The sequence below is a fragment of the Paraburkholderia sp. SECH4 genome (assembly GCF_030511745.1).
Taxonomy (GTDB): Bacteria; Pseudomonadota; Gammaproteobacteria; order Burkholderiales; family Burkholderiaceae; genus Paraburkholderia; species Paraburkholderia madseniana.
The window spans coordinates 113,993-171,663 of the sequence record NZ_JALOCP010000010.1; the positions used below are offsets into that span (position 1 = coordinate 113,993).

Below are 57,671 nucleotides of genomic sequence, written 5' to 3' on the forward strand. Positions count from 1 at the left end.
AGCCCGGCGATCATCCGCAAGAGCGTGGTCTTGCCGCAGCCGGACGGCCCGAGAAAGCACACCAGCTTGCCGTCGGGCACGCTCAGATCGACGCTGTCGACGGCATAGGCCGCGTTGAAGCGCTTGGTCACGGCCTGCAAGGTCAGATGGGTCATCGAATGCTCCAGCAAAAAGACATCAGCACAGCGCGAATCGGAAGGATGGTCAAAGCGCCACCCCTTCGTCGCCGATCAGCTTTTCGAGCAGCCAGATCAGCGCGAAGTCGATTGCGACGATGAATACGGCGAAACAGAACACGGTCGGATCGAGCGACGACACCGTGCGGCTATAGAGCCACACCGGCAGCGTCATCGTGTCGATGCCGTACAGGAAGAAGGTCACCGTGAATTCGTTGAACGAGACGATGAACGCGAACAGCATGCCGGCGAGAATACCGGGGCGCATGAGCGGCAGGATCACGTCGATCAGCGCGCGGCTCGGGCTCGCGCCCATCACGCAGGCGGCTTCCTCGAACTCCGGGCCGATCGAGGCCACTGACGCCGCGCAATTTTTCACGGTGAACGGCAGCGCCAGAATCACGTGCGCGATGATCAGGCGGAATACGCCGAGTTCGACCGGCAGCACGTTGAACACCAGCAACAGCGACAAGCCGAGCATCACCAGCGGATAGACGAGCGGCAACGCCACCAGTTGTTCGACCGCGGGCTTGCCGCGAAAACGGTAGCGGCTCAGCGCGTAGGCGGCGGGCACCGAGACGAGCGTGGCGATGACCATCGTCGAGAGCGCGACGATCAGGCTCGTGCTGAGCGCGGCGCCCATCGAGAGGGAGTCGCTCGCATCCGGCGAGACGAAGCTGTGCCACGCCGCGCGATACCAGTGCAGGCCGTAGGCATGTGGCGGGAATTCGAGCGTGTCGGCCGCGCTGAACGACATCGTGATCATCGTCAGGATCGGCAGCGCGGCGAGAAACAGCACGATGGCGGCGAGCAGCGCGGTGGCTTTGCCGAGCTGGCCGGGCATGGTGGTCGGCAAACGCGGCAAACGCGGCAGGCGCGGTGGGCGTGCCAGGGGAGTCTGGATCGGCGTGCTCATGCGTGAGGCTCCTCGGCGAGACGTTGTGTACGGCGCACGAGGCGCTGCGACAGTGCCATCACGGTGAGCGTCGCGACCATCAATACGACGCCCGATGCGGATGCGGCGGGCCAGTTAAGCAAGGGCGCGACCTGGTCGTGGACCAGCACGGCGAGCATCGGCACGCGGCGTCCGCCGAGCAGCAGGGGCACGGCGAAGGCGCTGGCGTTATACGCAAACACGAGCAGGGCGCCGGACACGAGCCCCGGCATGGCGAGCGGCAGCAATACATGACGCAGCGTTTGCCAACGCGTCGCGCCAAGCGTGGCCGCGGCTTCTTCATACGAGCTCGAAACCGCGCGCATCGCGCTCGACAACGGCAGCACGGCCAGAGGAAACGCCGTCTGAATCAGACCGAGCAACACGCCATGTTCGCGATACAGCCACATCACCGGGCGCTCGACGAGGCCGCTGCCGAGCAGCGCGTGATTGAGGAGACCGGCCGGGCCGAGAATGATCAGCCAGCCATAACCTTGCAGCAGCAGATTGACGAGCAAGGGCAGCAGCACGCCTGCGAGCAACAGTCGCCGCGCCAGCCGCGACTTGGTGCGCGCCATCGCGAGAGCAACGGGAATCGCCAGCAGCACGGCGCAGATCATGCTTTGAAATGCGAGCCTCAACGTGAGCCACAGCGACTTCATGAAATAGCCGTCGATGAGATCGGCGTAGTTCTGCAGCGTGAAGCCGTGCCATTCGTTACCTTGCGTGCCGAAGCTCATGCGCAGCACGACGAGTGCTGCCGCGCCGAGAATGGCCAGAAACAGCAGGATCGGCGCGAGCAGAATCCAGGGGCGCGCTTTCGCGAGCGCCGTGGACGCCTGCTCGTCCGGTGCGCGGGAAGCGGCGCCGGGCGAGCCGGAAGCCGCGCCCGACGCGTCACCGGACGCAGCGTCCGACGCCGACGAGGCACGCCGCGAGAAACGCGCGAGCATCGCGGTCATGCCGAGAAAATTTCGGTGTAGCGCTTGATCCACGCAGGCTGCACGACGGCGAGCGCTTTGTCGTCATGCAGGATTGCTTTCTCGGCGATCTGCTGCGGGCTCGGCACGAACGCGCGGCTCTCGGCCGGAATCACCGCCTTCGAATTGACCGGTCCGTTCAGCACGTCGGCAGCCATGCGCCCTTGCACACCGGCATCGAGCGAATGGTTGATAAAGGCGTGGATCAGATCGCTGTCGGCGGGATGCGACTTCGGGATCACCGTGAACATCAGTTGTGTGGCGAAGCCTTCCTTCATCCCGTAGGTCACGCCCATCTTGTACTCGGGTTTGCGGATCTGGTCCGGGAAAAAGGCCGGCGAATAGATGCCGCCGATATCGAGCGAGCCGGTGCGGAACAGATCGGCCACCTGGTTCGGATTCTCGCCAAGCGTCATCACGCGATCTTTCAGCTGCATCAGCTTCTTGAAGCCCGGCTCGATGTTCTGTTGCGAGCCGCCGTTCATTTTCGCTGCGATGATCGCGAGGTCCACCGCTTCGGCCCATTCAGGCGGCGGCAGGAACAGGCGTCCGGCGTACTTCGGGTCCCACAGCGCTTCGTACGAAGACGGCGCCGTCTTGACCGTCGACGTGTTGTAGATCAACCCATCCGACCACAGCAGATAACCCACGCCGAAGCCGTTCGCGCCCGTGCGGTATTGCGGCGCGACCTCTTTCAGATTCGGCAGCTTGTCGAGATCGGGCTTCATCAGCAGGCCCGCGTCGCCTAGACCCGCCGCGCCGACACCGGCCAGGGTGATGACGTCGTAAGTGGGGCGATCGCCCGCGGCCTTCACCTTGGCGACCATGCCGGAGGTGCCGTCGGCGCGGTCGGCGATGACCTTGGCGCCGGTCTTCGCCGTGAACGTGGCGGCGATGTTGCGCAAGGCGGCGGCGCCGGTGTCGTCCGACCAGGTCAGCAAGCGCAGTGTCTTGCCGGAGAAGTTGTGCTCCTGTGCCCGCACGTTGATGAACGGCATCGGCAATGTGGACGCCGCGAGTGCTGCGCCGATTGCCTTGATGGCCTGCCTTCTACCCCGTTTGATCTCTTGCATGGCGGTCTCCTGTGTTGAACGCCTGTTGCCTGGTGATATTCGCTCTGACCGCTGCTGCTGCATCGCCCATTTGCGTTGCCCGTCGTTCCCAACCTCACGCGATACCGGGTGCGTTGCGTGTTGATGCACTCTAGGTTTGCCAAAATCCCTCAACAAACGAAATATGCGCATGGAACGCATGACGGAATCTCATGGGTAGGCTGTCGCGCGACGCTAGCGGCGGCTTTGCTGTGGTCCGTGGGAACGCCAATCCAGTGGCGTATCGGGGTTAACGTCCATGATTTTTTTGCGCAGGCGGGCTGGAGGGAGGTATGAGGAAAGCTCGGTTCTGGTGCGGTATCCGGCGGGATGCGCCCTGAGTCGGTGCAAGCGGTGGCGCTCAGACTCGGATTAATAACCGGGCCATGAGCGAAATGCATGCATATTTGCCCGCGCACAACACGTGCGAAACATTCTGATCGCGTATCCTGTGGGCTCGATGGGCGTGATGGCACGCAAGGCCGCCCGCCCGCGCAATGACTTTTCCTGATCCCTGACCGGACTTATCCAGATGCGACGTCTCCCGCCGCTCAATGCGCTGCAGATTTTCGAAACCGTCGCGCGGCATCGCAGCTTCACACGCGCCGCTGACCACCTATGCCTGACACAAGGCGCGGTCAGCCGGCAAATCATCGCGCTCGAGGACTACTACAAGTTTCCGCTCTTCAAGCGCCATGCAAAGGGCCTGACGCTGACCGCCGAAGGCGAACTGTTGCTGCCGGCCGTCAAGGAGAGCTTCGCGCGTATCGAAGAGATATCGCTGCGCCTCACGCGTCAACGCACCGATCTCGCGCTGAAAGTGCCGACCTGCGTCATGCGCTGGATGTTGCCGAAGATCATGCGTTTCCAGGCCGAGTATCCCGAGCTGCACGTTCAGATCACCACCACCTGGCAACATGACGTCGACTTCCAGCTCGAGCCGTTCGACGCGGCGATCATCTATGGCTCGTCACCGGGTGTGGACGTGCAGGCGGTGCCGTTATTCGAGGAGCGTCTGACGCCGGTGTGCGCGCCCGATCTGTTGAAAGACAAACCGCTGGACGAGTTGGCGGATCTGGCGCGCCACACGCTGCTGCATCCAACGCGCGACCATCGCGACTGGAAGATGTGGCTCGCCAAGGTGACCGAGGTGGATGCCGCGAATGCGCCTGCGATCGATGCTGAGCACGGCCCGAGCTTCGACACGCTCGACATGGCGACCAACGCTGCTTTGCAGGGCTTCGGTGTTGCCATCAGCGATCTTGCCTTGATAGACGAAGACGTCGCGGCCAAGCGGCTCGTGCGGCCATTCGATACGGTGCTCAAGACCGGCTGGCGGTATTACTTCGTGTATCCGGATTCAGTCGCGCATCAGCAGAAGCTGAATCTGTTCCGCGACTGGATTGCGGAGCATTGGGAAGAGTAGGAGAGCAGCCCGTCGTTTGGGTAGAGCGCGGATCGTCAAGCCTATCGTCAGGGCGCGAAGGACAGAAACAGATACGCCGCGAACAACGACAGATGGACGGCGCCTTGCAGGATCGTCGTGCGTCCGGAACTGAGCGTCAGGGTGCCGACGATCAACGTGAGCACCAGCAGCACAGTTTCCTTGCCGTCGATACCGAGGATGAGCGGCTGAGCGGTCCACAAGAACACCACGGCGACCGTTGGGATGGTCAGCCCGATGCTGGCCAGCGCCGAGCCGAGCGCGAGATTCAGGCTGTTCTGCAAGCGATCGGCGCGCGCCGCGCGCACGGCGGCGAGCCCTTCCGGCAACAGCACTAGCGCGGCAATGATAATGCCGACCACCGCCGGCGGCGCGCCCGCGTTCTTCACTGCCGTTTCGACCACTGGCGAGAGCACTTTCGCGAGCAACACGACGGCGACGAGGCACACCACCAGCAAGCCGCCGGCTGCCAGCGCGACACCGGCACTCGGCGGGGCGGCATGGACGTCCTCGTCGGGGACGCCGGCAAGAAAGTAATCGCGATGCCGCACGGTCTGGACGAACACGAACACCCCATACAGCACCAGCGAAGACACCCCCGCGAACGCCAGTTGCGACGACGACAAAACCGGGCCGGCACTCGTCGTCGTGTAGTTCGGCATGACCAGAGTCAACACGGACAATGACGCGAGCACTGCCAACGACGCCGCAGCGCCGCGACTTTGAAAATCCTGCTCGCGATGCCGGATACCGCCCACCAGCAGGCAGATGCCCACGATCCCATTGCACACGATCATCACCGCGGCGAATACGGTGTCGCGCGCAAGCCCGGCTTTTTCCGGCCCGGACGTCAACATCACCGAAACGATCAGCGCGACTTCGATCACCGTGACGGCCACCGCCAGCACCAGTGTGCCGAACGGCTCGCCGACGCGATGCGCGACCACTTCCGCGTGGTGCACCGCTGTGAACACCGCAGCGCACAGTGCGACCCCGATCAGCGCGAGCAGCAACCCGTTGCCCGGCAAGGCATACGCGATGCCCAGCACGATCCAGGCAACGAAGGGCGCGGCAATGGTCCAGCGGGGCAAAACGGTCGCGGGCATGGTCATTCAGGGCTTCCTTTCGTTGCGTGTTCTTGTTGCTTGTATTGGACTGGCGCAGCAAGCGCGGACGGGCGCCAATGAGACACGGGCGCGGGCGCAAATCCTAAACCATCCTGTCAACAACGCGCCCTAACGCATTAAATTATAAAGGATAGTTCATAGCGGACGAGGTTTTGTCAGTCCGTGCGACGGATTGTGCCGACGCAGTGGCGAAGGCGGCAAGGCAACCTGCGGCTCATCGGCATCTGAAGGATTGAGTCGCGCAGGATTGCGCGGAAAATGCGACGCGGGTTCGATGGGTGAAACTCCATCAGACCACCACTGCCAGGTTGGCAGTTTCAGGGAAAGAATCCGAATGTTTAGGTCCGGACGCGCCGCCTCGTGATGAAGCGTTGCGTCCGGATGTAGCGCAACGACTGACTAAAGCGGTTTACTGTCCGACCGGACGGATCGACAGTGCGTTCTTGACCGACGTCACGCCCGGCACGGCTTGCGCGGCCTGGGTTGCCAGGTCGACTTGCGGTTGCTCAGGCACCGTGCCGGCCAGCGTCACTGCGCCGCCACGTGCGCGCACGGTGATGTTGGTCACGCTCAGGCCCTTGGTTTTCGACAGGGCGGTGCGCACCTTGCGTCCCAACGCACGGTTGGCCGCCTTGGCCGCCTTGGCGCTCGGCGCCGAAGAAGCAGCCATGGGGGCCGCCGGAGCAGCAGCGTCGCTGCTTTGCGCGTACGCATTGACGGATGCCAGAACGATCAGCGCGCCGCCGACCATCTTGATTGCCTGGAATGCTTTCATTCAACTCTCTCCTATTGTCATGAATACGACGGCCCCGGGATGGGCCGGTGTACTGCACCAGCGGGTACTTCGGGATCAAATCTGAATGGAACGTTGCTGCGATCGAGCGACTTCTTGCAATCTGTAAGCTGATCAGGCGCGCCTAAGCACACGCATGCCGGCAAAGGCTGTCCTGCAAGCCGGAAACACACGATACTCCAATTAGTGCCATGGTGAATGCGTCAGTGCCTGGAAATGAGGTTTTGGTACAACGAATGGGCCGATGAAGGCAGGCCGATGGCGCTCCACCGCTTGGTGCGGCGCGGGTGGCACGCCCGTTGGCGTGTCTGCTGCACTGGCAGGTCGCGCATCTATCGAACCCTGCGCCTGGCGCTTAACGACTCGTCCGAATTGCATGCCGAATCAGCCTCTATCTATCCTCCCATTGCTTCGTGACGATTTGCCGCTCGATACCGTCGCGCTGGCACGTTTCATGATCGGCAAATATCTGGTGCACGACCTCCCCGAAGGCCGTATCAGCGGCCGCATTGTCGAAACCGAGGCGTACCCGCTCGGCGATTCGACCAGCCACGCGTTTGCAGGCCGCCGCCCGTATAACGGGTCGATGTTTCTCGCCCCCGGCCACGCTTATATCCGGCTTACGTACGGGCTTTCGTACATGCTGAACATGTCTGCGGAAGCGGAAGAGGTCGGCGCAGGCATTCTGCTCCGCGCGATCGAACCGCTGGAGGGCTTGCAGTTGATGGAAGCGCGGCGGCCCGGCGTGCCGTTGCGCGATCTCGCGCGCGGTCCCGGCCGGCTCACCATGGCCTTGGGCATCGACCAGTCGTTTGACGGCCGCGATCTTTGCAGCGGACATGGCCTGTGGATCGGCGTGATCGAGACGGGTGATGTGCAGATCGGCGTGACGACGCGCATCGGCTTGTCGCGCGAGATGCATCGGCCGTTACGGTTTTTCGAACCCGGCAGCGCGTTCGTCAGCGGACCGCGAAAATTGCTGCTGCCGCCGCACGCCGACGCATTGACCAGTGCGCAAATCTGACTATCCGCGCCGGGCAATGCGGCAAAACACGCTCAGCGGGGGTGCTTTCTCGAAACGTCAGACGCAAAGGTTACGATTCCGACAATTATTACGGTAAAACGAAGCCTTCAATCAAGTTTGGCGGTAAGTTTCGTCACACTCTTGCGTTTTGAACAATTATCTATCTCGCAATTAAGGGTTTTCCCGCGATGATTGGGTGACTAGGGTGTGTTGACATTAAGCGACAGCCTTTCAGGCCGCACTGTTAACTTTGCCGGAAAGCTGTTTACATCCTGTCTTTTGGGCGAGACAGAGATGGTGCGGAAGATGTTGCGAGACGACCAATATGAGCGCGTTGCATTACAGCTACCGGGTAAATCCGGCGATCGAGGACGAACCGCTGCCGACAATCGGGATTTCGTCGAGGCGGTGCTGTGGATCGCCCGTACCGGTAGCCCGTGGCGCGATTTGCCTGAAGAGTTTGGCCTTTGGAACAGCGTGTACAAGCGCTTCAGTCGATGGTCACGTGCTGGGGTATGGCACACGGTATTTGCCGAGTTGGCCGCCGATGCAGATTTCGACGAAGTCTTCATCGATAGCACCATTGTTCGCGCTCATCAGCACGCTGCTGGGGCTCCCAAAAAAAGGTGATCAGGCGCTGGGTCGCTCGCGAGGCGGACTCAGTACGAAAATTCATGCGCTGGTTGACGGCCTGGGCATGCTGGCGAAATTTCGTTTGACGGGTGGTCAGGCAGGTGACAGCCCTGAAGCTCTGCCATTGCTGGGCGATCTGAAGCCCGATAGTGTGGCGGCCGACAAGGCATATGACACGGACGCACTAATCGAACATCTGCACACGTTCGATGTTCAAGCGGTCATCCCGAGTCGCGCAAACCGGCTCGTGCAACGCCCTCTGGATAAGCATCTCTATCGGTCCCGTAACCTGGTCGAACGGTTCTTCGCGCGCATCAAGCAGTTCCGCCGCGTCGCCACGCGATACGACAAACTGTCTGAGCGATTTGCTTCGTTTGTCGCCTTGGCTGCAGCCTTCATATGGCTCGTCTAATGTCAACACACCCTAGACTGAAATCACTCGCTTCTCACATGGTGTGGCAAGCGAAGCAAAAAACAGGTCTGGAGGTAAGTCATGAAATCGCTCATCAAGGCAATCGCCATTGCAGCCGTTCTCGCCGCCCCAGTTGCTTCGTTCGCTCAATCGAGCGACCAGCCCGCGACCCGCGCGGAAGTCCGCAGCCAATTGATCCAGCTTGAACAAGCGGGTTACAACCCGGCCGCCAGCAACGACACGAACTATCCGCGCGACGTTCAAGCCGCCGAAAGCCGTGTGCAGGCGCAAAACCCGGCTGTCGCGCAGACGCAGGAACCCGTCGCGGATACCAGTGGCTACGGTGGCCGGGCGAGCGGCTCGTCACAAGCGGGTGGCGTCTTGCAACCGACGTCCGGCCCGAAGTCGGTTTATTTCGGTAACTAGGTTTGGCGCCCGGCTGGTCCGGCCGGCAGTTGATCTGATCGAAGCGGGGCGTGCGTGAACCAGCTCAACGCACGTTTCGCGTTCTGCAAGCAATCAGCAGTGTGATATGGCGAGGCACATGCGCGCTTTATGCGGCGTGCATTCTCGCAGTCCACAATTCAGGAACCTCCGCTGCCGCAAGGTAGCTTCGCCCAACCTTTTTCAAGGATTGGGCTTTTTTTGCGCCCCGTTTCGGCAGCGTGCGACGCCCGGCGTGCGGCGCGACCTGCGATAGGCCGCGAACCTCAGGGGCGTTCGCCGTGGATATAGAACTCGAGTTGCTGAATCGTGAATTGCTGCTCGGCGATGATGTTCTTCACCAGGTCGCCGATCGATACCATGCCTACCAGGCGGTCGTTTTCGATGACCGGCAAGTGACGCATGCGCCGTTCGGTCATCAGGGCCATGCAGTCGTCGGTGGTCTGGTCGGGGCGGACGAAGCGCACGGCTTTGCTCATGATGTCGCGCACCGGCGTAGCCTTCGATGAACGGTCCAGCAGGACGACCTTCCGCGCATAGTCCCGCTCCGTAACGATCCCGGCGATGCTGTCGCCGTCCGTTACGACCAGTGCGCCGATGCCTTTTTCAGCCATCAGCTTGATCGCCTCGTAGACAGAATCGTCGGCCCCGACCGTGAAGACGGTGGTGTTGTTCGGTTTGGTTTTAAGAAGCTGTGCAACGCTTGTCATGGAGCGACTCCGTTTCGCAGTGCAGCACGCCGATGCGGCGCGCTGGCGTGAGGGACAGGCCATTCCAGTATAGGCGCGGTGTGCGGCGGACGGACCTCGGGAATACCTGTGGCGCGCGGTGCGTTCAACTCAGGTAGCCATGTGATGCGCGTCGGTTTCGTACGCGGCACGCGGGCATCCGGGCGCGGTGTGCCGATTAGCGGTAAACTGCCGGTCCATACCGCATCCCAATATTGCGGGTTCATGTCAGCACCATTGTCCAACGCCATGCTCACGTCTCACGATCCGTCGCAAGCAACAGACGGCGCACCCAGCGGCGAGTGCGTCGTCCTCGACGCTACCGCCACGCTCCCCACGCGCTACGGCACGTTTACCTCCTACGTGTTTCGCGTGGCCGAAAGCGGCGCCGAACATCTCGCGCTCGTGATGGGCGACGTCGCAAACCAGTCGTCCGTGTTGACGCGCCTGCACTCCGAGTGCCTGACGGGCGACGTGCTCGGCTCGTACCGCTGCGATTGCGGCGAACAACTCGATCTGGCGCTGCGCTATATCGCGGCTGAAGGCTGCGGCGTGCTGCTGTATCTGCGCGGCCACGAGGGGCGCGGCATTGGCCTGTCGAACAAGATTCGCGCGTATGCGTTGCAGGAGCAGGGCCGCGACACCGTCGAGGCCAATCTCGATCTCGGCTTACCCGATGACTCGCGCGAATACGACTCCGCGGCAGGCATTCTGCGCACGCTCAAGGTCACCTCGGTTCGCCTGATGAGCAACAATCCGGAAAAATTCGACACGCTGTCAAAGCATGGCATTCCGGTGTGCGAGCGCGTCGCGCTGGCGATTCCGATGCGCGAGGAAAACGAGCGCTATATCCGCACCAAACAGTTGAAGTTTGGGCACTACTTCGACGAGAACGAATAATTGACGCGTGCGCACCGGCCACCGTTTGCAAACGGCGGCCGGTGTCGTGGCGTCGGTTTTGTCAATTTAGTGCGGACTTTGACATGGTGATGACCCATCTGCGGCGTGTCTACGGCTTATCGAACCGCGAGTGGAGCCGAATTGATTCGATTCGATTCGATTCGAGCCGCGTCGAATCAGAACAAACCAAAGTCGTCGTTGCTATCGGGAATCGCGTTGAGCATGTCCCGAAGCGCTCGCCAACCGATGAGTCCCGCAAGACCTGCTGAGATGGCCGTCCAGTAGCGGGTGTTCGTCGTTCCGCGTGGTTGCGGGATGTGATGCGTCGCGCTTTTCCGAGCTTCCATCGATGCGCGCAGCAAAGGGCAAGTATGCATGTCGTTTCTCCTATCGCGAGTGCGGTTTAGCGAGCCGTCGCAGTTGCAGTTGAAGTTGCAGCGACACGCGCCAGGATCGACGCAAACACATCCGCTAGCGCAGTCGCGCCGAAGCGCCGCTCGCTGATCTCCGTTTCGACGTCGATGCGGCCCGCGTTGTGCGCGTCGTATAGATCCGTGATGAGACGCGCGTGGTTCTCACCGAGTCCCGCGCCATGGAGCATGGCGGCCCATTCGCCGCGTGGCACTTCGTAGGCCGTGATCTGGCGGTGCGCCAATGCACCGAGCGTACGCGCGACGTCTAACGCGCTGACACGCGCTTCACCTTCGAGGCTCACCACCCGTGGTGACACCTTCGCCGGTCTGTCGTCGAGCAATAGTTCGGCGGCCAGCAGCCCGACATCCTGTGCGGCGACCGTCGGATACAGCTTGCTCAATGGATGATGCAGACTCGGCAGCACGCCTCTCGCGAGCGCGATTGGCAGCACGCGACCCCAGTTGTGCATGTGTTCCGCTGCACGCAGAAACGTCAACTGTGAGGCAACGGGCGCGAGTTGCGTTTCGAGGGTGTGAAACAGCGTCGTGATGCCGGTGCCGCTCGCGTGTTCCGCGCCGTAGTCGGACAGCGCGAGCACGCGTTGCGGCGGGTTGGCGCGTAATGCGCCCGCGCTCACGTCGATCATGCGCCGCATCGTGGTTGCGGGATCGGCGTCTGCGTGTGGCACTGGGCACAGTATCTGCACCGCGTACGCTCCCTCGATAGCGCGTGCTACCGAAGCTGGGTCGAGCAGATCGGCGATGGCGATTTCACAGCCGATTTCCGCTAACACGTCGCCTTGCTCGGCTTGGCGCACGACCGCGCGCACTTCGCGGCCCGCCCGGCGCAACGCCGCCGCGCTCACTCTGCCAACATTGCCTGCTGCTCCAAAGATCACGAACACGTTGAGCTCCTTCCTGGGTCGGTATGCGGCCATCTTAGGGATACGGGGACGGAGAAACGCGCGGGCACGGATCGTCGTGCGCAGATTCGGATGATTGTTTTTCTTTGTGGCGGCGCAGCACGTGTGTTGAGGCGGTGCGAGCCAAGCGAAGGAGCGAAAAACGCAGCACAATGCACACACGTTTGCCGCCATCCACGAGGAAAAGCAATGAACGCCGTGACACCGATACCGCAGCCGCACAGTGGCTCCCGCATCGCGCTGCTCTCGAGCAAGACGCTCGGCTGGCAGGGCTTCGGCGCGGAACTGGTCAACGTGTCGGCCGGGCTGCACCGGATTCCGGCGCTCAAGCATCATCGCGTGGGTGTGCATGTCGGCGCGCCGGTCAAGGCGCGTTGCATGTGCAATGAGCGCCGCTTTTCGCGGATTCAGGCGCATGGCGATGCGGATGTGATTCCCGCTGGCGTCGACGGACAGTGGACCGATGAAGCCGCCTGCACGATTTTCAGTGTGTGGATCGGCGAAGACTTCGCACAGAGGACCGTCGAGCAACTGGAATTGAAGACGAGCGAAGCGCGGCTTCGTCCGCAGTTCCAGATGCGCGACCCACGTTTTCAGCATCTGGCCTGGGCGCTACGCGCGGAACTCGAAGCGGACGATGCGTCCGATCCGCTCTTCGCCGAAAGCCTGTGTACCGCGATGGTGGTACGGCTGATCGGCAGCGCGCCGGTGCTCGACAAACTCGAGAACAAACGTCGCACGCTTGCGCCGAAGACTGCCGCTCGCGTGATCGAGTTTATCGAAGCGCACCTCGATCAACGCCTCACGCTTGGCGAACTGGCGGTGCATGCTGAATTGAGTGTCCCGCATTTCAAGGTGCTGTTTCGCGAAACGCTCGGTATGCCGGTGCATCAGTATGTGGTGCAACGGCGAGTGGAGCGGGCGAGGGCGCTATTGCTTCAAGGCAGGTTGAGCGCGAGTCAGATCGCGCTGGAGACGGGCTTTGCGCATCAGAGTCATATGGCGCATTGGATGGGGCGGTTGTTAGGGGTGACGCCGCGGGAGTTGGTCAAGTCAAGCGCGAATCCAGGCAGCATTGTCGACCTCGATGCCGTCAATGCCCGTCGCATCGCCACACTGCGATAGACCTTAGAAACGCACTGCAGCATAAGCAGTTTGGAGTTCCCGCTCTATTGCCCTCGATCGATTTGTATAGCTAAATACGCGGACTTCGCAACCGGAGGCCGTCACATGTCGAAATCGAAGGGTTCTCGCATCGTCGCCTGGGCGATTGCGGCCGCTGTCGCCAATGCGCCGCTCGCTGTGCTTCTCACAATCGCCACACCGGTTGCCATCGATCGCGCAATCGCCGCGACGTCGACCACCAGCGCCGACGATTATGCGGCAACCCGCTATCCGATCATCCTCGTCCATGGCCTCACCGGGACCGACAAATATCTCGGCGTACTCGACTACTGGTACGGCATTCAGTCCGACCTCCAGCAGCACGGCGCAAGCGTGTATGTGGCGAACCTGTCGGGCTTTCAGACCGATGACGGTCCGAACGGGCGCGGCGAACAATTACTCGCCTACGTGAAACAGGTCCTGGCCGCGACCGGCGCACAGAAGGTGAATCTGATCGGCCACAGCCAGGGTGGCTTGACCTCGCGCTATGTCGCTGCGGTAGCGCCGGAACTCGTCGCTTCGGTCACCACGATTGGGACGCCGCATCGCGGCTCGGAGTTCGCCGATTTCGTGCAGGACGCGTTGCAAAAAGATCCGACCGGTCTTTCGACATCGATCATCGGCGCGTTTGCGAATATATTCGGCATCCTGACGAGTAGTAATAACAACACGAATCAGAATGCGGTAGCCGCGCTGCAAACGCTGACCACGGCTAACGCCGCGGCCTACAACTTGCGCTATCCGAGCGCTGGCCTCGGTGCACCCGGCTCGTGCCAAACGGGCGCCGCGACTGAGACCGTCAACGGCAACACGCATCTGCTGTACTCGTGGGCGGGCACTGCGATTCAGCCGACCTCCGTGCTGGGCATCCCTGGCGCCACCGACACCAGCGCCGCCCCAATCGATTCCGCCAACCTCCTTGATCCGTCGACACTCGTTTTGTACGGCACCGGCGCGATCATGCTGAGCCGCCAGTCGGGGCAGAACGACGGACTCGTCTCGGTGTGCAGCGCGCTCTACGGCAAGGTGCTTGGCACGAGCTACAAGTGGAACCATCTCGACGAGATCAACCAGTTGCTCGGCGTGCGCGGCGCGAATGCGGCGGATCCGGTGGCAGTGATTCGCATGCAGGCGAACCGCCTGAAGACGCAAGGCGTGTGAACGGATGCGGCGATTGGAGAGGCAGCGGGGCAGCGCGCGGAGTCAGTGGCTGGTTTTCGTGGCGGTGGGTGCGGTGTCGGCGGGTGCGGCCTTGTGGCTGAACCGCCCGCCGTCCGCGCATCATGCATCCGCGCTGCATGCGGTGAATGCGGCGAGTTCTGCGAAACCCGCGCTCGCTTCGGGCAAGGACATGGCCGCCGGCACGTCGGCGGCCGGCGCATTGCCCGCTTCGCTCGACGGTTCGTCGCCACCTCATCTGCCAACCGATGGCCGCGGCCACCTCGCGCACACGCGTGCGGTCCGCGATTTCTTCGACTACTTCCTGACGGCGCAAAACGAAATCTCTCCCGCGACGCTCGATGCATTGGTGCGTCGGCAGATCGCCGCGCAACTCGACGGCACGCCGGCCGCCGAAGAAGCGGTGACTGTCTGGCAGCGCTACAACGCTTATCGCACGGCGCTCGACCAGTTGCCACAAACCTCGCCAATCCAAAGCCAGAGCGGCGCAAAGCTGGACCTCGACGCGCTGCAGCTCTCGCTCGACCAGCGCGATGCCTTAGGCACCCGCTTGATGGGCGAATGGAGCGAGCCGTTCTTCGGCGCCGAATCGCAGCAGCAACATACGGATGTGGCGCGTCTGCGCATCGCGTCAGATGGCGCGATGAGCGCCGCGGAAAAAGCGGCGCGTCTCGCCGCACTAGACGCGGCACTGCCGCCGGAAACACGCGCGGCCCACGAACGGGCACGCCCGCAGCAGGCCGCACTCGACGCGATCAGTCAGGCGCAGAAGCAGGGCGGCTCGCTCGATACGATGCGCGCACGGATTACGCAGACACTTGGACCTGAAGCGGCGCAACGCGTCGTGCAGATGCAGCAGGCTGACGACGCCTGGCAAGCCCGCTATGCGGACTATTCAAGCCAGCGCGCGCAGATCGACAAACAGGGTTTGCCACCTCAGCAACGCGACGCGCAGATTGCGCAGTTGCGCCAGCAGTTCTTCACCAATCCGAGCGACGCGATGCGCGCGGCGTCGCTCGATCGCGGCAGCAGTGCGACAAACTGAACCCGCTATCGCGACCTGACACGGCATCTCAACCCGGCGCGGCGCCCGTCAATTGCGAGTACACGTCATGCGACAGTTGCAACAGCACCTTGCGATCGATCCCGCCTGACACGGCATAGCCAAAGTCGCCGTCGACCCAGTAGAACACGTTCACCGGCCCGTCCTGATACAGCTTGAACGCGGTGGTATTCGAGTTCACCTGACGATGCGAAATGCACAGTGTCACGCGTTCGCCGTTCGGCCCGCGATACATGAACTGCGCGGTCGGCCCATCGGCGCCTGGCAACAGACGCCCGCCCGAAAGATTGAAACCGCTCTTCGAAAGCATCGGCGGATGCACATTGGTGCCGAGCCGGTTGGACAGCCACTGCACGAAATCCTGTTCGTGATCCGCCGTCATTTCGGCTGGACGGTCGACGGCGGGCATATAGACCACATGCGCCACCGCGGCTTGCCGCGCAAACATTTCCGAACTGTCCGCACTGACCGGGCGCGTGTCGGAGTGGTCGGTGACCGGCGCCACGACGTCCTGTCCCATATGCGTGCCGACGCCGATGCCTACGCCCAGCACCAGCGCTGCCGCCATCCCGGCGAACTGCGGCCAGTTGGCGGCTATGCGCCAGCGGCGCCTACTGGCCAGAGGCGTTTGCAGACGTTTGGGCACGGGCTCGCTCAGCACGCGGTCATAGCGTTCATGAAACATGTTGTTCAGCGAGAAATAATCGCTGACGCGTGTGGCCAACTCGGGGTTCTGTTCGAGCGCGCGCTCCACCTCGATGCGTCGTTCGTCGGACAGCGTGCCGTCCACATAGGCGTGCAGCTCTTGTTCGCCGATCGGAGTGTGTTGGTCGCTCATCGCACCACCTGTAATTTTGCACCGGGCTGCGTGCCCGCCATCAATGCCCGAAGCCGCTCGCGTCCGCGTGAAAGGCGCGACATGACCGTGCCGATCGGAATGTTCAGCGCGAGGGCCACATCGGCATAGCTCATTTCCTCGAGACCGACCAGCAGCACCACTTCGCGCTGCTCCATGGGCAGACGCTGCAATGCGTAGTCGAGGTCGCGCATTTCCAGCGAACGGGTCTGATCGGACGGCACGGCAAATTCGCTTTCGTGGACGCTGTCGTCGTCGACCGCCACGTGGACTGCACGCGCCGACGCCTTGCGCGCCTGATTGGCGAACACGTTATGCATGATCGTGAACAGCCACGCACGCAGGTCGGTGCCGGGCTGGAACATGCCGGTCCGGCCGAGCGCGCGTTCGAGCGTGTCCTGCACCAGGTCGTCGGCGAGATCGCGATTGTTGATCAGCGCTCGCGCATAGCGCCGCAAGCGCGGCACATGCTCAATCAGCTCGTCACGGACATCCATTTTCAATCCCAATCGTGGGCTTCTCGTGGGGCGCCGGGTGGGCGGCCGTCGATTGAACCACCACGCGCATTCGAACTGCAAACACGCGTGGGTGCATTTTATTCCGTTGTTTTTGCAGCGTTGCAAAAACCTGGAGAGGGTCTATCGCACGGTCATCACGTCGGCGGCGCGCATCAGACCGTGGGTGCGGGCGTCGCCGGCGACCACAAAGCGCTGGCGCTGCGCCGTCCAGGTCAGCAGCCTGATCTCGCCGATACGCAGGGCCGCCCACTGCGGCTGGGCCGGCGCCAGCAGTGCCAGCGTGGAAATCAGCACGACGGGGCGGTTGTCGCCGTTCAGATAGATGAATTCGCTGGCGCGTTGGAAGGGGCTGAGCGATAGGACCCTTTGATCCACCAGTCGCAATCCGATCGCCGCGAGGTTGGGGGCGGCCACGTCGGTTCGCGTCGGCGAGGCAGCGGAATACTGTGCGGCGGCGGTTTCCGCCAACGCCATCACGGCGGCATTGTTGAGTGCCTGCCGGGACACCTCTGTGGCGGCCAGCCAGCCGCTCGCGGCGACCAGTGTAAGAACGAGCGCCCCGAGAGCGTTCAACACTTTGCCCGGGCGCTTTGTGGCCTTCAACCGGTCGAGTACGCCGCGCCATCCTTCGGCGCGGGTCGAAACGGGTTCGTCAGTTGTTTGGAAGGCCTGCTGCATCTGCGCGTTGAGCCTGCCGTAGAACGCCACGCGGCGTGCTTCCGCCGGATCTTTGCCCAGATAGTCCTGCAGAAACGCAGCGCGTTCCGGCGTCAGCGTCCCATCGGCGTAGGCCTGAATGTCGGCTTCGGAAAGCGGCGAATCGGAGGGAGGGGCGGTTGAGGTCATGGTTTCGGCATTCGTCGGATTTCAGCTATCGAGTGGCGAACACACGCAGGTGTGAGTTTATTCCACATTCGAAGTTTGTTTTTTACGAAGCGCCAAGGCAGGAATAAAAGCCGCGAACCCGTGGTTATCCCTCATGCAAACACGCACAAAACTCTCTGGAGTTCATCATGAAGAAGATTGCTTTTGCCGCATTGTCCCTCGCCGTTCTCGTCGCTTCGTCGAGCGTTTTTGCAGAAGGCAAGACACGTGCTCAGGTGTACCAGGAATTGATCGAAGCCCAGCAGAACGGCCTTGACTACGTCACTGATACGTCGTATCCGGATGTGAACCCCATCTTCGCACAGCAGGTCGCGCACAACAAGGAAGCACTTGCCGCCAAGGCGGCCGCCGCGAGCCATGCCGCGAGCAGCACCGCGCCGGCAGGCAGCGTCAATTGACGGTATCGATAGCCGGCGCGCACACGGAATGGACGCGCCGGATGTCGAATGGAATAGATCGCCGAACTCGGTGTTTGCCGATGAGTGCATCTATCCGAGAGTCAAGGAGTCGTCGTGACAAAACCATCCGTTCCCAACGCTGCGCCTCGATGCGTGCCATGCCGGCTCGCCGCGATCGGCGCGGTCGTCGCGGTTCTTGCCGGAGGCTTCGCCTATACGGCAGGCTGGCTGACACCTGCGCGGCTCACCGCGCCACGTTTCATCAATACCTTCGAAGTGGTAGCCGGCCAGGCCCATCCCGGCTATCGCCGCAACCATGCAAAGGGCTTGTGTGTGGCGGGGTATTTCGACAGTAGCGGCGCCGGTTCGGTTCTTTCACATGCCGCAGTATTCGCGCCGGGCCGCACGCCGGTCATCGGCCGTTTCGCGGTTCCCGGCGGCAATCCGTCCGCGCCCGATACGAGTTCACCGGTACGTAGCATGGCCTTGCTGTTCCAGTTGCAGAACGGTGAGCAGTGGCGCACCGGAATGAACTCGACACCTGTATTCGCGGTTCATACGCCCGAGCAGTTCTATCAGCAACTGGTCGCGGCGAAACCCGATGCCGCGACCGGCAAACCGGACCCTGCAAAGCTGAAGGCGTTTTATGCCGCGAATCCTGAGATCAAACCGTTTCAGGCATGGGTGAAAGCCCATCCGCCATCGTCGAGTCTGGCGAATGCCGCGTACTACAGCATCAACGCTTTCCGGTTTACCGACAGCGCGGGCAATACTCGCGCCGTGCGTTGGGCGATGGTGCCTGAAACGCCGTATGCGCCGATCACCGATGCACAAAAGGAAGAGAAGAATTTCCTCGAAGCCGACCTCGATCAGCGTCTGCAAAATGGACCGTTGCGCTGGCATCTGATCCTGACGGTCGCGCAGCCCGGCGATCCCATCGACGACGCGACGATGCAATGGCCCGACGATCGTCAGCATATCGATGCCGGCACGCTGGTGATCGATCACACGACGTCGCAGGAGGACGGTGCCTGTCGCGATGTCAATTTTGATCCGACCATCTTGCCGGCCGGTATCCGGCCTTCCAACGATCCGTTGCTCGCCGCGCGCTCGGCTGCGTACGCGCTGTCGTATAAGCGCCGCACGCGCGAAGAATCGTTGCATCCCGAGGTTCATCAAACGAAGTCGAACGGAGAGCGTTCATGACACAGACGCGTACCCATTTCAGTCCGCTCGCGCGACTCCTGCATTGGACGATGGCGCCGTTGATCATCGCGATGCTGTTTATCGGCGTGGGAATGGTCGCGACGGTGTCGCGGGCGCATACCACGCTGATCGCGATTCACAAGCCGCTTGGGATAGCGCTGCTGCTGTTGGTGATACTGCGCGTGAGCGTGCGTATCCGGCGCGGCAGTCCGCCGTTGCCGGCGGACATGCCCGCGCCGCAGCGTACCGTCGCGAGGCTGTCGCATCTGATCCTCTACGCGCTGATGGCGGCGATGCCGTTGATCGGTTGGGCGATGCTATCCGCGGCGGGATATCCGATCACGCTATGCGGCCCCCTGCATTTACCGCCGATCGCGCCGCATAACACGGAGTTGTTCGCGCTACTGCGTGCATTGCATACATGGCTCGCATTCGCGCTGTTCGCCACGGTGCTGTTGCATCTCGCGGCGGCGTTGTTTCATGGTTTGATCCGCCGCGACGGGGTGTTTTCAAGTATGGCGCGCGGCGGGCGTTAGCCCTTCACCCGTTCCGAGCGCGGATCATAAGGCGCCTTCAGATGCACGGTCGCCGGCAGCAGATCGCCGGCGACGTCGATCATGTATTGACCGCTGTTCAGATACGCAGCATCGGCGACGCCGTCCGGATTGTTGATATAGCCCATCGCCACCGGACAGCCGAGCGTGTGCCCGAACGCCGCCGAACTGACGAAGCCGACCGGCTTGCCGTCACGCAGAATGGCTTCGCCGCCCCACAGCATGCGATCGGCGGCGCCGTCGGCGGTGAGCACCACCATGCGGCGGCGCAGCGGCTCGGCGCGCAATTTCAACAACGCGTCGCGGCCGCGGAACGGGATGTCCTTATCGAGCTTGCAGGCAAATGACAGACCCGCCTCGAACGGATTCGTATCCGGCGTCAGTTCGCGACCCCACGCGCGGTAGCCTTTCTCGATGCGCAAAGAGTCGATCGCGTAGTAGCCCGCGTTGACGAGACCGAAGGCCTTGCCTGCCTGTCGCAACGCTTCGTACACGCTGACCGCGAACTCGACCGGCACGTACAGTTCCCAACCGAGTTCGCCGACGTAGGTGAGGCGGGTGGCGCGCAGCGTCGCGTAACCGAGATCGACCTCGCGGCTCTGGCCGAACGCGAATGCCTCATTGCTCCAGTCCGCCTTCGACACGCTTTGCAGCAACTCGCGTGAGCGCGGGCCCATTACAGCGAGCACGGCGTATTGGCCGGTGACGTCGACCAGCGTGCAGTGTTTGTCGCGCGGAATTGCTTTTTCGATGGTGTCGAAATCGCGTGTGGTTTGCGCGGTGCCGGTGACCAGCAGGTATTGATCGTCGGCGAGGCGCGTGAGCGTGAAATCCGATTCGTAAGTGCCGCGCTCGTTGAGCATGCCGGTGTAGACCGCGGTGCCGGGCGGTACCTCTACATCGTTGGCGACGATGCCTTGCAGCACGCTTTCCGCATCACGTCCTTTGACGAGAAATTTGGAGAACGACGTCATATCGAATAGCGCGACGCTTTCGCGACACGCGCGATGTTCGGCGCCGCTCCACGGCAGCCAGTTCTGCTGGCCGAACGCGTAATCGATCTGTGCTTCGGCGGGCGTCGGCGCGAAAAAGTTGGCGCGCTCCCAGCCCATTTTGCTGCCGAAGCAGGCGCCCCCATCGCGCAGCAGCGAATACAGCGGCGAGCGGCGGAACGGCCGCGCGCTGTCGAGTTCGCGATTTGGCCACGGCATCGCGTAGTGCAGGCCGAGCGTTTCCTTCACGCGATCATGCAGCCAGGTGTCGTTGCCGTTAAAACGCGCAAAGCGGCGGATGTCGACCGGCCACAGGTCCATCGTCGGTTCGCCTGCGACGATCCATTCGGCGAGCGCCATGCCCGCACCGCCCGCCGATGCGATCCCCATCGAATTGAAACCCGCGCCGATGAAAAAGCGCCGCAATTCCGGTGCTTCGCCGAGCATGAAGTTGTTGTCCGGCGTGAACGATTCCGGGCCGTTGTAGAACTGCTTCACCTGCGCTGTTTCGAGTGCGGGCACACGCTGCAGCGCATTTTCCATCAGGATTTCGAACTGATCCCAGTCGTCGGGCAGCAACTGGAATTCGAAATTATCCGGGATGCCGTTCATGCCCCACGGTTTCGCGTTCGGTTCGAAGCCGCCCATTACGAGACCACCCACTTCCTCCTTGAAGTAGATGAAGCCGTCTGGGTCGCGCATCACCGGCAGGTCCGGATGCACGCCGGCAATGCGTTCGGTAACGATGTAGTAGTGCTCGGCCGAGTGCAGCGGCACGGTCACGCCGCACAGGCGGCCCACCGCCTTGGCCCATTGGCCCGCGCAATTCACGACGATGTCCGCGCCGATCGTGCCTTCCTCGCCGTCCTTGTTGCGCCACGCGAGGCCGCTGACTTCGCGCGCGCCTGTCGTGGCGTTTGCCTTGTCTTCGAGCGCGGAGCGCGTGTGAATCGCCGTGATCCGGGTGTTCTCGACAATGCGTGCACCGCGCGTGCGGGCGCCGCGGGCGAGGGCCTGGGTCAGATCGGTGGGATTTGCTTTGCCGTCGCCGGGCAACCAGACGGCGCCGAGCAGGTCGTCGGTGCGCATCACCGGCCAGAGTTCACCGGCTTCCTGCGGGCTGATCACGTCGCACGCCACGCCGTAGGCGCGCGCGACGGCGGCGGTGCGCTTGAGCTGCGTCATCCGCTCGGCGGTGCGGGCCACCGAGAGCGAGCCACATTGCTTCCAGCCGGTCGCGAGGCCGGTATCGGCTTCGAGTTCGGCGTAGAGCGCGGTCGAGTAACGGATCAGTTTGGTCATGCTTTCCTGCGCGCGCAGTTGGCCGACGAGGCCGGCCGCGTGCCAGGTCGTGCCACACGACAACTGACCCTGTTCGAGCAGAACCACGTCGGTCCAGCCCAGTTTGGTCAGGTGATAGGCGACCGAGCAGCCAATGATGCCGCCTCCGATGATGACGACACGGGCGTGGGCGGGGATTGATGTGGACATATGTGGAAATAAGTTGAATTGACGCGCGTAGATTGCAACAAAATTTGGCAAAAAACAACGATCGATTTGGCTGATGTGGGATCAAAGGGGATCGCGGATACGTCGGCAACAGACGGCCGCGCTACCTTTTTATAACCAAGTAGGTTAATATCAATCGGAGGCAAGAGTGGAAAAAATTACGCCTCACTGCAAATTGGCCGATGTCCAGGACTTGGCGCGTGCAGGGAAGATCAGAATCACGAAATCGGCCGTGATTGGGGCTGCGGCACTCGGCTTCGGGCCTGCAGCGATTGTCGAAACGGTGATGTCCCTTGATCGGCGTGCTTTCAGAAAAAGCATGACCACGTACGCGGACCATCGGGTCTGGCAGGACGTCTACTGCGCCATGACTGAAGCCGGCATGGTCTATTTGAAATTGACGGTGGTCGATGACGTCCTCGTCGTGTCATTCAAGGAGTGGTGAGCATGAAATGCCCGAATTGCGGAGCAGCCGAACTGGTGCGCGATACGCGCAATATGCGCTATGTCTACAAGGGAGAGACAGCCGTCTTCGAGGCCGTCACCGGCGACTATTGCCCCGCGTGCGACGAGGCGGTGCTCGACATGGACGAGGCGACCCGCACGGGTCAAATGATGCTGGCCTTCAACAAGGAGGTGAATGCATCTCAAGTGGATCCCGCCTTCATTGCCGCCGTCCGCAAGAAGCTTGAACTGGACCAGCGAGAGGCGGCGGAAATTTTCGGCGGCGGGGTGAATGCTTTTTCGCGGTACGAGAATGGCAAGACTAGGCCGCCGCTCGCGCTCATCAAACTGTTGAGAGTACTGGATCGGCATCCCGAGTTGCTGGCGGAAGTAAGGGCAGTTTGAGCTTTAGTGCGGCTTTAGCGTGCCGATTGTGGATTTATATGGGAATGCGTTGAGATTTCTTGGCGAACTATGAGGTGTTTGCTAGACTGAGCACCGTCTCCCGGTCTCGATCCTATGTTCTCCACCCAACGCCAAGCCGAAATCCTGCGACTCGTCCGCGACGAGCGCACCTGCACGATCACCGATCTTGCCGGCCGCTTTGAGGTTTCCGACGAGACCATCCGCCGCAATATCAAGCCGCTGATCGCGGATGGCCTGCTCATCAAGGTCCATGGCGGCATCATGCTGCCCGAGCGGCTCGACGAGCCGCCGTTCCAGCGGCGCATGGTGGCAAGCCGCGAGGGCAAGCAGGCGATCGGCGCGCGCATCAGCGAACTCGTGCGGGACGGCGACTCGCTGATCCTCGAGGGCGGCACGACCTGCCTGCACATTGCTCAAGCGCTCACCGCGCGCTCGCGCCTCACGGTCGTGACCAATTCCATCGAAGTCGCCCGCGTGCTGGCGCCGCGCAACGGCAACCGCGTGTTCATTGCGGGTGGCGAACTGCGCGCCGACGACTCCGCCGCCGTCGGCGACAGCGTGCTTGCCTTCCTGCGCCAGTTCCATGTGCGCTACGCAATCGTCTCGGTCACCGCGATCGACCTGCAGGGCCGTTTCATGGACGCACTGCCCGCCGATGTGGCGTTTTCGCTCGCTGCCTTTGCTCAGGCCGAGCGGCGCGTGGTCGCGGCGGATCACGCGAAATTCGGCCACAGCGCGCTAGTACATGCTTTCGGTGCGGATGCGGTCGATCTGCTGGTCACCGATGAGGCGCCAACGCCTGCGCTCGCTCAGGTGTTCGCGGCGGCGGGGCTGGAAGTGAGCGTCGGGGCATCCAGCGACCCCGCACTCTGAGCGAAGCCAGGCCATCCGTCCCTTGCACTGCATTGAAAGCCGTCTCCACAGCTAATTTCGTCCGACGCGTAAAATGGCCGGTTACCACGGGCAATCTATGCCGGGCTGAAACTGTGCGGGCAGTCGCCATTCATCGCCGCCGCGCCACTTCTGCGTCCGCGCACAGTTGCCCCCGCCGGCTTGAAAAGGAATGGACCCTGATGTCGTCAGTTTTCTTCGATCGGGAACGGATTACGGAATGGCTGGGTGACCACACCGTCGCCAAGGCGCGCTCAGTCGGCGCCGTCACGAACGTGAAATGGGACGGCGCCAAGCTCAGCGGCTACGTGCAGGGCTCACGAGTGCTGCCCTATCACACGCGGGTGCGGTTTCGTACCGATGGCGGCAGACCTTGGGCGCAGAGCGAATGCAGTTGCCCGGTCGGCCGCAATTGCAAGCATGTCGCCGCGCTGCTGCTCGCCGAGCTCGAGTATCACGACGAGATGGACCACATCACCAACGTCGACAGTGACATCGACGCCGATGAGCGCTCGTCCGCCGGTTATCCGCAGGCGTCGTCCGGAACAGCGATGCAGCCGCCATCTGGCGTGCGCCCCGAACTGGTCAGTTGGCTCGAGCGTTTTCGCGCGCGAGCCGAAGCCGCCGATGCGGTTGCCCAGAAGGCGGCCGCCGCACGTACCCAAACGCTGGCCTACCTGCTGAACTGGTCCAAGTTCCACATGCGCCACGAAGTCGTGTTGTACCGGGCGCACTGCAATCCGGACGGCACGATTGTCGAAGTCGACGAGCCTTGGGGCAATGTGGAAGCCGCCTTACTCAAGCAACCCAGGTTTGTCTCCGACGAAGACCTGTCGATCCTGCGCGGGCTTTGGCTGGGCCGCTCGCGCGAGGATTTCGGCCAGTTCATTCTGCGCGGCACCAGCGGCGCGGAGATGCTGCAAAAGCTGATCGCCACGGGGCGCCTGTTCTTCGAGCTCAAACCGGCGCCGGGTCACGAGGGGCCGACGCCGCTGTCGCGCGGCGCCGACCGGCCCGGGCGGATCGAATGGGAGCCGCTGGCGGACGAACGCCTGCGGCCTGTCCTGTGCACCGAACCGCACGCCACCATGGTGCTGCCCACCGAGCCGATCTGGTACGTGGACGGCGTCGCCAATGAAGCGGGCATTGTCGAATCGTCGCTGCCGTTCCAGCAGTTGCCCGATTACCTCGCCATGCCGCCGATCTCGCTCGCCGAAGCGCCGCTCGTCGCCTCGGTGTTGCGTGAGATCGCGCCCGATTTGCCGCTGCCGCCCACGCACGACGCCTCCGCGATCCGCGTGATCGACGTCGATCCCGTGCCGGTGCTCACGCTCAACAGCCACGCGCTGCCATCAACGGCCAAGGCGGGGCAGCGCAAGTCAGAGGCCGTTGAACTGGCCGGTGTCAGCTTCGATTACGACGGCGTCAGCATCAATGTCGATAGCAGCGTCACCCTCGTGCCCATGCCGGGCGGCGACGTCATCCATATCCGCCGACGCTACGAAGCCGAAAAGAAGCGCTTGCTCGAACTGCGCAAGACCGGGCTGCAGAAAGTGCCGACCAGTCGCGTGTACGCATCGCGGCTTTTGCCGGACACAATGCTCGGTCTGCCCGATGCCGAATCCTGGTCCGCCTTTGTCAACGACGCTGTGCCGGACCTCGTGAGCAAAGGCTGGCGCGTGACGATGGCGCCGGAGTTCCGCTACAACATCATCGAGATCGACGCGATCGACGGCACCGCGCAGCAGGCGGGCGACGGCTGGTTCGATCTGGAGATGGGCATCCGCATCGGCGAGCGCAATGTGCGGCTCGAGCCGCTGCTCGCCGATCTGTTCCGGCGCGACCGGCGCTGGCTCGGCGGCGCGCTTGAAGCCATCGCCGACGACGAACCGATCGAGTTGAAGACCGAAGAAAACAAACGCCTGCGTTTGCGCGCCGACCGGCTGAAGCCGGTGGTGCGCGTGCTGGTCGATCTGTTCGACGCACTGGGCGGCACGTTGGCCGACGGCGCGCCGCTGCGGGTGCCCTCCGTCGATGCGGGCCGCCTCGAAGCATTGAACAGCACGGGCCGCTGGCAATTCCAGGGCGACGATTCGATTCGCCAACTGGCGCAGCGTCTGCAGGCCGGCCCGGGCTTGCACGAGGTGCCGGTACCGCGTGGTTTGAAGGCGGAACTGCGCGCGTATCAGCAGCAGGGCCTGAACTGGATGCAGTTCCTGCGCGAACACGATCTGGCCGGCGTGCTCGCCGACGACATGGGTCTCGGCAAGACCGTGCAGACGCTCGCGCATATCCTGGCGGAGAAGGAAGCCGGACGGCTCGACCGTCCCGCACTGATCGTCGTGCCGACCACGCTCGTGCACAACTGGCGCGAGGAAGCGCGCCGCTTCGCGCCCGACCTGAAAGTGCTGATATTGAACGGCCCGCAGCGCAAGGAGCGTTTCGAGCAGATCGGCGAGCACGACCTGATTCTTACGACTTACGCGCTGCTGTGGCGCGATCAGAAGGTGCTCGCCGAGCATGACTATCACCTGCTGATCCTCGACGAGGCGCAGTACGTGAAGAATGCCAGCACCAAAGCCGCGCAGGCGATTCGCGGATTGCGCGCGCGGCATCGGCTGTGTTTGACGGGGACGCCGTTGGAGAATCACCTCGGCGAACTGTGGTCGCAGTTCGATTTTCTGTTGCCGGGCTTTCTCGGCAGCCAGAAAGACTTCACCAAACGCTGGCGCAATCCGATCGAAAAGAACGGTGACGGCGTGCGCCGCGCGCTGCTGGCGCGCCGCATCCGGCCGTTCATGCTGCGCCGTCGTAAGGACGAGGTCGCGAAGGAGTTGCCGGCCAAGACCACCATCGTCTGTTCAGTCGATCTCGAAGGCGCGCAGCGTGATCTATATGAAACGGTGCGTACGGCAATGCAGGAGCGGGTGCGCGCGGCGGTCAGCGCGCAGGGCCTCGCGCGCAGTCACATTATCGTGCTCGATGCGTTGCTGAAGCTGCGCCAGGTTTGCTGCGATCCGCGTCTCGTGCGGAAAATCAGGGTTGACGAGGCGCCAGGCGAACCAGGCGAACCGGGCGGGAAGCGCAGCAAAGTGGAAAAAGCGGAAAGGGTCGAAAAGGGCGCACGTGTCACGCGTTCGGCCAAGCTAGATTTGCTCCTCTCGATGCTGCCTGAATTGATCGAGGAAGGACGCCGCGTGCTGCTGTTCTCGCAGTTCACGGGCATGCTGGCGCTGATTGCCGACGCGCTCGAGGAAGCCGCGATTCCCTACGTCATTCTGACTGGCGACACGACGGACCGCATCACGCCGGTCGAGCGCTTCCAGCAAGGTGACGTGCCGTTGTTCCTGATCAGCCTGAAGGCGGGTGGCGTGGGTCTGAACCTGACCGCTGCGGATACCGTGATTCATTACGACCCGTGGTGGAATCCCGCCGCCGAGAATCAGGCGACCGACCGCGCCCATCGGCTGGGGCAGGATAAGCCCGTATTCGTCTACAAGCTGATTGCCGCGGGCAGCATCGAAGAAAAGATCGTGGAGTTGCAGGAGCAGAAGGCGGGACTCGCCGACAGTATTCTCTCCGAAGACGCCGCCGGCGCCGCCAAGTTCTCCGACGACGACCTCGACGCGCTATTCGCACCGATGCCGGAGATTGAAAGCGGCAGGTGAAAAGTGTGGGCCGCGCCTGCCGCGGAGATTCTGACGGCGGCGCGACGCACCCCCAAAAGCGCCAGGTTCGCCGCCAATCCGCCAGTCTTTTAATTTCAACCAACCGATCTAACAATTCTTAAACGATTGTGTTGCGCCTTATTCAGTGGGAATGTTGGGAGAAGCCTACGCTAGAACCAACGCAGGGCAACGTAAGTGTCTTCCGTCGGAGTTGAAAGCCAGGTTCCTTGCGAAGACTGTGAATTTCACTGCGGGGAAAAGCTTTGTAGAACCCCTGCCGTAGGGCCTGCTCTGGACTGATGTCTTTGACGTCAGTCGGTGCCACGAGAGGACTCGAATTTTATGTTTAAGTACTTGATTGTGAAATAAAAAATTTCAAGATCTGCGTTAGATTTACGCATGTGTATACGCAAAATTACCGAGCCCTCCGGAATGCTGTTCCGTGGCGAATAGTGCCGAGCGCCTCGACTCCGGGCAGGCTCTACAGCTTGGGACGATTTATTCCTTTCGTGGGGTGCAGGTGGGAGGAGGTTCAAATCCTCTCGCCCCAACCAAAGAAATCAAGGCCTTATGGATGCATGTCCATAAGGCCTTTTTCGTGTGCGCCCAGCATGGGCGCATTGCCGGAAGCCAGATCGTCGGGCTGTGCGGTGCGAGCAACTGGCGGTACGACGCTTACTGCCGCCCGCCCGTGGTCGAGCCGAGCGTCGTCGTACTGCTCTGATAACCGATGCCGGTGCCGACGATACCGTGCAGCGTGACGCTGCTTTGCGCCATCTCCGGTAACGCGGCGAGCGTCAACGACACGGTCCGACTTGTGCCAGGCACTGCTCGAAGGGGTCTCAATGAGCGCCTCGCTTCGGTTGGCAAGAAAGCTCCCGCACGAACCAGCCGATCCACGCCTTCGCGACGTCGGCGCCAAACGGCATTTGAGTCACCAAAACTGTTTTCTTGAGCGCTGCCGTATGGGTGACCTATCGGTGGTGTTTCACCGGAGAGGCCATCCTCCCTCCAGAATTCTTCGCTGGCACTCCGCATCAAGCTGAGTTTGGGCCGAAACCGGCTAAACCTCGCAAGAAGAACGTCTGCTAGCGCGCATGCAGGGTGCTGCGCGGATCGGGAAGGTCGGTAATGGATATATCGCTGAATGTCGCCGTGCCGTTGTCGGCGAAAAGGGACAGGCGATCGTCGTCGAGTGCAGGGAAGATCAGATCCGTCACGACGATTTCGCCGCCACCCGCAAACACTTCCACCGAGTTCCTGTCGGCCACAATAGTGAGGCGCAACTTCCCGTTCTCCAGTGGCAGATTGACGATGTGCTGTTTGCTGAACGCATCCGAGAAACCGGTTTCGCCGGAGCTCGAACGGTCGAGCGTCAGCGTCTGGCTACTGGTGTCGTAGAAGATGCGGGTGCCAGCAGCGCCATTCGCCGAACCTCGCACGATGAGGCCGGCACGCTGTGCGGAACGCGGCGTGATTGTCAGGTCGACGTTTTGCACGGTGCCTCGCGTGGACGGCGCGAGTTCCTGTGTGCTGGACGAAACCGTGCGCTCCTTTATGCGCGTCGTGGAACCTTCGCGTACGAGGGACGCGTATTGCTCCACCGGCTCGAACGTCAGTCGCGGCATGCCGTCGACCGTCGTCAGCGACAGCACGCGGGGAAGCGCCATCGCACCCTTCCACGGAGCGGTCGGTATGCGGGCCGCGTAGTCCCAGTTGCTCATCCAGCCGATTGTGATGGCTTTGCCGCCCGGCGCGCCGGCGAAGGTTCCCGCCGCGTAATAGTCCGCGCCGTGGTCGAGCCATTGATATCGTGAAGGATCGGAGCCGGCCGGCGGCACGTGCTCCGGCGTGAACGTCCTGCCGTCGAAACTGCCGACGAAATACATCGCGCCGGACCCACCGGCAATCGACCATGGGTTGACGTTGACGATCATGACCCACTTCTGATTGTGACTGTCTCCATCGAGAGGAAGCGGGAAGAGATCGGGCATCTCCCACAATGACCCTTGATGAGGAATGTCCGGAAGCGTGAAGTCGCTCAGGAACGTCCAGTTAATGAGGTTGTCCGACCGGTACATTTTGACCACTTGCGCGTCGGCGACGACGGTAGTCATCAACCAGTACCCACCCGGCTCGTACCACGAAACCTTAGGATCGCGAAAGTTATTCGATTCCGGGTTGAGCGTCAGCACCGGATTGCGAGAGTACTGCTGCCATGTCTGGCCATCATCCAGACTGTACGCGAGCGACTGAGCCTGGGTGCCCCGCGGATGTCCAGATCCAGCCTTGTACGCGCTCGTATAAAGCGCCACGAGTGGCGATGAATTCGCGGGTCCCAATCCGGCGGTGTTGTGCGTGTCGACGACGATTGAGCCGGAAAAAATCTCCTCGGTCTGATTCGCGCGCATCGCGACCGGTTGCTCGGTCCAGTGGAGGAGATCGCGGCTGGTGGCATGTCCCCACGACATGTCCCCCCAGACATTTGCATTCGGGTTGTACTGATAGAACAGGTGATAGACGCCCTTGTCGTAGACCAGGCCGTTGGGATCGTTCATCCAGTTGCGCTGGGGCGTGTAGTGAAGCGCGGAGCGCCATTGCGGCGTACCTGAATCGCCTGCGGCCGGCAATGGGTACGACGCAGCGTTCTCTGTAATTGAAACCGTCAGCGCGGCGCACAGCAGCGACGACAGAAGGCGCGAGTGGCGGAAGGGGCGTCGCGAGTCATGCATGAGTTGTTTTCTCCTTGCAGCGAGCTGAAAGCATCATCTGCTCAGGCCGGTTGCCCGAGAATGACCGTGCCGCTGCGTTTGCTGCCGGCCGTCAAGCCGCGGCGCGCCGTTTCGCGCATCGCGCGGTTCACCGTGTTCACATGAAGGCCGAGGAAATCGGCGAGCAGGCGTTGCGAGGGTAGTCTGTTGCCCGCCTTGATGTGTCCAGCACGGATCGCCGTTTCGATTTCGTCGGCCACGGCTAGATAGGCCGGCCCGCGGTGGGCAGACAGGTTGGGAATCCAGCGGTTCATCGTTGCATCGTTTATTCGGTGGATGCGGTTGCGACTGGGCGAGGGCAGACCACTTCTGCCTGCTCTCGCCGTGTCAGCGCCGCTTATCCGCCGGAATTACCGCAGCCGGCTGCGGCGCCGAAGCGCAAACCGCCGGAGGCGCCGTGATCACCGGCCCTGGCCGTTGCCTGGCGCGGCCGTGGTCGCTGGGATATCGCCGTAGCCGCCGAGCCCACCGTTGCCATAGGTGCGATCCACGGTCGTGGACGCGCCGTCGATCCGGATCTTCACCGTCGGCGCCAGGGTGCCGCCGCGTCGCGAACCGATGGCGTCGATGAACGACTCGACGAGGCCACCCGGCATGACGTAGTGCGAATAAGACTGGAACGCGCGCGGATTCTGGTTCGGATCTTCCGCGTAAGGCGCGCCGACTGGCGCGTCGAAGTCGGTCGGGTTGCCGAGCGCGAGACCGCTGCCGCCATTCAAGGGCAGGAAGTCGCTGCGTATGCCGTTGCCCACAAAGCCGTACACGCCGTCCGGCCCGTCTACACCAGCGGCCATCGTCGCGCGGTGGCTGATTGTGAAGAGGTAGTACTTGCCGTCCTTCATGTAGATCTGCGGGCGTTCCGTCTGATCGTCCACGCAGTTCGCGGACAACAGCGGCGGCAGGAATTTCCACTGGGTGAGCTGTGGGTTGGTCGCGATGGCAAGGCCGACGTTCGCCTTCTGGTACACCGCGCCCGAGTTCATCACCGTATTGAGGTCCTCCTTGTACGGATCATTGGCTGCATAGCCGAGGTCCGCGTCGGTACACGTCCGGGCGCCGCGGGGGCCGCCCGTGTTGCCTTCGAACACCATGTAGGTCTTGCCCGGATGCGCGGGATCGGTGAAGACGAACGGATCGCGGAACGAGTAGTAGTCGTTCTGCTGACCCGTCTGATACATCGCCCCATCGGGCTGAAGCAGGGCCTCGTGGTCGTCGAAGCCCGTGAACCAGACGTGCGTGTCGTCTGCGTGAATGTGTCCGTCCGCGCGCGAAATGATCGCGATTGGCGGCGTGATGTCCGAGCCGCCTGGCGCCGAGCGGTTGAACGACAGCGCCGTGTAGTAGAGGCTCACATTGTCGCCGTGGATCAGGCGCGCGGAGCCGGACCATTCCGCGTTGTTGGTCATCGGTGCGTTGCCGAATACCTTGGCGCTCGCACCGTCCGGGAACAGGTGGCCGCCCCATGTCCAGCCGCCGTTGGCCGGACGCTGGGACGCCGGAATGCCCGCGCGGCGATAGAAGAAGCCGATGCGTGCATGCACGTGGCGATCGTCGAACGTGTAGCCTGCGTGCGGATCCGCTGTCAGCGAGAAGATGATTTCCCAGCCCTTGAAGCTCAACTGGTTCGCACTCAGATCGGCCAGCGGCCACGTGTCCCATACCCACACGTTGGAATTGATGAGTGGAAAGTCCTGCGGAATGTCCGGCATGGTCAGCGACGCAGGCAGCGAGTTCTTGTCCACCGCGCTTGCCGTATGCGACTGCGCCTTGATCTGACGGATGTCAGCGCGGGTCCAGCGCATGGTGAAATTGCTTTCCGGGTCATAGGCCTGCTGCGTGTGCGGCGTCGGCGCAGGAAAACCCGGCACCGACGACTGAGCCAGCGCGGGTGCCGCCGCGGTGACGAGCAGGGAGCCGCAAACCACGGTGGAACGCAGGCGGGCACGAGTCGACAGGGATTGGGAGGATCGGAGTCTGTTCATCGGGTGTCACATCCTAAGGTAAGTGCGCAACGAAGGCTGCCCGAAACCGCCGGAACAGCGGAAAAGCTGCCATTTGACTTATTAGCTATCCGAAATATCTGATTCAGTATCTCGAGATACCGGGTACTGGAGACAACAGAAAGCTCACTGCGGCGAAACAATGAAATGAACTACGCTTGTCGGCTCCGCCCGCCCTTGCTTTCAGGTGGATGAAGCTGGAGCGTTCCGGCAGCCGAATGCAGCAATTGTTCGCCGCAACAGGGCCGCCGGACTGTTTTTTAGCGGGCCAAAGATGGTCTCTCGCGCGCCCGTGTCAGGATGAACGGCTCCAATTTCTCGAAGCCAGTATCTTTCCAAACCGGTTTGGATCTTAGTTCAAACCGGTTTGGATTGTCAAACGCGTTTGTGGGCTTGAGGTAACATGGCGACTGGCCGGGGGCCGGGAAATCCAGCTCTGCAAGGGCGGTCACGTGCAAAACAGGAAATTCCAAGGGTGGAACTTTGAAGGTGAGTCTGAAAACGCTGTCCGATTCGCTCGGACTTTCCCGCACGACCGTTAGCCGTGCGCTAAACGGATACGACGACGTCAATGAAGCAACGCGCCAGCGGGTCATCGAGGCGGCGCACGCGCTGGGCTATCACGCGGATCCGACCGCTCGCCGGCTCGCGACAGGCCGCGCCGAGGCAGTGGGCATGATCTACCCGTTTGGGACGGACGATCTTGGCGATCCGCGCCTCGGGGAAGTGGTGGCCGGCATGACGGAGCGCCTCGGAGAGAGCGACCTGGACCTGATCATCGTCTCTGCCCGGCCGAATGCGGAACTCGAAACGTACCGCCGCCTGGTCGAAAACAAGCTGGTGGATGGTCTGATCGTGGCGCGGACTCAGATCGACGATGCACGCATCCAGTTCCTACAGGCACGCCAGTTTCCGTTCATCGCCTATGGACGGACGAACAGCCCTGTGCCTTATGGGTGGTTCGACTTCGACAACGAAGCCGGAGCCCGGGCTGCGGCACAACGTCTGATTGCCTTCGGCCATAGAAGGATTGCCTTGATCAGTGCGCCGCTTACGATGAGCTTTGCGGCACAACGGCGCGCCGGATTTCTGAGCGCGCTAGGCGAGGCGGAGATTCAGTCGGAGGCTTCGCTGATGATCGAGGGCGCGTTTGACCGGGTGCACGCTTACGAAGCGACGCGTGCACTGCTTGAACTTGCCGAACCACCAACCGCGTTGCTGGTGGACAACAACATTGCCGGCGTTGGCGCGTTTCGCGCGATCAGAGACAGCGGCAAGCAGCTCGGCACGGACATCTCGCTGATTGTCTATGACGGTGTGCCGTCCGACGTCGCGTCACCCCGCACGGTAACGTCCATCGTGCAGCCGACAGGGCACTCGTCCGGCAGAATCATTGCTGAACTGATTCTGGATGCGATAGCAGGCAAGGGGCATGCGCACCGGTTGGCACAGCCGCATATCGAGCCTGGCGACACCGATGGGCCGCTTACTTGACTACGTCCGCCGAATCCACAAAACACGGGGTTCACAAAAAGGCATACGACGAAAAGGAGCGCGCTCGCTATCGAGGGCGCTTCGTCGCTTGAAGTCAACGGCGCTGTTACGTTGACGGGGCGACGGCGTAAAAACTGCTGGGAACGTGTGTTGGTTGTGTCGCAATAAGGCCGGCAAGGCTAGAAAGCGGTGCCATGCTAGGGATTCCTTACATGACCGGTGAATTGAACTGCTCTGCGGCAGTTCGCGTGACGCCATCAGCTTTCATCTGCCCTTTCCTGATCATATGCATCGTTTCGATGCCCGACAGGATGATGCGGGCACAACTAAAATTCTTGAATCCCAGCATCGGTCGGGTACGGCGCTTGATCGCCCGGTGGTCCTGTTCGATGAGGTTATTCAGATACTTGTTCTGGCGGACCTTGATCGGCGTGTCGCGCTCGGCATTGAGGGCCTCCAGCGCAGCCAGATTGGCGCCGCTTTTGTCGATCGTTACCGTCTCGGGTTTTGTTGGTGTTCACAATTGCCGCTAGCCGTGTCGATGGGAGTGAACAAAAAGTGGGGGAAAGGCGCTCATTGTCGAGCGACCTCCGGCGATCTGAAGTGAGGGAAGCGCTTGGCGAAACACGTCTCCAGCCTCCCGTCGAGCAGTTCTATTCGGGTTTGCAGTAGGTAGTGAGCGCCCTTCAACGACCAACGCATTTGTTGACGTTTCGTGAGCCGTCGGTTTATCAAATGATTCATGACCGATTCGGCCGATGCCGACGATACCCGACGGCCGTTCATACGTGCTTGTTGATAGTCGATAAGATCGCTCCGATTGTTCACAAGGAAAGTCAATAATCGAGCGGCTGCGCTACTCGCTGTGCCAGCGCCGAGACCATAGAACTGTGGCAAAGATCCGATCTCAAGATTCAGGGAGGCGATGAGGGTACGTAGGATCTCGATTGCCGCGTCGCCCCGGCCGCGCCACAGCTTGTCGCGCACGCGATTTATTAGTCGCTCGCATCGCCGCATCACCACCGGTCGCTGGTAGAGAGGAAATGTGTATGCGCAGAGCGCTGACCGCACAGCGTGAAGTTTCATGCCGATGTGAAACCAGTCAAGAATCCGCGGTGCGACGCAAGGCGCCACTGAAGTCACTAACGATCGCATACCCCGGGCACCATCTGTGACCACGTCGACCAAAGTAGAATGGACCCAGTCACACTGGTCGAGTGCAGCAGCGATAAGCACGCGTGTAAGGCTTGGACGCTGGAGAGCACGAGCGAATCGTCGAGCCGCTATCCCCTCACACTCAACACGGCCCGCGATAACTTCGATCCTGCGCACCTCTTCCAGCGGCACCGCCGTGACTACCGTGCCGTCAATTGCGAGACGCAGGTGCTTCGTTCCACCACGGTGTTGGGTTCCCGCGAACCACCCAACGTAGAACTGGTCGTTTTCAATTTGCTCACCGCAGTTGAGCGTCTCTTTGCGAACAGTGGCGTGAGACAGAGTTTGCAACCCGGTGAGATCGGCGATATTGCGTGCAGCAGACCGGTAGGAAACGGCAGCACCTCGCTTCGCACACAGGTATGCAAGCTCCGGCGTACGTCGTCCCGGTAGCAAACTTTCTATCGGGCACTCGGAGAATCGAAGATCCGCTGAGTCATCGTTCTCGTCGAGCGGTTCAGGGGTGCACAAGCACGATATCACCCGGGGCACTCGAACTTTGACACTGCCCAACGCGGTCGCAAACACCCGAGGGCGCCAGTCTTTTATACGGCGGTATCGCCCGCAATGTCTGCAGCGGCGGCGTCGAGCATCGTAGGCGCGGATCTGGTCCTGAGCCACCACTTGTTGAAGACTGGAAAGCAGGCTTCTTGCCTCAGACATCGACAATCCGAAGTCAGCCGGGGTCGCTCCTTCGAGCGGACGCTGAAACCTCGCCAACGGCACATTCTCGTCGGCACCGTCTCGCTGCAGGTAAATCGTCCAGTGCATATCCATCCGTCACCTCGCTGAACGGGTGTCGAAGGTAGCTTAGGGCAAACCGCCGCGCTCCCCCAGTTTTTGTCCACTCCCATCAATTGTGAACGCCAACAGCAGCGGTGGTCGTCGTGTCGCCGGGGTGGCATGGCGACCGTTACTGCGACGGACGCCGCTACTGGGATCGCGACGAATGGGAAGAGCGTCATCGCCATCACGGGCATGGGCCCGATCACTGTCCGCCGGGACATGCGAAAAAAGGCGAGTGCTGATCAGCGTTTCGAACTGCGGCCGCGAGGAAGGACGTAAGTGCGTTCGAACGGCTGTGTTCCGGCACCCCCGTTTGCTTAGTGCCCGGCACACATCAAGCGGTCGACTCAACGTGACGCCGCGACGCCGCTCACCCGTCGAGCGAAGCGTCCGGGAACGCGTCGCAGAGAAACTACACAAGTCAGCAAGGCGATGCGTTTGACTTGAGCGTTGGCGGCGGAACAACTTACACACTGTTACGCGGCGCAGTGAAAATATTCGGCAACGCTTCCTTATACTCCATGCCGAACTTCAACTTTGCCCGCTGACATGCGGCGTCAGGATGTCGAGAGCACCATGTACAACACTCAATTTGCCAAACCAATCTTTTACATCGCGCTGTGCGCAGCTTTACCCCTGAGTGGATGCGTGGTTCCTGGCGCAAACATGCCGTACGGTGCGAGTCCGGCGCAGCCTGCCTATGCGCAACCCGCATATGCCCAGCCGGCGTATGTGCAGCCAACCTATCCACAGCCAGTCGATAGCGCAAGCGCCTATGGCAACGCGCCTCCTGCAAGCTCCGGTTACGGACTTCAGTATGGGGTTGTTTCGGGAATTCAGCCTCTCGCCACATCCAATGCGGTGAGCCCGGGCAGTGTAATGGGCACGGTGGTCGGCGCGGTCGTCGGTGGTGTGGTCGGCAACCAGTTTGGCGGAGGGCATGGCCGCGACGTGGCGACCGTAGTGGGTGCGCTCGGCGGCGCGGTGGCCGGAAATCAGATTGGCCGGCAGTACAGCAATGCGGCCCCGAGCGCGTATCGAATCGTTGTTCAACTCAATGACGGATCGTCACGCTCCTTCGACGTGCCCTCACCCGGCGATCTCCGTCCGGGCGACCGCGTGCGGATTGACGGAAACCGGCTGGACCGTTACTGATCGACCTGCTTGCCGGTATGGCCGGTGCCTGTGCTTCACCGAGTTTTTTTCACTGGCTGGCCAGTAGATCCGACGCAGCATGCGCCGGCCTGTATTTCCGGACCCCGGAGCATTGTGAGTTGCCCGCGTCTGCATACCAGTTGACTGGCGTGCGCCCGTGCCCGGATCGCATGCTCATATAAATTGACCGAAATCAGATGGCCGCTAATCCGGCTTCGCTTCTGCGCGCCCGATCTCGCCACCTTGCATATGAGAATCGCCAGAACTTGTAGTTATCCCAATCATTGAATCGCCTCATGGCGTAGAGCGCAATAAATCTGTCACTGGCCGCACCACAGCGCGATGTGGCCAAGTGGAGTCGAGGTGACAGTTTTGCTTCCACTCCGAGCGCAATGAAAGTGTCACTTCGCCTCAGTCGAGAGCGCGCAAAAGTTGGGGAGGCTCGCAACGGTTCTGGTGCAAATAGGATCGGCGAATCGGTTAGAGTTGTTGGAGCAAAACGAACTGATAACCGGTGATGACCAAACTGAAGAGCCTGAAGGAGTTGTTCGATGGACGTCATTTTGATCGGGAGATCATCATTCTGTGTGTTCGGTGGTACCTGCGCTACAAGCTCAGCCTACGCGATCTGGTCGAGATGATGGCCGAACGGGGTTTGTCGCTCGCTCACACGACAATCCTGCGCTGGGTGAGGCGTTATACGCCCGAATTCGTCAAACGCTGGAACCGTTTTGCTACGCCTGCGGGTCGCTCGTGGCGTGTCGACGAGACCTATCTGAAGATTCGCGGCAGGTGGGTCTACCTGTACCGGGCGGTGGATCGGGCTGGCCAGACGGTGGACTTCATGCTCAGGGCGAGGCGCGACGTGGTTGCGGCCAAAGCCTTTTTCAGCAAGGCTATCAGGCATCAGGGCCAGTCGCCTGAGACCATCACGCTCGATGGCTACGCGGCCTCGCACCGCGCGGTGCGCGAGATGAAGGCCGATGGTTTGGTGCCTGAAGACACGAAGGTCCGGTCCTCAAAATATCTGAACAACGTGATCGAACAGGACCATCGCCACATCAGGTCCAGAACGTACGTAATGCTTGGATTCAAGCGGTTCAGGAGCGCCGCGACCACAATTTCAGGTATCGAATTGACGCATCGCATTCGCAAGTGGTCAGTTCGAGCTCGCGAAGCTCGGCCTCAAGGATGCCGCTGAGCCCGCCGTATGGAATGCGTTCCTGTTCTCTCGATAAGGAATCCTATCTATATGAAACTTCTCAACCCGCTTACCTATTTGCACCAGAACCGTTACAGTTTCCTGTGTATCGGGCTGCGGCAATGGCGGCGTCGGCTTCAGCGATGCCGTCGTGGTGAAGCGGCCGATCGCAAGGCCGGTCGCGGGATCGATGCTGTCGACGGCGGGCGTGCCGGTCCATTCGCCAGCGATCCAGTGAAATGCGTTCATGCAGAGGCTTCCTTCGAGGATGACAAGCCAGGGGGTAACCGGTGCGTGCCGCCATCGGTCGGCGCCGATTCGCTCGACACTTCACGTAATTCGTCGGCGATGATGGTGATCAGCGCTTCGGCAGCAGCGCTCAACGGTCGCCGCGGATGACTGATGCGCACGATATGGCGTACGATGCGCGGCGCGAGAATCGGATAGGCGCGCAACGCCCCTCGACGCACTGCGCGCTCAACCGCGATGCGCGGCAGGATCGTCGCAAAGCGGGTGCTTTCGACGAGCTTCACGATCGTGCTCAACACATCGATTTCGAAGCGCGGCGCAAGCAGCACGTCCTCATGCTGCGCGGCCGTATCGAGCACGCCGCGCAGGCCGTGGCGCTTGGTGGGCAGCACGAGTTCGAGTTCGGGTAGTTGCGCGAGCTCGATCGCATGCGGCAGTTCGGGGCCGTGTTCGGCGCTGGTGACGAGCACCATCTCTTCATCGAGGAGCGGCTGCGAGTCGAGCGACAGGCGCGAGCGCGGCTTGTTGATCAGCGCGGCGTCGAGCTGGCCGCCCGACACCCAGTCGATGAAGGTCGCGGTGTAGCCGTCGGCGACGGTGACTTCGACATGCGGATAGCGCGCGTGAAAGCGCGACAGCGAATCAGCGAGCACGCTTTCCGTCACCGATGCGATCAGCCCGATCGACACGTGGCCCGTTACGATCTCGTCGCGCTGAACCATTTGCTGACGCGCATGCGCGAGATCGCGGATGATCGGCAGAAAGAGGCGGTACATCAGCCGTCCGGCGGCGGTGGGCGCCATGCCGTGCCCGCCACGGTCGAACAGTTGTTGATGCAGTTCTTCCTCGAGCTTGGCGATCTGCATGCTGAGCGCCGGCTGCACGATGTTCAGGCGCTTGGCGGCGCGCGTCACGGAGCCGTCCTCGAACAGCGCGATGAAATACTGGATCTGCTTCAGGTCCATGAGAGGTCCATTTGACGTCCAGATGGGGCGCCACGGGGTGCATCACGAAAGTTAATATCCGCTGTGCGGTCCATCAGGTCACTCACGAAAGCCGGCGAAAACAGCACACCGCGTGGCTATCTGAATAGCTGAGAAAGACCCTTACCGGAAGCGTTGCCTATTGATAACCGAGCGCACGAAGGGCGTCATCGGGGCTAACACTGATATCAAAACTAATGATGAAAGACATCAAAAAACAATATTAGAAGTTATAACCCGTTCTCGCTACGCTTCATTCCAACTTGCTGCATGTCCGCCCGACAGACTCGTTCCGGCGCCTGACGGCAAGCACCGATGGAGACGTAAATGGACTCACGCGATGCCGCAGGCAGCGGCACACCTCAATCTTCATGGGCGCCGCAGAGCACCGCGCCGACGCTGCGCCACTGGCTTGAACGCCTGTCGGCAACGGGCCGCGTCGCGACGATCGATCAGCCGGTTTCACTCCAACACGAACTCGCGGCAGTCGCCAAACGGCTCGACGGAGAACAAGCCGCCATTTTTCTCAAGCCCGGCGGCCACGCCATTCCGGTAGTGAGCGGCTTCATGTCGAAGCGCGCGTGGATCGCCGAAGCGATGGGCGTGCCCGAGGCCGCGCTGCTCGAACGCTTTCGCGATGCGGCCGGGCATCCTGTTGCCTGGCACGAACTGCCACGCGACGAGGCCGCGTGCCAGCAGGTCGTCCGCACGCAGGGCATCGATCTGCACGCATTGCTGCCGATCCCGACACACAGCGAGCACGACAACGGTCCCTACATCACGGCCGGCCTCGTGATTGCGCGTAATCCGCGGACCGGCATCCAGAACGTGTCGATCAACCGCATTCAGGTGCACGCCCCGGACCGCATGGCGATCCTGATGTTGCCGCGTCATCTGCTGGCGTTCTATCAGGCAGCGGAAGCGGCGGGCGACGCGCTCGACGTGGCGATCGCGATCGGCGTCGATCCGTTGACGATGCTGGCGTCGCAGGCCATTTCCCCGATCGACAAGGACGAACTGGAGATCGCCGGTGCCTTGCACGGCGCGCCGCTGCCAGTTGTCAAATGCGTGACGAACGACGTGCGTGTACCCGCATTTTCGGAAATAGTGATCGAGGGCCGCATTCTGCCCAAGGTGCGCGAGCCCGAAGGTCCGTTCGGCGAATTCCCGAAGTACTACAGCGCGCGCGAAGCGCGTGAGGTGATCGACGTGACGGCGGTCACACACCGCGAACAGCCCATCTATCACACGATTGTTCCGGCTGAAATGGAGCATCTGCTGCTCGGCGCCATTCCGCGCGAAGCAACATTGCTGGCGCATCTGCAGCGCAGCCATCCGGGCGTGAAGGACGTGGAGTTGTCGGTGGGCGGCGTGTGCCGGTATCACCTGTGGGTCCAGTTCGACAAGAAGCGCGAAGGCGAAGCGAAAAACGTGATTTTGTGCGCGTTCGGCACGCATTACGACATCAAGCAGGTGGTCGTCGTCGATACCGATGTGGACGTGCACGATCCCGCCGAAATCGAATGGGCGATCGCCACGCGCTTCCAGGCGGATCGGGATCTTGTGATTGTGGCCGGCGCACAGGGCTCGCCACTCGATCCGTCGACGACCGTCGGCCAGCCCGACGATGCGGCGCCGCACATGCAGGGTGTCAGCGCCAAGATGGGTCTCGACGCGACGCGCCCGGTCGTCTATCCGGCACATGTATTCACACGCGTACAGATTCCGGGGCAGGACAGCGTCGATCTCGACCGGCTCGTCGCCACGAGCAACGCGGCGTTCGATGCCTACCTGCACAGCGGCCAGCTGCGCGACGCGGTCTGAGCGAGGCACGGCCATGCAGTCAACGCAAACGCGTGAACGGATCGTCGTCGGCATTTCGGGTGCGAGTGGGGCAGTCATCGGCGTGCGACTGCTGGCGGCCTTGCGCCGGCTCGGCACGATCGAGACGCATCTGATCGTGTCGCCGTCGGGCGCCATTACCGCTGCGCAGGAGCTCGGTCTCACGCGTACGGACCTCGATGGTCTTGCCGACGTAGTGCACAACGTGCGCGACATCGGCGCGACGGTGGCGAGCGGCTCGTTTCTCACCGCGGGCATGGTGATCGCGCCGTGCTCGATGAAAACGCTGGCGAGCGTCGCCAACGGTTTCGCCGACAACCTGCTGACGCGCGCCGCGGACGTGATGCTCAAGGAGCGTCGTCGCCTCGTGCTCGTCGCGCGCGAAACGCCGCTCAATCTCGCCCACTTGCGCAACATGACGCTCGCCACCGAAATGGGCGCGATCGTGATGCCGCCGGTGCCCGCGTTCTATGCGCACCCTCAAACCGTCGACGACATCGTCGATCACACGGTCGGCCGGATCATGGATCTGTTCGGCATCGAGCATCGCGAGATTGCGCGCCGCTGGAGCGGTCTTGCCAGTGAGTTCAACCGACGCGACAACGACGAGGGCGACGACGCCGATGCAACCGGCACGCGCGCACAGGGAGCAGTGAAATGAATCAGCGCGATACAGTTGCCGAACTGGTAGCGGATGCACGCGCCGCTGGCGAGCCCGAAACGTCGGCTGAACGCCAGCGCCAGCGCCATGTGGGCCGCTCGATGGAACGCGTCGAAGATCCGGCGATCCTGACCGGCCGCGGACGTTACGGCGACGACATCGCCGTGAAACCCGGCACGCTGCACGCCGCGGTGTTGCGCTCGCCGCACGCCCATGCGGAACTGCGCAGCATCGACACGGACGCTGCGCTGAAACTGGCCGGCGTGCGTGCCGTGCTCACACGTGATGATCTGCCGGGCTGGTCGCGGCCGTTCGTGGTCGGCGTGAAGTCGCCGATGGAGCAGTGGGCGCTCGCGATGGACCGCGTGCGCTATGTCGGCGAACCGGTTGCCGTGGTGCTGGCCGAATCGCGTGCGCTCGCTGAAGACGCGCTCGATCTGATCAAGGTCGAGTACCAGACGCTGCCGCCGGTGACGTCGATCGAAAACGCGATCGCCGACGATGCACCAGTTCTGCATCCGAAGGTCGGCACGAACGTGATCAGCGATCGTCACTATCGCTATGGCGAGCCCGAAGCAGCATTCGAACGCGCGCCGCATCGCGTGACAATCGACGCGCACTATCCGCGCAACACGTGTGCGCCGATCGAATGCGGCGTGGTGATCGCCGAGTATCTGTCCGGCGATGAGGGTTATGACGTCACGTCGAATTTCATGGGGCCCTTCTCGCTGCATGCGGTGATGTCGATGGCGCTGAACGTGCCGGCAAATCGTCTGCGGCACAAGGCGCCGCGCGATTCGGGCGGCAGCTTCGGCGTGAAGCAGGCGGTGTTTCCGTATGTGGTGTTGATGTGCCTTGCGTCGCGCAAGGCCGGTGCACCGGTGAAATGGGTCGAGGATCGCCTCGAGCATCTGAGCGCGGCCACGTCGGCCACCGCGCGCCTGACGACGCTCGAAGCCGCCGTTGAGGGCGACGGCCGCATTACCGCGCTCTCATACGACCAGATCGAGGACTGCGGCGGCTATCTGCGTGCGCCGGAGCCAGCAACGTTCTACCGGATGCATGGCTGCCTGACGGGCGCCTACGCGATTCCGAATCTCGTCGTGCGCAACCGCGTGGCGCTCACGAATAAAACGCCGACGGGCCTCGTCCGCGGTTTCGGTGGACCGCAGGTGTATTTCGCGCTTGAACGTCTGATGCAACGCATCGCGATCAAACTGAAGCTCGATGTGCTCGACGTGTATCGCCGCAACTTCGTCGCCGCCGATGCGTTCCCGTATCGCGCCGCAGCGGGTGCGCTGCTCGATTCTGGCGACTATCAGGAAGCGCTGCGCCGCTCGCTCGCTGAAGGCGGCTACGACGAACTCGTCGCGCGTCGCGATGCGGCGCGCCGCGAAGGACGTGTGTATGGCATCGGCTTTGCGGCGATCGTTGAGCCGTCTGTGTCGAACATGGGCTACATCACGACCGTGATGCCCGCCGAGGCGCGCAAAAAAGCCGGCCCGAAGAGCGGCGCCGTCGCGAGCGCGACAGTCAGCGTCGATCTGCTCGGCGGCGTGGTCGTGACGATTGCATCGACGCCGGCGGGGCAGGGGCATATGACTGTCTGCGCGCAGGTTGTCGCCGATGTGCTTGGTTTGAATCCGCGCGACATCGTCGTCAACGTCGAGTTCGACACGCACAAGGACGCATGGTCAGTGGCGGCAGGTAACTATTCGAGTCGTTTTGCCGGTGCGGTGGCCGGCACGGTGCATCTGGCAGCGATGCGTGTGCGCGACAAGGTGGCCCGCATCGTCGCGAAGCAATCGGGTTGTGCGCCCGAGGACATCTGTTTCGAAGACGGCCGCATCTTTGCGAAGGGCAAGGAAGACCGCGCGCTGCCGTTTGGCCGCGTCGCGAGCAATGCGCCGCACTGGGCGCCCGCGCTGTTGCCTGAAGGCGAAGAGCCGGGCCTGCGCGAGACGGTGTTCTGGACGCCGCCGCACATGGACGCGCCCGACGAGCAGGATCGCATCAACACATCGGCGGCCTACGGTTTCGCGTTCGACATGTGCGCCGTCGAAGTGGACCGCGCAACCGGCCGGGTGCGCATCGACCGCTATGTGACCGCCCACGACGCTGGCACGCTGCTCAATCCGGCACTCGCCGACGGCCAGATTCGTGGCGCGTTCGCGCAGGGCCTGGGCGCGGCACTGATGGAAGAGTTCCGCTACGGCGCAGACGGCAGTTTCCAGTCGGGCACGCTCGCCGACTACCTGATGCCAACCACCTGCGAAGTGCCTGATCCGATGATCGTGCATCTGGAAACGCCGTCGCCGTTCACGCCGCTCGGTGCGAAAGGGCTGGGCGAAGGCAACAACATGAGCACGCCGCCGTGCATCGCAAATGCAGTGGCCGATGCACTCGGCGTCGAGGATATCCGCTTGCCGCTCACGCCTGCGAAGGTGATGCACCTGATCGGCATCGACGATCCGCCGCCTTCGCGTCCCGAGTTACTTCAAGCGGCTGCGGCCGCCGCGTCGAACAAGGCGCTTGCAGGCGGCAAGGCGCTGACGGCGCGGGGCACTGTCGATCTCGACGCCGCACCTGAAGCGATCTTTGCGGTGCTGATGGACCCACAGGCGCTCGCGAAGGTCATTCCAGGCTGCCACGCGCTCGAAGCGACCGGACCGAACCAGTATCGCGCCGATGTGACGGTCGGCGTCGGCATGATCAAGGCGCGCTTCGAAGCGCGGATCGGGTTGTCGGATATCGACGCGCCGCATCGTCTGCGCCTCGCTGGTGCCGGCAGCTCGCCGCTTGGCACCGCGCGTGGCGAAGGACTCGTAGAACTGACGCCCACGGAGCGCGGCACGCGGCTGTCGTACGACTATGAAGCGCAGGTGTCGGGCAAGGTTGCGGCAGTCGGCGGGCGGATGCTCGAAGGCGCGGCGAAAGTCGTGCTGCGGCAACTGTTCGAATCGCTGGGCCGGCAAGCATCAGGCAAGCCCGTCGATCAAGGCCGCGCGCAAGGCTCGTGGCTCTCGCGCTTCCTCGCATTCTTCAGGAGTAGAACATGAAACCGGCGCCGTTCGATTATCTGCGCGCGACGAGTACGGAACATGCGCTCGAAGCGCTCGCGCATGGCGGCGAAGACGCACGCGTGCTGGCCGGCGGCCAGTCGCTGATGGCGGTGCTGAACATGCGCCTCGCGCAACCGCGCTGGCTCGTCGATATTTCCCGCACCGACGAGTTGAATACGGTGCGGGTCGACAACGAGGCGGGGCAGCTCGTTATTGGTGCGGCGGCGACGCAGGGCAGCGTCGAGTGGCGCCCATCTCTGCGCGACGAAGTGCCGTTGCTCGCTCTCGCGTTCCCGCACATTTCCCACTTTCAGATCCGCAATCGCGGCACCGTATGCGGGTCGATCGCTCACGCGGATCCGAGCGCCGAGTTGCCTCTCGCATTGGCAGCCCTGGGCGGCGGTGTGCTGCTGCGCTCGACAAAGCGCAAGCGCGTGCTCGCCGCCGAGGACTTTTTTCAGGGGATGTTGATGACGGCGCGCGAGCCGGACGAACTTGTCGAGGCTGTGCGTTTTCCGCTGAAAAAGCCGGGCGAGCGCTACGGCTTTGCGGAATTCTCCGCCCGTCATGGCGATTTCGCCCTCGTGTCGTGCGCGGCGGTGGTGACGGATAACCTGATCCAGCTCGCAGTGGGTGGCGTCGCCGACCGGCCGGTGGTGGAGCGCTGGCCGCGTCTGCAGGGCGACGACTTGCGTACTGCATTGAACGATTTGAGCTGGAAGCTGGGCGCGCAGGACGACGCGCATGTCAGTGCGACGTATCGCCGGCATCTGGTCCGGCAACTGGGATGGCGCGTGATAGAGGAGGCGAAGTGAGCAAGACCCCGAAGACCCCTGTTAATACGATGCCGCAGGGCATACAACCGCGCGGCGAACGGCGGCGAATCACCTTGACGCTCAACGGCCGCGAACGGAGCGGCTATTGCGAGCCGCGCGATCTGCTGTCCGATCTTCTGCGGCACGAACTGGGCGCAACCGGCACGCACGTCGGATGCGAACACGGCGTGTGCGGCGCCTGCACGGTTCATATCGACGGTGTGGCGGGACGTTCGTGCCTGATGCTCGCGTTGCAGGCGGACGGCCGCCGCATCGATACGGTAGAAGGCCTCGCGCCCGACCAGACGCTCGGCGACCTTCAGCAGGCGTTCCAGCGTCATCACGCGCTGCAGTGCGGCTTTTGCACCGCCGGCATTCTGATGTCGTGCGCCGACTATCTGAAGCGCGTACCGGATCCAAACGAGGCGCAGGTGCGCGACATGCTGTCGGGCCATCTGTGCCGCTGTACAGGCTATACGCCGATCGTCGCCGCCGTGCTCGATGTGGCGGCGCGCCGGCGCCAGGCGCAGGAAGAGAAGGAGACGAGCGATGCTTGATCTCGGCCGAACCTTTCTGCAAAGCGTGGAGCGCAGCCCGAACGCGCTGGCGCTCGTCGATGGTGAACTGACGCTCACGTATGCGCAGTGGCACCGGATCATCCTGAACGTTGCGGACGGTCTGCACGAACTCGGCCTCGCACACGGCGACCGTCTGCTCGTCGTGCTGCAAAATCGCTGGGAAATGGCGACGCTGCACTGGGCGTGCCAGTTCGCCGGCGTGGCGATCGTGCCGCTGAACTGGCGGGCGAAACCCGATGAGCTCGATTACTGCGTGACCGATGCGGGCGTCAAAGCCATCGTGTACGAGCCGGTTTGCGCCGAAGCCGTCACGCAAAGCGCCGCCGCGAAGGCCGTTGCGCGCATTGCGCTGGACGATGCGGCGGGCGCGTCGATTTCGTTCGATGCACTGCTGGGCGAGCGTCGGCGCGAAGGCGCAGCTGTTGCTGCGGCCACCGCGGAAGACTACTCGCTGATCCTCTACACGTCCGGCACCACGGGCAAGGCGAAGGGCGTGCCGCGCCGGCATCGCCACGAACGCGCCGCCGCGCTCGCGCACGTCGCACAGAACCTCTATCGCCACGGCGAACGCACGCTCGGCGTGATGCCGCTCTATCACACGATGGGCGTGCGCTCGCTGCTGGCGATGGCACTCGTCGACGGGCTGTTCGTCTGCGTTCGCCGCTGGAATGCGACCCTTGCGCTCGATTCCATCTGCACGTACCGGCTGACGTGTCTGTACCTGGTGCCCACGCTCTATCACGATCTGCTGGCCGCACCGGAGTTCGCGCGCACCGACAAAAGTTCGGTGACGAAACTCGGCTTTGCCGGCGCGCCGATGAACGACGGTCTGCTGAAGCGTCTTTCGGCTGCTTTCAAGCCGGAACTGTTCGTCAATCACTACGGCTCGTCCGAGGTCTACACGTTCAGTATCGATCAGGACGCGACGCTGAAACCCGGCAGCGCGGGCCGCGCCGGCGTCAATACGCGGCTGCGCGTCGTGAAGCTCGACGCGACGTCGCCCGACGAACTCGCGCAAACCGGCGAAGAAGGCCAGATCATTGCGGACCTGCTCGGCGACGAGTCGTTCGAAGGCTACTGGAACCGGCCTGACGCGAACGCGAAGTCGTTGCGCGACGGCTGGTATTTCACCGGCGACACCGGCTACTTCGATAACGACGGCGATCTCTTCGTATCGGGCCGCGTCGACGACATGATTATCAGCGGCGGCGAGAACATCTCGCCAGTCGATATCGAATCGGTGTTGTCGCTGCATCCGGCGGTGGACGAAGTGGCCGTCGCTGGCGTGAAAGACGAGCGCTGGGGGCAGCGTGTTGTCGCCTTCATCAAGCGCAGCGAATACGTCGAAGCCCAGGCGCTCGATGACTTTTGCCGGACCTCCGATCTCGTCAACTTCAAGCGCCCGCGCGAATACGTGTTTGTCGACGACATTCCGAAATCGCCGGTCGGCAAGATCCTGCGCCGCAAGCTTTCCGCGGGCGAGTACGAACCGGAGCACGGCGCCGCACAACCTGACAGAACCACAAAAGGAGTAACACATGACTGACCTGACTCATCGCGGCCAGACGCTGCTGCAGGAACTCGACGGCTTCTCGATCGAAATCGACGCCGCGCGCGAACGCGCCGACATCATGCTGCACCGCCCGCCGTTCAACGTGATCTCGATGCATGCACGCGACCAGCTGCGCGCCGCATTCGAAGCACTCGACGAGGACGACCGCGTCCGCGTGATCGTGCTGCGTGCGAAAGGCGAGCACTTCTCGAGCGGCGGCGACATCAAGGGCTTTCTCGAAGCGTCGCCGGAACACGTGTCGAAGTTGGCGTGGAATGTCGCCGCGCCCGCACGGTGCTCGAAGCCGGTGATCGCGGCCAATCGCGGCTTCTGCTTCGGCGTCGGTTTCGAACTGTCGCTCGCCTGTGATTTCCGCATCGCGACCGACACCAGCTTCTACGCACTGCCGGAACAGAAGCTCGGCCAGATTCCGGGTTCGGGCGGCTCGGCGCGTCTGCAGAAGATGGTCGGCGTCGGCCGCACGAAGGACATCGTGATGCGCTCGCGCCGCATTCCGGGCAAGCAGGCGTATGACTGGGGCATCGCGGTCGACTGCGTGCCCGATGCGGAGCTCGAAGCCGCGACCGATGCACTCGTCGACGAGTTGCGCGCCTTCTCGCCGCTCGCGCAGCGTACTGCGAAGAAGCTGCTGAACGACACCGAAGACGCGCCGCTTTCGATCGCGATCGAACTGGAAGGACATTGCTATAGCCGGCTGCGCAGTTCGGACGATTTCCGTGAAGGCGTCGAAGCGTTTCATGGCAAACGCAAGCCCGTGTTTCGCGGTAGCTGATAGCAGCGCATAGATCGAGCAATTCAGGAGACAGGCATGGAGCGGGTAAGCGCGCGTTTCGATTATGTGATCGTCGGCGGTGGGTCGGCAGGATCCGTGCTCGCGCATCGGCTGTCGGCCGTGCCGTCGGTGAGCGTCGCATTGATCGAGGCGGGTGCGGATACGCCGCCGGGCGCGGTGCCGGAGGCGATCCTCGACAGCTACCCGATGCCTGTTTTCTGCGGGGAGACCTGGATCTGGCCTGAGCTCAAGGCGAAGGCCACGCGGAAGTCGGCGGCTAAAGTCTATGAGCAGGGCCGCGTGATGGGTGGCGGTTCGAGCATCAACGTGCAGTCGGCCAATCGCGGCCTGCCGCGGGACGACGACGACTGGGCCGCGAGCGGTGCGGCAGGCTGGGCGTGGGATGACGTGCTGCCGTATTTTCGCAAGCTCGAGAGCGACGTCGACTTTCCATATGGTCCGCTGCACGGTGCGGATGGACCGGTGCCGATCCGCCGCATCATGCCGCAGCAGTGGCCGCCGTTTTGCAACGCGTTCGCCCACGGATTGCGCAGCAACGGCTTCGCGGCGTTGCAGGACCAGAACGCGCAGTTCGACGACGGCTATTTTCCGGGCGCGTTTTCGAATCGCGACGACCGGCGCGTATCGACCGCGGTCGCCTATCTCGATGCAGAAACACGCAAGCGGCCGAACCTGCATATCTTTTCGAACCTGCGCGTCGAGCGCATCGTGATGGAAAGGGTGGCCGCACGCGGCGTGCTTGCCGTTTCGCCGCACGGCGAGCGACTGCGCTTCAAGGCGCGGGAGACGATCGTGTGCGCCGGCGCGTTGCAGTCGCCGGCACTGCTGATGCGCGCGGGCGTGGGCGACGCGAGCGAACTGCGCGCACTCGGCATCGAGTGTGTGCTCGATCTGCCGGGCGTCGGGCGGAATCTGCAGGACCATCCGTCGCTGACGTTCTGTCATTTTCTCGAGCCGCGCTTTCGCATGCCGCTCGCGCGGCGCCGCGCCAGCATGACGGCAGCGCGATTCACGTCGGGCGTCGCGGATTGCGAGGCGTCCGATCTGTACCTGTCGAGCGCGACGCGCGCCGCGTGGCATGCACTCGGTAGCCGGCTTGGCCTGTTTTTCCTGTGGTGCAACCGTCCGTATTCGCGCGGCCGCGTGCAACTCGTTTCGAGCGATCCGGTCGCCGCACCGCAGGTCGATCTAAATCTGCTCGACGACGAACGCGATGTCGCGCGGCTCGCCGCGGGCGTGCGCATGTTGGCGCGTGTGGTCGCGGCCTCGGGCCTGAGCGAGGATCAGCGCGACTTTTTCCCCGCCGCTTTTTCGCCGCGCGTGAAGGCGTTGAGCCGCGTGAGTAAAGCCAATGCGGTGATCACGTCGCTGCTGGGGCTGCTGCTCGATACACCCGCACCGATGCGTCGGGCGTTGATCGAACGCTTCTTCACGCGCGGCGTGCAGATGTCGTCGGTACTCACAAACGAGCGCGCATTGAACGACTTCATTCGCGCGAACGTGTTCGGCGTCTGGCATGCGAGCGGTACTTGCCGGATGGGCGACGCGCGCGAGCGCAGCGCCGTGACGGATACCGAAGGGCGAGTGCATGGCGCGCATGGGCTACGGGTGGTCGATGCTTCGCTGATGCCGCGTCTGCCGTCAGCCAACACGAACATTCCGACCATCATGATCGCCGAGAAGATCGCCGACGCGATGCTCGGCAAGACGCAGTTTGCGGCGCAAGACCAGCGCGGTCTGGCTCGCCTGACGTCATAACGATTTTCGTCAACGTAACAAGAGCGCGCCGTGCCTTTCACGAGGCCGAAGCGCGTCGCACATCGGGTGAGTTCACATCTGGGCCAGCCCGGTATTAACTTAGGAGATGATGATGTCCGTTGCAGCGCAAAGTGGCGCCGCCGTGCCCGCAATCAACAGGCGGCAGGTGATGGGCGCAGTGGTAGCCTCGTGTCTGGGATGGGCGCTCGATCTGTTCGATCTGTTCGTCCTGTTGTTCGTCGCACCGGTGGTCGGCCGGTTGTTCTTCCCCTCCGAACACGCGATGCTGTCGCTCGCCGCGGTGTATGCGTCGTTCGCCGTCACGCTGCTGATGCGGCCGCTCGGATCCGCGTTGTTCGGCTCGTATGCGGACCGGCGCGGCCGCAAGGGCGCGATGATTCTCGCGGTGGTCGGTGTCGGTCTGTCGACGGCGGCGTTCGGTTTGCTGCCGACCGTTGCACAGGTGGGCGTGATCGCGCCGGTGCTCTTTCTGCTGCTGCGTCTCGTGCAGGGCGTATTCGTCGGCGGCGTGGTGGCGTCGACGCACACGATCGGCACGGAATCCGTTGCGCTGAAGTATCGCGGCGCGGTGTCGGGGCTGATTGGCGGCGGAGGGGCAGGCCTTGGTGCGCTGCTCGCTTCGCTGACGTATCTCGCGATGTCGTCGCTGTTTCCCGGCGACCTGTTCGACGTGTGGGGCTGGCGCTGCATGTTCTTCACCGGGATCATCAGCTCGGTGCTCGGACTCTTCGTCTTCAACAGTCTCGAAGAATCGCCGCTGTGGAAAAAGCTTGCCGCGGAAAAGGCCGCGCGTGCCGCCGCCGACAAGACGCGTAACGCGCCGGTCGAGGTGGTTCGTTCGCCGATCCGCACGCTGTTCTCGCGCGACTATCGTTCGATCCTGTTCGTCAACCTGCTGCTGACGATCGGCGGCGGCAGCGGCTATTACCTGACGTCGGGTTATCTGCCGACCTTCCTCAAGGTCGTCAATCACGCACCGAATGGGACGGCTGCTGCGATCCTTATGTTGTGCAGCGTGGCCGTGGTAATCGCATCGGTCGCGGCCGGTCACCTGAGCACGTTCATCGGCCGCAAACGGACCTTCATCCTGCTCGGCGCAATCCGTCTGTTTGCATTGCCCGCACTGTTCCTGCTGTTGCCGACGGCGCAGACCATCACGATGGTCGGTGTCTACGCGGTCATCCTGAGTGCGCTCGGCAGCGCAGGTTATGCGCCGATTCTGATCTTCCTGAACGAGCGGTTTCCGACGGCGATCCGCGCGACCGGCACGGGTCTGTCGTGGAATATTGGCTTTGCGATCGGCGGGATGATGCCCACGCTCGTCTCGCTGGTCGCGAAGACGCCACTCGATCTGCCGATGACGCTTGCCGTGTTCGTCGGCGCGATCAGCGTGATATTTCTCATCGGCGCGTTCGTCGTGCCGGAGACGCTCGGCAAGCTCGACAACACGCCGGTGCGCGACCCGTACTGATCGCGCGACCGCGCGCGATAGGCCGACTTGCGTCGCGCCGTTCGCTATCCGCAGCGATGCGCGTAGCGACGCGCGCCAGCCGGCGGAAGGACAGCACCAGCGAAGCGGCTCACGCCTGGTTGCCGTTGGCCGGATCGGGGTCCGCGATCTCGATCCCCGTTGTGACGCGGCGGATCTGGTCGGCGATGATGTCGATGAGCTCGGTCGTGGCAGGACCGATCGGCCGCTTCGGATGGCTCACGCAAACGATGTGACGCACGATGCGCGGCGCCGAGATCGGGGTCGCGCGCAGCAGGCTGTCGTCGACCTTCCGCTGCACGACCACGCGCGGCATGATCGTCGCGATGCTGCTTTGTTCGACAAATTGCACGATCGTGGTCAGCAGGTCGATCTCGAACTGCGGCTTGATCACGATGTCGGCATTCAGCAGCGCGGCGTCGAGCACGCCGCGCAGGCCGTTGCGGCGCGTCGGCAGCACGAGCTCGAGCTCCATCAGCGCGGATGCCGTAATGGTGTCGGGCAGCGCAGGGCCGTGTTCCGCGCTCGTGACGAGCACCATCTCTTCGACTACCAGTGGAGACGTATCGAGCGACAGGCGCCCGCGGGGCCGGTTGATGATGGCCGCGTCGAGCCGGCCCGCTTCCACCGCGTCGATCAGTTGCGCGCTGAAACCATCGGCCACCGACACCTCGACATGTGGGTAGAGCGCGTTGAATAGCGCGAGCGATTCCGGCAGGACGCTCTGCGCTTCCGACGCCACCATCCCGAGCGAGATACGCCCGGCCACGATCACATCGTGCCGGCAGAGCTGCTCGCGCGCGTGGTCGATGTCGCGCATGATCGGCATGTAGAGGCGGTACATCTGCCGTGCGGCGTCGGTGGGGGTCATGCCATGCGGGCCGCGCTCAAAGAGCTGGCTGTTCAGTTCCGTTTCAAGCTTGGAGATCTGCATGCTGAGCGCGGGCTGCACGATATTGAGCCGCTTCGCGGCCCGCGTTACGGAGCCATCTTCGAACAGCGCGATGAAATACTGAATCTGCTTTAGATCCATGAGCCGGGAGGCGAAGGAGCGATGGCCAGACATCAAGTGTAACGACATCGACGTGTGGAGGTCAACGGCGAACCTGATTTCATCTCGAAGGAAGCACACTGGTTCCTCGAGATGCCTGAGCTTGATGGCGCGACGCGGCATGGGCGCTATGCTTGAGAATTTCGTTTATAACTGGTTGCGGGTTTTCTGAGGGGGCTAGATTTGTCTGCCGTATCAGGACTGGATTTTGTAATCTGCGCGGCCAGTCCTGTTTACTGCAGACTTGTCCATCTGCATGCCATAACTTCCCATCCCAGTAGCGCAATACGGAATGCGACCCGACCGGCTCTGGTGCAAATTACCGGCGCGAGCGAAAGATAGACGACTAATCGCCGTTACATCATCGATCTGAGAGGACTGCCATCCAAACTGCAGGCGCAGTGGTATCTTTGAGGCGCAGCTGTGTGAGGTTAAACTGACCCTTTCGAATGCGATGCATCAATTCGATGCCTGAGATAGTAACGGCGGCGTTCCTGAAGCGTTTGAAGCCGAGCATCGCATTGACCCTGGACTTGATGTTGCGATGATCCTGCTCGATTAAGTTGTTCAAATACTTCGACGATCGCAACGTCGTGTCCTCGGGAAGCAACTCGTCAGTCTTCATTTCGCGCACCGCGCGGTGAGACGCCGCGTAGCCGTCCTGCGTGATGGTCTTCGGGGCGAGCCCTTGACTGTTGATCGCCTTCACGAAGAAAGCCTTAGCCGCAGCGACATCGCGCCTGGCGCTGAGCCGGAAGTCGACCGTCTTTCCTGCGCGGTCAACTGCACGGTAAAGATAGGCCCATTTGCCACGAACCTTCACATACGTCTCGTCGACTCGCCATGAACGGCCAGCGGATCTCGCAAATCGATTCCAGCGCTTGACGAACTCCGGCGCGAAGCGTTTTACCCAGCGCATGATCGTAGTGTGCGCCAGCGACAGGCCGCGCTCGGCCATTATTTCAACGAGGTTTCGAAGGCTAAGCTTGTAACGCAGATACCAACGCACACACAGGACAATGACTTCGCGGTCAAAGTGGCGGCCGTTGAACAGCCTGTCGATGTCTATCAGCTTACTCATTGCCTGCTCGCGCTCGTCAACACCCGAGCGTAACCTATCGGCTCCTCCGATTTGCACCGGAACGCAAGAACTGTCTTCATGTCGGTCGGCGAGGCGAGGAAACCCATGAACTGGTCAAAGCGCATCTGTGTGAACGGCAGGTCCCGCAGCCGGTCGTTGATCGTCTGGCGATGCGCCGGTTGAGCAAGGACAGTGTAGAGCTGCGCGAGGTCCAGTTCTTTGAGCGCGACCGGCTGACCGTCGCCCGGATCGACGAGTTCGATCGACTGCTCCAGCAACACCTCGCGATAGGCGCCGAGGTGGTTGGCGATCGAGACCCCCATCAGCACGGGCGTCAGACTTGACTCGACCGCCCCGCCGATCGAGCTGGTTCCTCCTCCGCCCTTCGCAAGCTGTTCCAGCCCGGTCCACCAGTTGACGAGCTTGTTCTCGAAGTTGGTCGTATCCGCGCCCGTCCGATACAGGCGGAAGGCGGCCAGTCCCCTGTCACGCCCCTCCTGCGAAAACCGCTCGCCGGTCACAAGGCGGCTGACATTGCCGGCGAACCGGTGCAGCTCCTCGCCGCTGACGGCCGCGCGCGGATTGGGCACCACCTTCGGAATCGGCAGCACACGCCAGTACCCGCCGGTGGAGCGGCACGCGGCAAAGTCATCCGCGACGCTGATGTTCGCGTGGTCGTACTCGAAGCGAACGAGATCGAGCACCCGGTTGATCTGCTCATGCAGCAGCTGGCCGGCCGCCCGCATGTCCACGGCCTCGATCTCGCCTGTGGCGTAGAGCCTTCTTGGGCGTTCATTCATGTTGCGCAGCCCGGCTACCTTGCCGGGGAGCTGCCGGACAAAGCGGATGTCACCGATGTGGTCGGGAAAGGCGGCGACGTCGGTGATGCCGTCGACTGCAAAATAGGCTCGCTACGCGTAGACCGGATTAAATCTGCCACCGTTGCGACAGTAAAAGTGCCCACTCGCGACGACGCGAGGTTCCCATGGCGGTCGCGCCTTGGGAACAGGTGTTTGGTCAACGCGAAGGAAATTTGTCACTGGCCGGATGAGTGCTGGCGCACGGATTGCCGGTCCGTGCACCAGCAGCCGGCCTTCTGCGGATTTTGTTCCACCGTTTCACACGGACGTTCGAACATCGGTTCCGTCCAGACAACGGACCTTTGTGCGCAGATGATGTCTGTCGCGTCGTCGTCCAAACCAGCCGCTCGCGTTCAACCGACTACGACCGCCCAGCAGCATCTGGGCGGTCTGTGCCTGCCTCGGCCAGACTACCCGACGTTACGGCGCAACAAAGAAAACATCCGTGCGATTAGAGGTGTTGCCCGGGTTCGTCTGCACAAAGAACGACAGGAACGCATTTCCCCGCGTGTCCAAACCTGAATAGTCCCCCAGGAAGAATCCCTCCGCTACCGGCGCCGTTTTCAGATCGAACGGACCGGACAGTCGCAACTCGCTGCCGAAGCTCCCCCCGCCGTTGGTCGACGTCGTTTGCCAGTAGTTTGTCGGCAGCGTCGACTTGTTATCCGCCGCCAGGTCGCGGAAATCGTAGTACGTGACAGCGACCGTACCTGCGGAATTCACGCGAACCGACGGATTGAACGCTGGCCGCCCTGAGGGTGTGTTCACCCGGATGGGCGCGGTCCACGATGCACCGCCATTCGTGGACGTCGAGAAGGCGATCTCGTCATACTGGCCGCCGTTGAAACGCGAGTCCTGCCAGACAACGTAGAGTTGCCCCGTCGCTGGATCGATCGCCGGTTCGGGGATGATGTCGCCGGTGCGCACCGCTTCGCCGGTGTTGGGATCCGTGACCGGGACGGTCTCCAGCCCGGCGATGATCTGCGGTTTCGTCCACGTTGCGCCATCGTCGGTCGACTTGGTGAACGCAACCTTGCCGGCCGATTTTTTGAACGGTGGACTGATCAGGTCGAAAAAGTCATACAGTGTCCCGTCCTGCGAATTGACCACGATCTGGTTGCCGATCGTCTGCTGGCGTGACGGCACGCTCACGATGACCGATGGTGAACTCCATGTGAGACCGCCGTCGACGGTCTTCGAGAACATCGACGGCCCTCGGAACGCGGCAGTGTGCAGGTTGGCGTATGGGTTGCCGTTCGGCAGTTCGAGCCGGTCCCAAACTGCATAGGCGACCCCTGCCTTGATGGGATTGGCCGTCACTGACTCCTTGTCGTTGAAGAACTGCAGCGTGGGCTCGTTGTCGGCGATGAGGACGCTCAGGTTCCCCCAGCTTTGGCCGCCATCCCGTGAAACGGCCGCGGCGACTGCATTGTTGTTGTTGGACTGGTTAAACGAGATCGATACGGAGTAGGCGGTCCCGTCCGGCCCAATGGATACCCAAGGGTCAGAGGCGCGCTCGTACCCGAGTCCACCTGCGCACACGCTGAAAGGCAGATTCGTCTGTTTCCATGTCTGACCACCATCAAACGAGAAGCCGGCAACCAACCCATGCGCACCGCCGTTCGACCAGCGATCCTGTTGCCACGCCCCGATGAGGTTCGACGGATTGGCAGGATTCACAGCCATCCAGGGTTCGACCTCCGCGTTCACGTAGACGGTGCCGGGTCCGCCAACGGTACAGCTTGCAAACGGGCTGGGACCCGAGACCAGCGTGGGGGCGCCCCAGCTCGTCGTGCTGGCCGCCAGCATCGCGGCAAAGGGAATTCCGATCAGAAATGCACCAGGCTTGTTGCGTCGCATGGAAGACTCCTCATCTATATGCGACCCGTAACAGGACGAGCGGCAGCGGCACGGCAGCAGCTGATAGCTCGATTGGCATTGCACCCTTTGCCGGAAATTTCCACGTTGGCATTGCCGGAAAGTCTTTTCCGCCGTTGTCGTTCGCCGGTACCCACTGCCGCTTCCATGTCACAGGCCGCCAGCGCTGGGGACCGCCAGCGCGTCGGCTACGATTCCGTCTACGAACAGTCAACCTTCCCTGGTGCCCGGCATTTCGCCAATCTCGGCGCGCTGTCCAGCGCTAATGACGATCACCTGGAGGAATGGAAAGGAATTTAGGTCGTACGAAAGGCAGCGGCATGAAATTTTTTGTAACATTCGGCGTGCGACGATGAGCGTCGCACGCCCGCAACCGTATGCACGCTACGAAAATTGACGTGCGTCGCGACTGCGCGGAACACGTCGCCAGAATCCGGCGAAGTAAGCGGATGAAACATGTTGAAACGACCTCGACAAAGCATTCGAAGCCAATCAATGAGGTCGTCTGACGGCGCAGTCTAGTTGCCGAACAGCATGCGATGTTGGCCAATCGCAACCTGCGGCCACCGGATGCCGCGCA

At 62.4% G+C, this 57,671-nt stretch carries 50 protein-coding genes and 2 pseudogenes (1 of these 52 cut by a window edge); 27 read left to right on the plus strand and 25 right to left on the minus strand.

The window, feature by feature from the left end; genetic code table 11:
- The 4 genes in view from M0D67_RS16215 to M0D67_RS16230 are tightly spaced (at most 49 nt apart) and all read right to left on the minus strand, a layout consistent with a single transcriptional unit that may run on beyond the window.
- Nucleotides 1-155 carry the 5' end (the start) of an ABC transporter ATP-binding protein gene (locus M0D67_RS16215; RefSeq protein WP_171926990.1) on the minus strand. It extends 919 nt beyond the left edge of the window, so only the first 155 of its 1,074 coding nucleotides appear in the window; its start codon is at nt 153-155; its stop codon lies beyond the left edge, outside the window.
- Between the two features lie 49 nt (nt 156-204).
- Complete coding sequence (locus M0D67_RS16220) at nt 205-1,092, minus strand: ABC transporter permease (protein ID WP_154565299.1); 888 nt, start codon at nt 1,090-1,092, stop codon at nt 205-207.
- Nucleotides 1,089-2,072, minus strand: a complete 984-nt coding sequence (locus tag M0D67_RS16225; protein ID WP_154565330.1) for an ABC transporter permease — start codon at nt 2,070-2,072, stop codon at nt 1,089-1,091. Before M0D67_RS16225 ends, M0D67_RS16220 begins: the two co-directional genes overlap by 4 nt.
- A complete protein-coding gene (locus tag M0D67_RS16230) occupies nt 2,069-3,163 on the minus strand; it encodes a PotD/PotF family extracellular solute-binding protein (protein ID WP_154565300.1) in 1,095 nt (364 codons plus the stop codon). Before M0D67_RS16230 ends, M0D67_RS16225 begins: the two co-directional genes overlap by 4 nt.
- Before the next feature lie 550 nt (nt 3,164-3,713).
- Here M0D67_RS16230 and M0D67_RS16235 point away from each other — a divergent pair.
- A complete protein-coding gene (locus M0D67_RS16235; RefSeq protein WP_171926987.1) occupies nt 3,714-4,607 on the plus strand; it encodes a LysR substrate-binding domain-containing protein in 894 nt (297 codons plus the stop codon).
- 47 nt (nt 4,608-4,654) lie between these two features.
- Here the strand turns inward: M0D67_RS16235 and M0D67_RS16240 are convergent, their stop codons facing one another.
- Nucleotides 4,655-5,737 carry a calcium:proton antiporter gene (locus tag M0D67_RS16240; RefSeq protein WP_266239180.1) on the minus strand — a complete coding sequence of 361 codons (1,083 nt, stop codon included), beginning with the start codon at nt 5,735-5,737 and terminating at the stop codon, nt 4,655-4,657.
- 424 nt (nt 5,738-6,161) lie between these two features.
- Nucleotides 6,162-6,527, minus strand: a complete 366-nt coding sequence (locus M0D67_RS16245) for a BON domain-containing protein (protein ID WP_171926985.1) — start codon at nt 6,525-6,527, stop codon at nt 6,162-6,164.
- Between the two features lie 394 nt (nt 6,528-6,921).
- Here M0D67_RS16245 and M0D67_RS16250 point away from each other — a divergent pair, with 394 nt between their 5' ends.
- The 3 genes from M0D67_RS16250 to M0D67_RS16260 all read left to right on the plus strand — a co-directional run bounded on the left by M0D67_RS16250 (nt 6,922) and on the right by M0D67_RS16260 (nt 9,040).
- Nucleotides 6,922-7,569 (plus strand): DNA-3-methyladenine glycosylase, encoded by a 648-nt coding sequence (locus M0D67_RS16250; protein ID WP_154565304.1) that lies wholly within the window; start codon nt 6,922-6,924, stop codon nt 7,567-7,569.
- A gap of 294 nt (nt 7,570-7,863) precedes the next feature.
- Nucleotides 7,864-8,614, plus strand: a protein-coding gene (locus M0D67_RS16255) for an IS5 family transposase (protein WP_266239210.1) whose coding sequence is annotated in 2 segments (ribosomal slippage) — nt 7,864-8,195 and nt 8,194-8,614 — 753 coding nt in all. Because the reading frame shifts where the segments join, the coding sequence is not laid out codon by codon here.
- 81 nt (nt 8,615-8,695) lie between these two features.
- Nucleotides 8,696-9,040 (plus strand): DUF4148 domain-containing protein, encoded by a 345-nt coding sequence (locus tag M0D67_RS16260; RefSeq protein ID WP_154565305.1) that lies wholly within the window; start codon nt 8,696-8,698, stop codon nt 9,038-9,040.
- 284 nt (nt 9,041-9,324) lie between these two features.
- Here the strand turns inward: M0D67_RS16260 and M0D67_RS16265 are convergent, their stop codons facing one another.
- Nucleotides 9,325-9,768, minus strand: coding sequence for a CBS domain-containing protein (locus M0D67_RS16265; protein ID WP_154565306.1), 444 nt, complete (start codon nt 9,766-9,768; stop codon nt 9,325-9,327).
- A 267-nt stretch (nt 9,769-10,035) separates the two neighbouring features.
- On the opposite strand from M0D67_RS16265, the gene ribA reads away from it, so the two are divergent.
- Nucleotides 10,036-10,686, plus strand: coding sequence for a GTP cyclohydrolase II (gene ribA, locus M0D67_RS16270; RefSeq protein WP_154565331.1), 651 nt, complete (start codon nt 10,036-10,038; stop codon nt 10,684-10,686).
- Nucleotides 10,687-10,862: 176 nt separating this feature from the next.
- On the opposite strand, the gene M0D67_RS16275 is transcribed toward ribA, so the two are convergent.
- On the minus strand, nt 10,863-11,063 hold the full coding sequence (locus M0D67_RS16275; protein WP_154565307.1) for a hypothetical protein: 201 nt from the start codon (nt 11,061-11,063) through the stop codon (nt 10,863-10,865).
- Between the two features lie 26 nt (nt 11,064-11,089).
- Entirely contained in the window at nt 11,090-12,004 is a 915-nt protein-coding gene (locus tag M0D67_RS16280) for an NAD(P)H-binding protein (RefSeq protein WP_266239181.1), read from the minus strand.
- A gap of 207 nt (nt 12,005-12,211) precedes the next feature.
- Here M0D67_RS16280 and M0D67_RS16285 point away from each other — a divergent pair, with 207 nt between their 5' ends.
- From M0D67_RS16285 to M0D67_RS16295, 3 genes are all read left to right on the plus strand, one after another.
- Nucleotides 12,212-13,147: an AraC family transcriptional regulator gene (locus tag M0D67_RS16285; protein ID WP_266239182.1), complete on the plus strand. Its 936-nt coding sequence runs from the start codon at nt 12,212-12,214 to the stop codon at nt 13,145-13,147.
- 105 nt (nt 13,148-13,252) lie between these two features.
- Entirely contained in the window at nt 13,253-14,347 is a 1,095-nt protein-coding gene (locus tag M0D67_RS16290; RefSeq protein WP_154565310.1) for a triacylglycerol lipase, read from the plus strand.
- Between the two features lie 13 nt (nt 14,348-14,360).
- Entirely contained in the window at nt 14,361-15,410 is a 1,050-nt protein-coding gene (locus M0D67_RS16295) for a lipase secretion chaperone (protein ID WP_266239183.1), read from the plus strand.
- 28 nt (nt 15,411-15,438) lie between these two features.
- Here the strand turns inward: M0D67_RS16295 and M0D67_RS16300 are convergent, their stop codons facing one another.
- From M0D67_RS16300 to M0D67_RS16310, 3 genes are all read right to left on the minus strand, one after another.
- The gene (locus M0D67_RS16300) at nt 15,439-16,266 is read right to left on the minus strand and encodes an anti-sigma factor (RefSeq protein ID WP_266239184.1); all 828 of its coding nucleotides are present in this window, start codon (nt 16,264-16,266) and stop codon (nt 15,439-15,441) included.
- A complete protein-coding gene (locus tag M0D67_RS16305; protein WP_154565313.1) occupies nt 16,263-16,781 on the minus strand; it encodes a sigma-70 family RNA polymerase sigma factor in 519 nt (172 codons plus the stop codon). Before M0D67_RS16305 ends, M0D67_RS16300 begins: the two co-directional genes overlap by 4 nt.
- Nucleotides 16,782-16,922: 141 nt before the next feature.
- On the minus strand, nt 16,923-17,648 hold the full coding sequence (locus M0D67_RS16310) for an anti-sigma factor (protein ID WP_154565314.1): 726 nt from the start codon (nt 17,646-17,648) through the stop codon (nt 16,923-16,925).
- Nucleotides 17,649-17,815: 167 nt separating this feature from the next.
- Here M0D67_RS16310 and M0D67_RS16315 point away from each other — a divergent pair, with 167 nt between their 5' ends.
- From M0D67_RS16315 to M0D67_RS16325, 3 genes are all read left to right on the plus strand, one after another.
- Nucleotides 17,816-18,085, plus strand: coding sequence for a DUF4148 domain-containing protein (locus M0D67_RS16315; RefSeq protein WP_154565315.1), 270 nt, complete (start codon nt 17,816-17,818; stop codon nt 18,083-18,085).
- Nucleotides 18,086-18,199: 114 nt separating this feature from the next.
- Entirely contained in the window at nt 18,200-19,291 is a 1,092-nt protein-coding gene (locus tag M0D67_RS16320; RefSeq protein ID WP_168435898.1) for a catalase family peroxidase, read from the plus strand.
- Nucleotides 19,288-19,827 (plus strand): cytochrome b, encoded by a 540-nt coding sequence (locus tag M0D67_RS16325; protein WP_154565316.1) that lies wholly within the window; start codon nt 19,288-19,290, stop codon nt 19,825-19,827. Before M0D67_RS16320 ends, M0D67_RS16325 begins: the two co-directional genes overlap by 4 nt.
- Here the strand turns inward: M0D67_RS16325 and M0D67_RS16330 are convergent.
- Nucleotides 19,824-22,328 (minus strand): FAD-dependent oxidoreductase, encoded by a 2,505-nt coding sequence (locus M0D67_RS16330; protein ID WP_154565317.1) that lies wholly within the window; start codon nt 22,326-22,328, stop codon nt 19,824-19,826. The two genes, M0D67_RS16325 and M0D67_RS16330, sit on opposite strands and share 4 nt — an antisense overlap.
- Before the next feature lie 166 nt (nt 22,329-22,494).
- Between M0D67_RS16330 and M0D67_RS16335 the strand changes: the two genes are divergently transcribed.
- The 4 genes from M0D67_RS16335 to M0D67_RS16350 all read left to right on the plus strand — a co-directional run bounded on the left by M0D67_RS16335 (nt 22,495) and on the right by M0D67_RS16350 (nt 27,775).
- Nucleotides 22,495-22,791 carry a type II toxin-antitoxin system MqsR family toxin gene (locus M0D67_RS16335; protein WP_168435899.1) on the plus strand — a complete coding sequence of 99 codons (297 nt, stop codon included), beginning with the start codon at nt 22,495-22,497 and terminating at the stop codon, nt 22,789-22,791.
- Between the two features lie 2 nt (nt 22,792-22,793).
- Nucleotides 22,794-23,195, plus strand: coding sequence for a type II toxin-antitoxin system MqsA family antitoxin (locus M0D67_RS16340; RefSeq protein WP_154565318.1), 402 nt, complete (start codon nt 22,794-22,796; stop codon nt 23,193-23,195).
- Between the two features lie 114 nt (nt 23,196-23,309).
- Nucleotides 23,310-24,089 carry a DeoR/GlpR family DNA-binding transcription regulator gene (locus M0D67_RS16345; RefSeq protein ID WP_154565319.1) on the plus strand — a complete coding sequence of 260 codons (780 nt, stop codon included), beginning with the start codon at nt 23,310-23,312 and terminating at the stop codon, nt 24,087-24,089.
- A 200-nt stretch (nt 24,090-24,289) separates the two neighbouring features.
- Nucleotides 24,290-27,775 carry a DEAD/DEAH box helicase gene (locus M0D67_RS16350; RefSeq protein ID WP_154565320.1) on the plus strand — a complete coding sequence of 1,162 codons (3,486 nt, stop codon included), beginning with the start codon at nt 24,290-24,292 and terminating at the stop codon, nt 27,773-27,775.
- 675 nt (nt 27,776-28,450) lie between these two features.
- On the opposite strand, the gene M0D67_RS16355 is transcribed toward M0D67_RS16350, so the two are convergent.
- The 4 genes from M0D67_RS16355 to M0D67_RS16370 form a co-directional block, all read right to left on the minus strand.
- Nucleotides 28,451-28,582 (minus strand): porin, encoded by a 132-nt coding sequence (locus tag M0D67_RS16355; protein WP_233465025.1) that lies wholly within the window; start codon nt 28,580-28,582, stop codon nt 28,451-28,453.
- 281 nt (nt 28,583-28,863) lie between these two features.
- A complete protein-coding gene (locus M0D67_RS16360) occupies nt 28,864-30,507 on the minus strand; it encodes a glycoside hydrolase family 32 protein (RefSeq protein WP_266239185.1) in 1,644 nt (547 codons plus the stop codon).
- A 41-nt stretch (nt 30,508-30,548) separates the two neighbouring features.
- A complete protein-coding gene (locus M0D67_RS16365) occupies nt 30,549-30,800 on the minus strand; it encodes a GntR family transcriptional regulator (protein WP_154565323.1) in 252 nt (83 codons plus the stop codon).
- A 147-nt stretch (nt 30,801-30,947) separates the two neighbouring features.
- The gene (locus tag M0D67_RS16370) at nt 30,948-32,528 is read right to left on the minus strand and encodes a glycoside hydrolase family 68 protein (RefSeq protein WP_154565324.1); all 1,581 of its coding nucleotides are present in this window, start codon (nt 32,526-32,528) and stop codon (nt 30,948-30,950) included.
- Nucleotides 32,529-33,029: 501 nt separating this feature from the next.
- Here M0D67_RS16370 and M0D67_RS16375 point away from each other — a divergent pair.
- The gene (locus M0D67_RS16375; RefSeq protein WP_154565325.1) at nt 33,030-34,040 is read left to right on the plus strand and encodes a substrate-binding domain-containing protein; all 1,011 of its coding nucleotides are present in this window, start codon (nt 33,030-33,032) and stop codon (nt 34,038-34,040) included.
- A 208-nt stretch (nt 34,041-34,248) separates the two neighbouring features.
- On the opposite strand, the pseudogene M0D67_RS16380 reads toward M0D67_RS16375, so the two are convergent.
- Both M0D67_RS16380 and M0D67_RS16385 read right to left on the minus strand, forming a co-directional pair.
- Nucleotides 34,249-34,548: pseudogene (locus M0D67_RS16380) on the minus strand (DDE-type integrase/transposase/recombinase); the annotation flags it as partial.
- Between the two features lie 65 nt (nt 34,549-34,613).
- Complete coding sequence (locus tag M0D67_RS16385; RefSeq protein WP_154565326.1) at nt 34,614-36,032, minus strand: ISKra4 family transposase; 1,419 nt, start codon at nt 36,030-36,032, stop codon at nt 34,614-34,616.
- 585 nt (nt 36,033-36,617) lie between these two features.
- Here M0D67_RS16385 and M0D67_RS16390 point away from each other — a divergent pair.
- Both M0D67_RS16390 and M0D67_RS16395 read left to right on the plus strand, forming a co-directional pair.
- Nucleotides 36,618-37,196, plus strand: a complete 579-nt coding sequence (locus tag M0D67_RS16390) for a glycine zipper 2TM domain-containing protein (protein WP_266239186.1) — start codon at nt 36,618-36,620, stop codon at nt 37,194-37,196.
- A 517-nt stretch (nt 37,197-37,713) separates the two neighbouring features.
- Nucleotides 37,714-38,434, plus strand: a pseudogene (locus M0D67_RS16395) (IS6 family transposase).
- Here M0D67_RS16395 and M0D67_RS16400 read toward each other — a convergent pair.
- Both M0D67_RS16400 and M0D67_RS16405 read right to left on the minus strand, forming a co-directional pair.
- Nucleotides 38,356-38,646: a hypothetical protein gene (locus M0D67_RS16400; protein ID WP_233465458.1), complete on the minus strand. Its 291-nt coding sequence runs from the start codon at nt 38,644-38,646 to the stop codon at nt 38,356-38,358. The pseudogene M0D67_RS16395 and the gene M0D67_RS16400 sit on opposite strands and share 79 nt — an antisense overlap.
- Nucleotides 38,643-39,611: a LysR family transcriptional regulator gene (locus M0D67_RS16405; RefSeq protein ID WP_154567859.1), complete on the minus strand. Its 969-nt coding sequence runs from the start codon at nt 39,609-39,611 to the stop codon at nt 38,643-38,645. Before M0D67_RS16405 ends, M0D67_RS16400 begins: the two co-directional genes overlap by 4 nt.
- 345 nt (nt 39,612-39,956) lie before the next feature.
- On the opposite strand from M0D67_RS16405, the gene M0D67_RS16410 reads away from it, so the two are divergent.
- From M0D67_RS16410 to M0D67_RS16450, 9 genes are all read left to right on the plus strand, one after another.
- Nucleotides 39,957-41,453, plus strand: coding sequence for a UbiD family decarboxylase (locus tag M0D67_RS16410; protein WP_154567857.1), 1,497 nt, complete (start codon nt 39,957-39,959; stop codon nt 41,451-41,453).
- A gap of 13 nt (nt 41,454-41,466) precedes the next feature.
- On the plus strand, nt 41,467-42,132 hold the full coding sequence (locus M0D67_RS16415; protein WP_154567855.1) for a UbiX family flavin prenyltransferase: 666 nt from the start codon (nt 41,467-41,469) through the stop codon (nt 42,130-42,132).
- Complete coding sequence (locus tag M0D67_RS16420) at nt 42,129-45,191, plus strand: molybdopterin cofactor-binding domain-containing protein (RefSeq protein ID WP_266239187.1); 3,063 nt, start codon at nt 42,129-42,131, stop codon at nt 45,189-45,191. The genes M0D67_RS16415 and M0D67_RS16420 overlap by 4 nt, the downstream gene beginning before the upstream one ends.
- Nucleotides 45,188-46,009 (plus strand): xanthine dehydrogenase family protein subunit M, encoded by an 822-nt coding sequence (locus tag M0D67_RS16425; protein ID WP_063496444.1) that lies wholly within the window; start codon nt 45,188-45,190, stop codon nt 46,007-46,009. Before M0D67_RS16420 ends, M0D67_RS16425 begins: the two co-directional genes overlap by 4 nt.
- A 29-nt stretch (nt 46,010-46,038) precedes the next feature.
- On the plus strand, nt 46,039-46,566 hold the full coding sequence (locus tag M0D67_RS16430) for a (2Fe-2S)-binding protein (protein WP_154567054.1): 528 nt from the start codon (nt 46,039-46,041) through the stop codon (nt 46,564-46,566).
- Entirely contained in the window at nt 46,559-48,133 is a 1,575-nt protein-coding gene (locus M0D67_RS16435) for an AMP-binding protein (RefSeq protein WP_154567044.1), read from the plus strand. Before M0D67_RS16430 ends, M0D67_RS16435 begins: the two co-directional genes overlap by 8 nt.
- Nucleotides 48,126-48,932 (plus strand): enoyl-CoA hydratase/isomerase family protein, encoded by an 807-nt coding sequence (locus M0D67_RS16440; protein WP_154567045.1) that lies wholly within the window; start codon nt 48,126-48,128, stop codon nt 48,930-48,932. Before M0D67_RS16435 ends, M0D67_RS16440 begins: the two co-directional genes overlap by 8 nt.
- A 36-nt stretch (nt 48,933-48,968) precedes the next feature.
- Nucleotides 48,969-50,711, plus strand: coding sequence for a GMC family oxidoreductase (locus tag M0D67_RS16445; RefSeq protein ID WP_266239188.1), 1,743 nt, complete (start codon nt 48,969-48,971; stop codon nt 50,709-50,711).
- A 112-nt stretch (nt 50,712-50,823) separates the two neighbouring features.
- Nucleotides 50,824-52,203 (plus strand): MFS transporter, encoded by a 1,380-nt coding sequence (locus M0D67_RS16450; RefSeq protein WP_266239189.1) that lies wholly within the window; start codon nt 50,824-50,826, stop codon nt 52,201-52,203.
- A gap of 109 nt (nt 52,204-52,312) precedes the next feature.
- Here the strand turns inward: M0D67_RS16450 and M0D67_RS16455 are convergent, their stop codons facing one another.
- The 4 genes from M0D67_RS16455 to M0D67_RS16470 all read right to left on the minus strand — a co-directional run bounded on the left by M0D67_RS16455 (nt 52,313) and on the right by M0D67_RS16470 (nt 57,073).
- Nucleotides 52,313-53,254: a LysR family transcriptional regulator gene (locus M0D67_RS16455; RefSeq protein ID WP_154567055.1), complete on the minus strand. Its 942-nt coding sequence runs from the start codon at nt 53,252-53,254 to the stop codon at nt 52,313-52,315.
- Between the two features lie 379 nt (nt 53,255-53,633).
- Nucleotides 53,634-54,353 carry an IS6 family transposase gene (locus M0D67_RS16460; RefSeq protein ID WP_154567047.1) on the minus strand — a complete coding sequence of 240 codons (720 nt, stop codon included), beginning with the start codon at nt 54,351-54,353 and terminating at the stop codon, nt 53,634-53,636.
- Entirely contained in the window at nt 54,350-55,153 is an 804-nt protein-coding gene (locus tag M0D67_RS16465) for a hypothetical protein (RefSeq protein WP_154567048.1), read from the minus strand. Before M0D67_RS16465 ends, M0D67_RS16460 begins: the two co-directional genes overlap by 4 nt.
- Before the next feature lie 480 nt (nt 55,154-55,633).
- Nucleotides 55,634-57,073, minus strand: coding sequence for a sialidase family protein (locus tag M0D67_RS16470; RefSeq protein ID WP_171929232.1), 1,440 nt, complete (start codon nt 57,071-57,073; stop codon nt 55,634-55,636).
- Nucleotides 57,074-57,671 lie beyond the last annotated feature (598 nt).

Coding starts and splice junctions, on each gene's coding strand:
- M0D67_RS16220 (WP_154565299.1), bottom strand. CDS start 1,092: ATGAGCACGCCGATCCAGACTCCCCTGGCACGCCCACCGCGCCTGCCG.
- M0D67_RS16225 (WP_154565330.1), bottom strand. CDS start 2,072: ATGACCGCGATGCTCGCGCGTTTCTCGCGGCGTGCCTCGTCGGCGTCG.
- M0D67_RS16230 (WP_154565300.1), bottom strand. CDS start 3,163: ATGCAAGAGATCAAACGGGGTAGAAGGCAGGCCATCAAGGCAATCGGC.
- M0D67_RS16235 (WP_171926987.1), top strand. CDS start 3,714: ATGCGACGTCTCCCGCCGCTCAATGCGCTGCAGATTTTCGAAACCGTC.
- M0D67_RS16240 (WP_266239180.1), bottom strand. CDS start 5,737: ATGACCATGCCCGCGACCGTTTTGCCCCGCTGGACCATTGCCGCGCCC.
- M0D67_RS16245 (WP_171926985.1), bottom strand. CDS start 6,527: ATGAAAGCATTCCAGGCAATCAAGATGGTCGGCGGCGCGCTGATCGTT.
- M0D67_RS16250 (WP_154565304.1), top strand. CDS start 6,922: ATGCCGAATCAGCCTCTATCTATCCTCCCATTGCTTCGTGACGATTTG.
- M0D67_RS16260 (WP_154565305.1), top strand. CDS start 8,696: ATGAAATCGCTCATCAAGGCAATCGCCATTGCAGCCGTTCTCGCCGCC.
- M0D67_RS16265 (WP_154565306.1), bottom strand. CDS start 9,768: ATGACAAGCGTTGCACAGCTTCTTAAAACCAAACCGAACAACACCACC.
- ribA (WP_154565331.1), top strand. CDS start 10,036: ATGCTCACGTCTCACGATCCGTCGCAAGCAACAGACGGCGCACCCAGC.
- M0D67_RS16275 (WP_154565307.1), bottom strand. CDS start 11,063: ATGCATACTTGCCCTTTGCTGCGCGCATCGATGGAAGCTCGGAAAAGC.
- M0D67_RS16285 (WP_266239182.1), top strand. CDS start 12,212: ATGAACGCCGTGACACCGATACCGCAGCCGCACAGTGGCTCCCGCATC.
- M0D67_RS16290 (WP_154565310.1), top strand. CDS start 13,253: ATGTCGAAATCGAAGGGTTCTCGCATCGTCGCCTGGGCGATTGCGGCC.
- M0D67_RS16300 (WP_266239184.1), bottom strand. CDS start 16,266: ATGAGCGACCAACACACTCCGATCGGCGAACAAGAGCTGCACGCCTAT.
- M0D67_RS16305 (WP_154565313.1), bottom strand. CDS start 16,781: ATGGATGTCCGTGACGAGCTGATTGAGCATGTGCCGCGCTTGCGGCGC.
- M0D67_RS16310 (WP_154565314.1), bottom strand. CDS start 17,648: ATGACCTCAACCGCCCCTCCCTCCGATTCGCCGCTTTCCGAAGCCGAC.
- M0D67_RS16315 (WP_154565315.1), top strand. CDS start 17,816: ATGAAGAAGATTGCTTTTGCCGCATTGTCCCTCGCCGTTCTCGTCGCT.
- M0D67_RS16325 (WP_154565316.1), top strand. CDS start 19,288: ATGACACAGACGCGTACCCATTTCAGTCCGCTCGCGCGACTCCTGCAT.
- M0D67_RS16330 (WP_154565317.1), bottom strand. CDS start 22,328: ATGTCCACATCAATCCCCGCCCACGCCCGTGTCGTCATCATCGGAGGC.
- M0D67_RS16340 (WP_154565318.1), top strand. CDS start 22,794: ATGAAATGCCCGAATTGCGGAGCAGCCGAACTGGTGCGCGATACGCGC.
- M0D67_RS16345 (WP_154565319.1), top strand. CDS start 23,310: ATGTTCTCCACCCAACGCCAAGCCGAAATCCTGCGACTCGTCCGCGAC.
- M0D67_RS16350 (WP_154565320.1), top strand. CDS start 24,290: ATGTCGTCAGTTTTCTTCGATCGGGAACGGATTACGGAATGGCTGGGT.
- M0D67_RS16360 (WP_266239185.1), bottom strand. CDS start 30,507: ATGCATGACTCGCGACGCCCCTTCCGCCACTCGCGCCTTCTGTCGTCG.
- M0D67_RS16365 (WP_154565323.1), bottom strand. CDS start 30,800: ATGAACCGCTGGATTCCCAACCTGTCTGCCCACCGCGGGCCGGCCTAT.
- M0D67_RS16370 (WP_154565324.1), bottom strand. CDS start 32,528: ATGAACAGACTCCGATCCTCCCAATCCCTGTCGACTCGTGCCCGCCTG.
- M0D67_RS16385 (WP_154565326.1), bottom strand. CDS start 36,032: ATGGATATGCACTGGACGATTTACCTGCAGCGAGACGGTGCCGACGAG.
- M0D67_RS16390 (WP_266239186.1), top strand. CDS start 36,618: ATGTACAACACTCAATTTGCCAAACCAATCTTTTACATCGCGCTGTGC.
- M0D67_RS16400 (WP_233465458.1), bottom strand. CDS start 38,646: ATGAACGCATTTCACTGGATCGCTGGCGAATGGACCGGCACGCCCGCC.
- M0D67_RS16405 (WP_154567859.1), bottom strand. CDS start 39,611: ATGGACCTGAAGCAGATCCAGTATTTCATCGCGCTGTTCGAGGACGGC.
- M0D67_RS16410 (WP_154567857.1), top strand. CDS start 39,957: ATGGACTCACGCGATGCCGCAGGCAGCGGCACACCTCAATCTTCATGG.
- M0D67_RS16415 (WP_154567855.1), top strand. CDS start 41,467: ATGCAGTCAACGCAAACGCGTGAACGGATCGTCGTCGGCATTTCGGGT.
- M0D67_RS16420 (WP_266239187.1), top strand. CDS start 42,129: ATGAATCAGCGCGATACAGTTGCCGAACTGGTAGCGGATGCACGCGCC.
- M0D67_RS16425 (WP_063496444.1), top strand. CDS start 45,188: ATGAAACCGGCGCCGTTCGATTATCTGCGCGCGACGAGTACGGAACAT.
- M0D67_RS16430 (WP_154567054.1), top strand. CDS start 46,039: ATGCCGCAGGGCATACAACCGCGCGGCGAACGGCGGCGAATCACCTTG.
- M0D67_RS16435 (WP_154567044.1), top strand. CDS start 46,559: ATGCTTGATCTCGGCCGAACCTTTCTGCAAAGCGTGGAGCGCAGCCCG.
- M0D67_RS16440 (WP_154567045.1), top strand. CDS start 48,126: ATGACTGACCTGACTCATCGCGGCCAGACGCTGCTGCAGGAACTCGAC.
- M0D67_RS16445 (WP_266239188.1), top strand. CDS start 48,969: ATGGAGCGGGTAAGCGCGCGTTTCGATTATGTGATCGTCGGCGGTGGG.
- M0D67_RS16450 (WP_266239189.1), top strand. CDS start 50,824: ATGTCCGTTGCAGCGCAAAGTGGCGCCGCCGTGCCCGCAATCAACAGG.
- M0D67_RS16455 (WP_154567055.1), bottom strand. CDS start 53,254: ATGGATCTAAAGCAGATTCAGTATTTCATCGCGCTGTTCGAAGATGGC.
- M0D67_RS16460 (WP_154567047.1), bottom strand. CDS start 54,353: ATGAGTAAGCTGATAGACATCGACAGGCTGTTCAACGGCCGCCACTTT.
- M0D67_RS16465 (WP_154567048.1), bottom strand. CDS start 55,153: ATGAATGAACGCCCAAGAAGGCTCTACGCCACAGGCGAGATCGAGGCC.
- M0D67_RS16470 (WP_171929232.1), bottom strand. CDS start 57,073: ATGCGACGCAACAAGCCTGGTGCATTTCTGATCGGAATTCCCTTTGCC.